Source organism: Nocardia anaemiae NBRC 100462 (genome assembly GCF_001612725.1).
Classification (GTDB): Bacteria; Actinomycetota; Actinomycetes; order Mycobacteriales; family Mycobacteriaceae; genus Nocardia; species Nocardia anaemiae.
Map to the genome: position 1 here is coordinate 1 of NZ_BDAZ01000015.1, position 57,671 is coordinate 57,671.

A 57,671-nucleotide genomic window follows, 5' to 3' on the forward strand; every position below is an offset into this window, starting at 1 on the left:
CCGCGAACACGCCGCGCCGAAGGCGCGGCCAATAGCAGAGCGCCAAATTCAACACAGGTACCGTACGGCCGTGACTTCTGTGGAACCTCCCGAGCACGTGCGCGCCACGTTCGGTCTGCGCGAAGTGACCCCGGTTTCGCTGGGAGACTGGGACGGCGGCTGGCGGCTCGGCGATGTGGTGCTGAGTCCGATCGCCGATCATGCGAGGGCGGCATGGTCGGCGAAGGTCCGCGAAACACTGAAGGTGGACGGCCTACGCCTGGCCCGTCCGGTCCGGGCCACCGACGGCCGCTACGTGGTTTCGGGTTGGCGGGCCGATACCTATCTGGAGGGTGTGCCCGAGCCGCGCTATGACGAGGTCGTCTCGGTATCACTGCGACTACATCAGGCCACAGCACAGCTGGAACGCCCACGGTTCCTGGTCCAGCCACCGGTCGCGCCCTGGGTCGATGTCGATGTCTTCGTCGCGGCCGACCGCGCCGCCTGGGAAGCGGTCCCGCTGCGAAGTCTGCGCGCTGGTGGCATCACCCCGGCAACCTCTCCCGACGGCGAGCGCAGCATGGAACTCATCGGCCAACTGGCCACGCTGCGCAAGCCTGTCCAAACCCCCGCGCAACTGGTGCACGGTGACCTGTTCGGCACGGTACTTTTCGCCGGGGTCTTCACACCCGGCCTCACCGACATCACCCCGTACTGGCGCCCGGCACCATGGGCCGCCGGTGTCATCGTCGTCGATGCACTCGCCTGGGGCGGCGCCGACGACGGCCTACTCGACCGCTGGTCGGATCTGCCCGAGTGGCCGCAGATGTTGTTGCGCGCGGTCATGTTTCGGCTTGCTGTGCATGCGCTGCACCCCCGCTCGACCCCCGAAGCGTTTCCCGGATTGGCGCGGACCGCGGATATGGTTCGCCTGATGCTCTGAGTTTCACCTCAACCGCGCGATCGCCCGGTTACCCGATCTGCGTCGTGTGCCGCGTTGGTTGTTTATGCTCGGACGACCGCCATCAGGCGGCTTGTTCTACCTGCTCGGCGGGCCACTGGGATGCTCTGTGGTTGCCCGTGTTCGGACGGCTCCGCGACCGGTTCAGATGATGCCGGAATGGAACCCGTGGAGCCAGCGTAAGCGTTGTGCCCGTGCTAATTTGACGTTCGTGGACGCGGTGTGGACCGGCGCGCCTGCGACATGGGGTGAGGACGGCGGCAGGTGAGAATCCAACCGAGGCAACAGATTCTGGATGTGTGGCGCGCCATGCTCGCCGCGTGCTGGGATGGCAGGGACTGGCGCTGGGGCGGTCGAATGGACGCCAACTCTATCAGCGACTCCGAGCAGTTGCTCTGCCTGCTGTATCCGGCCACCGAGATCGATATCTTCGCGCTGGACAATCCGGATCGCATGGAGGACGACGTCAGTTCGGTCCTCGAACCGCTCGGCGGTCCGAAGCAGATCGGCAGCTTCGTCGTGTGGCTGCTCGAGCGCTATATCGAGCAGAACACACGTGAGGACGGGCAGCCGAACTTCTCCGCGGGCAGCTATCTGCGTTCCGCTGATGAGCGCGAACCCACTGCGGCACAGCGCGGCATCGAGGTCGTCGACTCGTATTCGATGTCGCTGACCGTCTGTATGGCGGGCCTGCGCTTCCTGCGCGCCTTCCGCGGTTGGGCGCGACCGGGGGAGCTGACCAAGCGGATCGATATTCTCTCCGGGCAGCTCAGCGCGCGACTCACCGCGGCGATGACCGGACTGGTCCGCAGCTTTGTCGTCAATACCGTGAAGCCGAAATCCCGTGAGGGACAGGCGATCCTGGGAATGCTGAACCAGACCGGCGAGCCCGAGCAGGCCATGGTCGACGGTGTGCGGCGCAGTCTGGAACGAGTGCGGGCGCGGTTGCGTAGTGACGTCACCTTGGGGCAGGAGAAATCGGTCAGGGAGCTCGAGGACGAGAATCTGCTGTTCGAATGCGGGTGGAGTTGGGGGGTAGCGCGCGACGCCACCGAGGTCGACTTCGTCGAGGCGCAGATCGCGAGTGAGAAGGGCATCGCCGATCCACGCCCGTATCTGTATTTCACGGTCGTCGCGTTGGACGGCATCAACGATCTGGTCTCCCCGCGTACCGGTGAGCTCGGTCTGCTCGACGAGAAACAGCACCGGCTGGCCCAGGCTCTACGCACGCGCTGGGAGCTGACCCAGCGCTATTGGTCGACGGTCGCGCGCTATGGCTCCGGCAGTTGGCCGCTGGAGGATATTCCGTGGCGCACCTCCGACGACGAGCAGTCGGACTACTTCAGTCTGATCGTATCCGCGGTACTGATCCAGGATCTGGTCGCACGCACCGCCTCCGATGACGACTTGACAAGGGCCGTGGCCATCTTCGACGAATTGGCGGGGCGCGGCCGGATCATTCGCCGGACCATGCGCGACGACCCGGCGGTCGCGCTGCACAATCCCGGTGTGCGTCTTACCCTGCGGGGCAGTGAGGGCGTCGATGGCGGGCCGACGCTGCAGTGGGAGGTCTCCGACTTCTCGGCGGTGCTGCTCAAGCGAATGCTGCAGGCGGCCAGGCTGTCCAATAATGTCGCGGCCCGCGACAAACTGATGGATTTGGCCAAATCGGTGATGGAGCATCTGGATCGGCGCATGCTGCGGGTCGGAACGCCCGGACTGTGGGACGATCCGGCGGGTGCGTTCGGGGAGAACGGCGATGAAGAGGTCACCAGACCGTCCTGGTACATGACCGAACGCGTCATCGAATGTCTGGTGGCCGCCGACCGCACCTACCGCGAACCGCCGCCCAACTGGCCGGATCTGCAGGATGTCGCTCGGGTCATGCTGAATACCGCCGAGCATCGGTTCGATCAGGAGATGCTCGGTGTCAGCATCGATGACACCTCGGGCAACCGTGCCGCGCTCGATCGCGTGGAGGACCATATCGATCAGGCCAGGCGGTTGGTGCGCGAGGATTCCGCGACCACCTTCGTGCACGCCTTGGACGCGCTGCGTGAACTCGACCGACTGGCCGCTGCCCGCCGCGACGCGACAAGGAACCCCTAGCGCATGATCGTGTTCGCGACCTCCGACAAGGGCGGCACCGGCCGCTCGGTGACCAGCTGCAATCTCGCCTATCGGATGTGTGTGCGGGGTAAGCGGGTCGCCTATCTGGATTTCGACTTCGGTTCCCCCACCGCGGGTGCGCTTTTCGAGATCAGCGGTGTGGAGCGCGGCATCTCCGGTGGCGACGGACTGCATTCCTATTTGCTCGGTAAGGCGGGCGTCGCCGCGCGAATCGATGTGCGCGACAACACCGATCGGCGCGAGTTACGCAAGATGCGCACCCGAACCGGCAAGCTGTTCCTTTTGCCAGGCGATGCCGGTGGCGCGGAGTTCACCAAGATCGATGGTCCGACCCTGGACAACTGCGCCAAATTGCTGCTCGAACTCGATCAGGACTTCGACGTCTGCATTGTCGATCTCAGCGCGGGGCGCTCGGTGGCGATGGAAATCGCGCTCAGGGCAACGGCTTTGCCGCAGCTGGCCGCGCGAACAGTGCGCTGGTTGGTATTTCATCGCTGGACCCGTCAGCACATCATCGCCGCACATGGTCTGGTGCGCGGGAAGTACGGGATCCTCGATTGCGGTGCGGGCGCGGGACACGATCCCGAACTGCTGCTGGACAACATCAGGTACGTACGCACCGCGGTGCCGCAATTGAATGAGGCAACCGAATCGCCTGGGCCGCAGGCGGCTTGGTTGCATCAGCAGGACTCCATGTTGAAACGGCTGGCATCGACGAACAAGGTCGGTGCGAGCGCGATGCTCGGCGAGACCCCGGTCGAGCCGGTATTGCAATGGCGCGAACAGCTGATTCTGGACATCGACGTGCAGAAGGAAATTGCCAACAAGGCAACCGTCGAGGCCTTCGACACGCTCGCCGATCGCGTGCTCGATCCGGCCACCTGGCGCCGAATCTGAATCGACCGAACTCGACAACACCATCCTGGAAGGGATTTCGAGCACATGGAGTATGCCGCAGGCTACAGCGAGGCCACCGAGCACCCGCGCGTCGCCAAGGTGCCGCTGTCCCATGTGTCGATCGAGGTCGGACATTTCTATATGCACGATCTGGCCAATGGCGAGGAGAAGATCCGCGCGCAGTTCCGCCGGATCGTGCCGCTGGTCACGGCATTCATCGAGGCCGCGAAAATCGAATTCGGCCCGCGGGCCCGGGTCAGCACCTGCTTCCTGGTCGACGACTATTTCCGGTCCGATACCAATCCCGGCGAAATCCTCGACAAATTGCTGCGCAATGCCGACGAATGTGGTCTGACCATCGACTATTTGGCACGCGAGGCGGGCTGCTGGGAGGTTCCGGCCGCCGAATACGGTGCGGTGAACGCGCCGCGTATCGAGCTGGCCGAACTGGTCCGCGCCCGCATCGTGGCCGAACCGCCCGAGGGCGCGAACGGTCGAAGGCCACCCACCGCGGAATCCGGCTGGCTGTGCAATGGCCGACGCGCCTCCGACGATTCATCGGAGCAGGCCATGCACGATGAGCCGTACGAACCGGCCGAGGAATTCGGGCGGCGCGAGCATTCGATTTTCCTCGATGTGGAAATGTGGAGTAAGCAGACCCGAAAGGTGAACGGGCGCAAGGAAGTCTTCACCAAATGGTCCTGCCCGTATCTGGCCTCCATCTGGCAGTTGCTGCGACTGGGCATGCTGCGTTTCGACGGTATGCCGGTGGTCGAGCCACAGCCGTGGGAGCCGGGCATGCAGTGGCCCGGCAGTTGGTGGGAGATGCCCGCGGTGGTCCAGCTGAATCCGCGGGCCAAACCATTTGCCGCATATCGGTCACTTTCACTGCTGCCGCAGCGATATCTGGGTATCGAGCACGCGGTCCGGGTAATACTCGATCACATCCAACTCGACGACGAAGTGGTCGACCAGATCGTCGCCAGGGGCACCGAGGAGGGTATCGACGTATCGCGCAAGGTGACCGAACGCCTCACCCATTTCCTGCTGGACGGATCCTGACGTGAACGAACCGAACGATTCGGCCGCGCGCCGGATGCGCACGGCCCGCTCGACGCCGCACCTACGGCAGCTGCGGCGCGGCCGAGCCGTGCGTCTGCTGGTGCGCGCCGGTGCGGCACAGACCAGGACGCCCGTCGGCCCCCTGGTCGTCTTCGGTGAGGTGGACACCTGCCTGCTGCCCGCGGCGACACCACTGTCGCGCGGTGATCTCGAGGAGCTACTCGAGCTGGTGCCCGGTCGTCCGATGCTGTGGCGGGAGCGTCCGATGTCGCTCGCGGTTTCGCCGACCACGGCCGAGGGAGTGGATTGCCGGTTGGCCGCCCCGTCGCATCCCGACGTGCGCGCGATCGGCACGGTGGCAACGCACGCGGTCGTCGTCGGCGGCCGGGTGCTGCAGAGTTCGGCACGGACCAGGGTCGTGCGCGCCGCTGGCGATCAGCGCCGGACGTGGTCGCACTACCTGAGCCAGGTCGGGGTATCCGAGGTGATCACCAAGGTCACCACGGAAACCGGCGCGCGGTTGGCCGAGGGATTCCTGGCCGCGGGGCCGTCGCCGGTCGGTGCCCTCGATCTCGCTTCGATCGCCAATCGGCTGCTCGGCCGCATCCGGATGGATCACCGCCTCGACCAGAACACGCCGGTGCAATCGGGGACGACCAGGCTGCGCTGGGCGGCGCGGATCGGCGACCCGGCGCAGCCGGTGGTGTGGTTCCGGTTGCGCGACGATACGGTCCGCACCGCGTTGATCACCGTGCGCACCGAAGCGGAACTGGCCGATGTACAGCGGTTCTGTGAGGATCTCGCGGTGCACGATTGGCTGCTTTCGGTCACCGCCGCGGCGCTGGAACAGTCCGATCTGTTCGCGCCGGGCAGTGCCGAGTCGGTGGCGGTGTTGGCGCCGGTGCTGCACCACCTGGCACATCTATGGGTGCCCGGCGCGCATACGCCACCGGCGCTGCGCGGACTGTGGACACAGCTGAACACCGATCCGGATTTCACCGCGGGACGGCGGGCATTGATCGATCAGCTGCACAATCGGGTGTTGGTTGCGACCCTGGACGCGGTGCGGCACACCAGGATCGGCACCGAGGACTACAGCCCGGATTAGCCGATGCGGCGGCATCAGATCCGGAACCATCGCCGGACCAGCAGCGCGAAGAACAGCGAATTGAGTACGAGTCCGGCGTAGGCCTCGATGACCAGCAGTGTCCGTCCGGCGCCCCTGATCTCCTCCAGATCGCCGAGCCCGAGCGGATTCAGATAGTTGATCAGGCACATGTGCAGCGCGGTCGGGATGGGTTGGCCGTCGGTGGTCCACAGCACGAAGGTGCCGATGAGCAGGACGGCGGCGATCCAGCCGAGCAGCCGGAACGGCCGAAAACCATAGCCGCACAGCCATTCCAGGGTCCAGTGCGGGATCCTCTTCCAGACCGGATCGACGGCGCGGCAGCGAGCTTGCGCCAACGCGTGCCCGCAGCGGTCCTGTGCGTCGAAGTCCTCCTCGACCCGGTGCAGTCCCACCGCGCGTTTGAAGGCCAGTACGGCATGTTGGGGCAGGTCGGCGGCGACCAGCACGCGACCGAGACGCTCATAGATTTCGGCGATCCGGGTGTTCTGGGTGCGGCTGAGCCGTCGTGGTCCGCGGAATTCGACCTCGGCGGCGAGCAGCGCCGTCAGGACGGGCAGCGGTCCGTCGGCGTCCACGGCGGGTTCCCGTGCCACCTCGTAGATATGGGAGAAGACCAGGCTGTCGCCGGGCTGGGAGATCTTCCCCGGGTCGTAGTCGAGCTCCAATGTCTCGACGTGGGTGTTGAAGGAGTCGAGCAGCCGCTGTTCGGACTCGGCCCCGGCCTGTCCGAAGTATTCGGCGATCTCGTCCGCGTAGCGGTCGGCATGCCGATCGATCAGCGTGGTCATCGAATTGACCGCAGGTGAGAGTTGGGATAGGCCCGCGTATTCGGTCATGTGTATTCCCCCGGGTGCAGCCGTCACGTTGGACGTGACCTCCACCATACCAATGACATTCGACTATCAATCCGGTGCGCGACCGCCCTTGAGCCAGCGCTTGTCATTCGGTCCGGGGAACTGCGAGGTGCTGGGCCAGCGATCGATGCGGTGCACAAGTACATCTCGCGGTTCGTTCGCGCCGAAGTATCGCTGTTCGTATCCGGCCCAACGGAATCCGGCGTTCTTGTACAACTCGACGGTGCGCTGATCGGTCGGTCGGACCGTCAGGTACACCGAATCCGCCTGTGCAGTACGGCAACTCGTCACGGCCCGATCCAATAGCGCACGGCCGAGACCGCGGTTGCGGTAGTTCGGCGCGACCGCCAGACCCATTACCCAGCCGCGGCGGCGAGTGCCGACGCCGACGAGCGCGTAACCGCGCACCTTGCCGCCGATTTCGGCAACCACCCAATCAGGTCCGTGCAAATCGAACAGTTGGCGCAGCGTCACATACGGGTAGCAGAGGTCGCCGAAGTGTTCCCGCTCCAGCGCGGCGATATCGTCGAGATCGGACAATCGCGCGGTCCGGAACACCGGTTCCCCCGCCGCCTCGGATTTATCCAATGCTCACCGCCAATGGCCGCTCGCATTGCGCATCCAGCGAATCCAGCTGGTCGAGATCGGATGCGTTCGCGATTCGGATGTATGCCATCTCGCCGGAGCCCCCCTCGCTCTGTCTACTGACTCGGCGTGATATCCACCATACCAATGTGATTCGGTGTGGACGGCCGAATGCCGCGCTGGGGACCTCTTCCAGCGCGGCATTCGGGTCTAGCGATGGCGCGGTCGCTGGCCCGGAGGGGGTTCGGGAGCAACTACGCCGGGCCTGCCGATCGGGGGTTCGGGCCGAAAGGCAGGCGGCGCATGCGGTTACACGTTGGCGTAGGCCAGCGAGGGGACGCGGGCGACCGCGAACGAGGACCGCAGGTAGAAGAACCAGGTGACCGCGGCCATGACCAGGAAGGCGCCCGCGTAGGCCCAGAAGGCCGGGTTCATGCTGTGAAAGTTGATGTTGGACAGGCGAAGTGCCTGCTGGAGCAGGTAGCCGCCGGAGGCGCCGATCGCGCCGATGACACCGATCGCGGCACCGGCTTGACGCTTGGCCGAGGCCGTGGCGTCGGTGAGGTCGAGCCCGTGTTCGGAGGCGTACTTCTTGGCCTCGGCACTGAAGATGGACGGGATCATCCGGTAGGTCGAGCCGTTGCCGATACCGGTCAGCACGAACAGCAGCAGGAAGGCGATCAGGTAGAGCGGGAAGCTCTTGGCCTGCAATCCGGCCATGATCAGCACACAGGCGACCGCCATGCCGCCGAAGACGAAGATGGTCATCTTGGCGCCGCCGACCTTATCGGAGATCCAGCCGCCGAACGGACGGCTGAACGAGCCGACCAGTGCGCCGAGGAAGGCGAGGTTACCGAGGGTGGTGATCCAGCCGATCTTGGCCAGATCCGGGAAGTTGGCCTTGATCAGCGTCGGGAAGGCGAAGGAGAAACCGATGAAGGAACCGAAGGTGCCGATGTAGAGGAACGACATCACCCAGGTGTGCTTATTGGTGAGCGCCAGCTTGTAGGACTTGCCGTCGGCCTTGGCGGTGCTGATGGAGTCCATGTACCGCAGCGCGCCGAACATGGCGATCAGGATGAACGGCACCCAAACCAGCACCGACAGCGTGATGCCGAAGCGGTAGCCCGCCGCGTCCTTGGCCATGATGTGCGTGCCGAGAGTGATCAGCAGCGGGAGCACCAATTGGGTCTGCGCCACACCGAGATTGCCGCCCGCCGCGTTGATGCCGAGGGCCGCACCCTTCTTCCCTTCCGGGAAGAAGAAGGAGATATTGGCCATCGACGACGAGAAATTACCGCCACCGAAACCAGCCAGCGCGGCCAGGATCATGAAAACCCACATCGGGGTGCCGGGGTGGTTGACGAAGTAGGCCAGGCCCAGCGTCGGGATGAGCAGCATGGCCGCACTGAACGCGGTGAACGCGCGTCCGCCGAACTTCGGAATGGCGAAGGTGTACGGAATCCGCAGTGCGGCACCGACAAGCGTCGGGGTCGAGGTCAGCAGCAGGGCATTGCTCACCGCGGTCGGGTTGCCCTTGCCGAGTCCGGCCAGGAAGTCGAAGCCCGCCAAGCCCATGCTGGTCACCACGGTGCCCCAGATGACCCAGACGCTGAAGCCGAGATTCTCGGCGAAGACGGAGAAGATCAGGTTCTTGCGGGCGGTGAGTTTGCCGCCCGATTCCCAGAATTCGGTGTTGTCCGGCTCCCAGTGATCCAGCCAGCGCCCCGTTTTCTGGTGCGTGAATACTGGCGTGTCCGACTGCTGGCCGGTGGCAGCTACTGCGGCAGTCATCGGCTTCCTCTCGATCTGGCTCGGTGGGTTCGCCGAGCTGCGGTCGAGACAAAGGTAGAAGCCGGTTGTTGCGGGTGAATGGCCTGAAGTGACGTTCCAGGCAATTCCGACTCACATGGTGGCGAGCCGCTCGGTGACCTATTGGTTACCTGTCCGGTGCAAGATTTTTCGGTCGGGTGACCAATGAATTCAGCGGTCCGGATATTCGGCGATCAGCGAGGCGAGGAAGCACTGCGCGGCCTGCGCCGCTCGTTCCGGATCGCCATCGATGACGGCCTGCACCAATTCATTGTGCTCCGCGTCGTAGGTATCGTCGGATTTCGCCGACCGCGCCCGGATCACCTGTTCGATAATCGGCAGCAGCGAATCGTAGAACTCCAGATATACCGCGTTGTGGCTGGCGACGACGATCGCGCGATGCAGTTCCACATCGGCTTCGATGGCCGCGACGTTCTGTTCATCCCAGTGCTGCTGGCTGCGTTCCTCCAGTAGCCGCCGCAGATTCGCGATATCGGTCTCGTCGCGCCGTCGCGCGGCCAATGCCGCGGCATTGGTGTCCAGGGCCATGCGCAGCTCCAGCACATCGCGTTCCTCCGCATCGGCGAAGTACTTCGCGAGGGTGCCGCCGACCTCCGAGGCCGCGATGACATAGGTGCCCGAGCCTTGGCGACGCTCCAGCATCCCGGCGTGCACGAGCGCCTGCACCGCCTCGCGCACCGTATTGCGCCCGGTTCCGGTGAGCTCGGTGAGCTCCGGTTCGGTAGGGATTCGGGAGCCGATAGGCCAACGGCCGGAACGAATTTCGGCACGCAGCTGCTCGGTTACCTGGGCGATGAGGCTGGTCCGCCGGACGGGTTGCACGGCATCAGAGTACCGCCCATCACAAATCCTTGCCTCCCATCATCGGGTCATCCTATGATTTCGCGGTGACTGCAACTCTCCCGGAAACTACAACTCGCCCGGAATTTCTCCGGGTCGAGCGGCGCAAACGTGCATTGACGGAAGGCCGACTGCTCGTCCTCGCCGCCATCGTGATGTCCGCGCTCACCCTCCGGGTCGCCGTCACCGCATTCTCACCGCTGGCCGAGCGCATCGGCGCCGATATCGGTTACTCGACGGCCGTCGTCGGTGTCTTCGGCATGATACCGACCCTGATGTTCGCGGTTTCGGGTCTGCTCACCCCGCTCTTTGTGCGCCGGATCGGACTCGAGCGCACCGCGCTCGTCGCGATGCTGATGGCCGGATTCGGCATGCTGATCCGGGCCGTGGTCGGCGGCACGGCCGAACTGCTGGTCTTCTCCGCGCTGGCCCTCGGCGGTATGGGCATCGGCAATGTGGTGATCCCGCCGCTGGTCAAGCGGTATTTCCCGGACCGGCTCGCGGTGGTCAGCTCGCTGTACATCACCATGGTCCAACTCGGCACCGTGGTGCCCGCGCTGATCGCGGTGCCGGTTGCCGAGGCACACGGCTGGCGAATCTCCTTGGGGCTGTGGGCAATTCTCGGCTTCGCGGCCGCGCTGCCGTGGCTCGGGGTGCTGCGCGATCGCCGCGGCCACGATCGGGTCGACGGCACCGCGCTGCCGTCGCGGACCCAGGAGCCCAAGGGCAAGGTGTGGCGTTCGCCGGTGGCCTGGGGCATGGCGGGCATGTTCGGCATGACCTCGCTGACCACCTACGCGATGTTCACCTGGCTGCCCAAGATCTTGTCCGAGGCCGGTGCGAGTGCCGCATTCGGCGGGACCATGGTCGGTGTGTTCGCGCTGGTGGGTCTGGTGTCGGCATTCACCGCGCCGACGGTGGTCGCGCGGTTCCGCAATCCGTTCCCGTTCGTAGTGGGTTGTGCCGTCTTCTTTTTCACCGCGTTCGCCGGACTGCTGCTGGCGCCGATGAGTGTGCCGCTGCTGTGGGTGGTGCTGTTGGGCTTGGGCCCGAGCACCTTTCCGATGGCGCTGACGCTGATCAATATGCGCACCAGGACGCCGCAGGGTTCGGCCGCGCTGTCGGGCTTCACCCAGGGCGTCGGATATGCGGTGGCCTGCGTCGGCCCGGTGCTGTTCGGCATGCTGCACAGCGCCACCGATGGCTGGGCCGCTCCATTCGCGATGCTGGTCATCGCGGTACTGGTGCTACTCACCGCCGCATGGCATGCCTGCAAACCCCGCATGCTCGAAGACACCTGGAAATAGTGCGAGCGTAGTGGTGTGCCGGTCGAATTCGCTGTGGGCGACCACCATTCGACGACGTTCGATGCAACGGGCCTCACAGTTCGAGTTGCGAGGTTGTGCGGGTGCGGCCATGCTGTGCATGGGTAGCGCGCGTCACACCTCACGGGGCGGTAATTCGGAGATCGGCTGTTTGTGACGCGCGGAAACCGGTGTGTCACATGCGCGAAACATTTCGTTGAAACTCACCTGACTTTCCCGGGAATCGTGAGCAACCGTTGATTTGACGGTCATTTGGGGCAGCATTTCGGCAATACCCGTTTCCTACCGTGGGGCTAACCGATTTTGGGAGGCCCCTGTTGAGCACGCTGACGCGTAACCACAACATCGAGCATTGGGATGCCGAGGATGTCGCGGCCTGGGAGGCCGGTGGCAAAGACATCGCCAAGCGGAATCTGATCTGGTCGGTCTTCGCCGAGCATGTCGGGTTCTCGGTGTGGTCCATCTGGTCGGTCATGGTGCTGTTCATGCCCACCGACAAGTTCGGCATCGATGCGGCGGGCAAATTCTTCCTGGTCGCCATGCCGACGCTCGTCGGCGCGTTCCTGCGCATTCCATACACCGTGGCCACGGCGCGCTTCGGCGGTCGCAACTGGACCATCTTCAGTGCCACGCTGCTGCTCGTTCCGACACTGCTCACGCTGTACTTCATCAATCAGCCGGGCACCTCGTACACGACCTTCCTGGTGGTGGCCGCATTCGCCGGATTCGGCGGCGGCAACTTCGCCTCCTCGATGACCAACATCAATGCCTTCTACCCGCAGCGGCTGAAGGGTTGGGCGCTCGGGCTGAACGCGGGCGGCGGAAATATCGGCGTGCCCGTCATCCAGCTGGTCGGTCTGCTGGTCATCGCCACCCTCGGCAACGGCTACGCCTCGCTGATCTGCGCGATCTACCTCGTGCTCGTCGCGCTGGCCGGTGTCGGCGCCGCGCTGTTCATGGACAACCTGACGAACCAGAAGGCCGATCTGTCCTACATGATCACCGCGCTCAAGGTGCCGCAGTCCTGGGCGATCGCCTTCCTCTACATCGGCACCTTCGGTTCGTTCATCGGCTACAGCTTCGCCTTCGGGCAGGTGCTGCAGATCAGCTTCAAGGCTGGTGGCGACACCGCCGCGCAGGCCGCACTGCATGCCGCGCAGATCGCCTTCATCGGTCCGCTGCTCGGTTCGCTGGCCCGCCCGTACGGCGGCAAATTGGCCGACCGGATCGGCGGCAGCCGGGTCAGCTTGTACACCTTCGCCGTGATGACCGCGGCCGCTGTAGTAGTCGCCGTGGCGAGCACCGCGGGCGACCGCAGCGGCGGGGTGCCCAGCGGTGCGGCGATGGTGGCGCTGGTCGCCGGATTCATCGCGCTGTTCGTGGTCTCGGGTATCGGCAACGGAGCCGTCACCAAGATCATCCCCTCGGTCTTCGACGCGAAGTCCAAGAGCCTGGACGCGAGCCCGGCAGCCCAGGCCGCCTGGTCGCAGAACTCCTCCGGTGCGCTCATCGGCTTCGTAGGCGCGATCGGTGCGCTCGGCGGCGTCGCGATCAACCTGGTCCTGCGCTCCTCCTACGCCTCGACCGCATCGGCCACCACCGCCTTCTGGGTCTTCATGGCCTTCTACGTCGCCTGCGCCGCGGTGACCTGGCTGGTCTTCCTGCGCCGCCCGCGCGGCGGCGTCGACTCCCAGGTCGTCGTGGAGGCCGAGGCGCTCGTGCTCGAAGCCGAGGCAGCCAACCCGTCCCAGTCCACCAGCACGTCGGCCCGAGCCTGACGCCCTATCACCATCGGAGGACAGTCATGAACTCGACAGTCGACCCCACCCAGCGCAAGACCGTCGTGGTCGTCGGCCACGGCATGGTCGGGCACCGCTTCGTCGAGGCGCTGCGATCCAGGGACGAGGCAGGCCAGTGGCAGGTGGTCATCCTCAGCGAGGAGCAGTTGGCCGCCTACGACCGCGTCGGACTCTCGTCCTACGTCGGCAACTGGGATGCCGCCGCGCTGGCGCTGCCCGGTAACGAATACGCCGGTGACGAGCTGGTCGAGCTGCGACTGGGCCAGTCCGCGCAGTCCATCGACCGTGAGGCGCGCAAGGTCACCACCTCGGCGGGCGACACCATCGCCTACGACGCGCTGGTGCTGGCGACCGGTTCGTACCCGTTCGTCCCGCCGGTGCCGGGTCACGATCTGCCGGAGTGCTTCGTCTACCGGACCATCGATGACCTCGACGGCATCCGCGCTGCCGCCGCCGCGGCCGGACCCGGTGCGGCCGGTGTGGTCGTCGGTGGTGGTCTGCTCGGTCTGGAGGCGGCCAACGCGCTGCGCCTGCTCGGCATGACGCCGCATGTGGTGGAGTTCAACGCCCGGCTGATGCCCGCCCAGGTCGACGAGGGTGGTGGCGCCATCCTGGAGAAGCTCGTCACCGATCTCGGGCTGCAGGTGCACACCGGTGTCGGCACCTCATCGATCGAGACCGTCGCGGACACGGGACCGGCTGAGCGCCTGAGGATTACGCTCTCCGACGATTCGGTGATCGACGCCGGACTGGTGGTCTTCTCCGCCGGTGTCCGCCCGCGCGACCAGATCGCCCGCGACAGCGGCATCGAGGTCGGCCCGCGCGGTGGCATCATCACCGACCTCGGTCTGCAGACCTCCGATCCGAACATCTACGCGATCGGCGAATGCGCTGCGGTGGAAGGTGTTTGCTACGGCCTGGTCGCCCCCGGCTACACCACCGCCGAGATCGTCGCGGACCGATTGCTCGGTGGCGCAGGGGAATTCCCCGGCGCGGATATGTCGACCAAGCTCAAGCTGCTCGGTGTCGATGTGGCCAGCTTCGGTGATGCGCACGGCAGCACCGAGGGCGCGCTGTCGGTCGTGCTGCACGATGCCGCCAAGGGCACCTACGCGAAACTCGTGGTCTCCGATGACGCGCAGATCCTCTTGGGCGGCATCCTGGTCGGTGACGCGACCGCGTACTCGGCGCTGCGTCCGCTGGTCGGGCGTCCGCTGCCCGCCGAACCAGCCGCGCTGATCTCGCCCGCCGGTGCCGAACTCGGCGCCGACTCGCTACCCGACGACGCCCAGATCTGCTCCTGCAACAACGTTTCCAAGGGCGCGATCTGCGGGGCCATCGAAGAGGGCGCCTGCGATATCGCGGGTATCAAGAAGTGCACGTCCGCCGGAACCTCTTGCGGCGGTTGCGTTCCCATGCTCAAGAAGCTGCTGGAGCAGTCCGGCGTCGAGATGTCCAAGGCGCTCTGCGAGCACTTCTCGCAGTCGCGGGCCGAGCTGTTCCAGATCGTCCAGGTCACCGGCATTCGCACCTTCTCCGCACTGATCGCCAAGCACGGCACGGGCACCGGCTGCGATATCTGCAAGCCGACGGTCGCCTCCATCCTGGCCTCCACCTCGAGCGATCACATCCTCGACGGCGAACAGGCCGCGCTGCAGGACACCAATGACCACTTCCTGGCGAATCTGCAGAAGAACGGCACCTACTCGGTGGTGCCGCGGATGCCAGGCGGTGAGGTCACCCCGGATCAACTGATCACCATCGGTCAGATCGCCAAGGAATTCGATCTCTATGTCAAGGTCACCGGCGGTCAGCGCATCGACCTGTTCGGCGCCCGCGTCGAACAGCTGCCGCAGATCTGGCAGCGCCTCGTCGATGTCGGCATGGAATCCGGGCACGCGTACGGCAAGTCGCTGCGCACCGTGAAGAGCTGTGTCGGCTCCACCTGGTGCCGCTACGGCCAGCAGGATTCGGTCGGCATGGCCGTGCTGCTGGAGAAGCGCTACCGCGGCCTGCGTTCGCCGCACAAGCTGAAGCTGGCCGTCTCCGGTTGCGCAAGGGAATGCGCCGAGGCGCGCGGTAAGGACGTCGGTGTGATCGCCACCGAGCAGGGCTGGAACCTGTACGTCGGCGGCAATGGCGGTCTGACCCCGAAGCACGCGGTGCTGCTCGCCGGTGAACTCGACGACGAGACGCTGATCAAGTACATCGACCGGTACCTGATGTTCTACATCCGCACCGCCGACCGGCTGCAGCGCACCGCGCCGTGGCAGGAGGCGCTGGAGGGCGGCATCGATTACCTCAAGCAGGTCGTGTGCGAGGACAGCCTCGGAATCGCCGAGGATCTGGAGGCGGCCATGGCCCAGCATGTCGCTGGTTACCGCGACGAATGGGCCGCGGTGCTGGAGGACGAGGAGAAACTGTCGCGTTTCGTGTCCTTTGTCAATGCCCCGGAAGCGGCCGATCCGACCATTTCGTTCGATCAGACCGGGGAACGGAAGGTCCCTGTGTTGCTCGGCATACCGGAAATCCCGGTCGCCACACGCGGGCAATAGCCGCTTAACCCCGAAGAAACAGGACGCCGGTACCAATGGGTAAGGCGTTTGGAGGATGACACCGATGACCGTGATCGATACCCCCGGCATTGCCACAGCTACCAGCACGGGTTGGACGCAGGCGTGCCGACTCGACTACCTGATTCCCGGCCGCGGCGTCGCGGTGTTGCTGAAGGGCGGCCGTCAGGCTGCTCTGTTCCTGATGACCGACGGCACCCTGGCCGCCGTCGGCAATATCGATCCCATCGGCCGCGCGGCAGTGATGTCGCGCGGGATCGTCGGTGACCGCGGCGGTATTCCGGTCGTGGCCTCACCGCTGCTGAAGCAGGCGTTCTCGCTGCTGGACGGGCACTGCCTGGACGACGATTCGGCGACGCTGCCGGTTTACGCGGTGCGCGTCGAGGACGGCATCGTTTCGGTTTCCAATGAGCCGGTCGATGCCGGGCTCGTCGCCGCGGACGGTGGATAAGCATGACGACAATCGATACGGGCGCCTGTCTGGCCGGTTTCACGGTCGGCGTCACGGCCGCCAGGCGGGCCGATGAGTTCGCCACGCTGCTCACCCGACGGGGCGCCGGTATCGTCGCCGCTCCCGCCATCCGGATCATTCCGCTGGCCGACGACAACGAATTGGAGCGGGTGACCCGCGAACTCGTCGCCGCTCCGCCACAGATCGTGGTGGCCACCACCGGCATCGGATTCCGCGGCTGGATGGAAGCGGCCGAAGGCTGGGGCATCGCCGAGGATCTGCGGCTGACGCTGTCGTCCACCAGGATGCTGGCGCGTGGGCCGAAGGCCAAGGGCGCCATCCGTGCCGCCGAACTGCGCGAGGAATGGTCGCCCGCGTCGGAATCCTCCGCCGAGGTGCTCGACCACCTGCTCGCCGAGGGCGTGGAAGGTGTGCGGATCGCGGTCCAATTGCACGGCGCCACAACCGAATGGGAGCCGGTCCCCGACTTCTGCGAGGTATTGCGTTGTGCCGGTGCGGATGTCGTTCCGGTGCCGGTGTATCGCTGGGTGCCGCCGGATGATCAGGGTCCGATGGACAATCTGATCGAGGCCATCATCACCTCCAGCCTGGACTGTGTGACCTTCACCAGCGCGCCTGCGGTGGCGTCTATGTTGATGCGCGCCAAGGAAACCGGGCTGCTGGAGGGCGTGCTGCACGCGCTGCGCGGACGGGTGCTGCCCGCCTGCGTCGGACCGATCACCGCGGCTCCGCTCGAGGAACTGGGTGTGGCGACCTCGATGCCCGGACGGGCGCGCCTCGGTGCGCTGGCCCGGCACGTCGCCGAGGAATTGCCGCGGCGCGCCAATCGAATTCAGGCCGCCGGACACACCATCAGTGTGCGCGGGGCGTGCGTGGTGGTCGACGGTTCGGTGCGTCAGCTCGCGCCTGCGCCGATGGCCCTGATGCGCTCGCTGGCGCGGCAGCCGGGGCGGGTGGTGTCCCGGGAGGATCTGCTCGCGGCGCTGCCCGGCGGCGGTGACGACACCCATGCCGTGGAGACCGCGATCGCGCGGCTGCGCGCCGGTCTCGGCACCCCGAAAGCCATTCAGACCGTGGTCAAGCGGGGCTATCGACTGGCGCTGGACGCCGCGGACTGCGCCGATGACTTTCCGCGCACCGTCGCACCCGGTCGCGCGCCGGTAGCCGGAATAGGTACCCCGGCCCGCGCGCCGAGGTACGCACAGCCTGCGGGGAGCTGGTGACGGCTCCGGCCCTGGTCCTGGTCGCACACGGCACCAGGAGCACCAGGGGTGTGCAGATGATCGCCGCGCTCGCGGAGGCGGTGGCCGATGAGTTCGGCAGGACGGCAGCCGGTGGGATGGGAGAGCACGGGGGGATGGCAGCGAGCGGGGCGGGTGAGCTCGGCGTCGCGATTTCGGGGCGCGACGCCGATACCTCCGCTTCGGTGCGTGAACATCGCGCCGTCGTCCGTGGGATCTCCGAGCAGCCCTGGGTGCGTACGGCTTTCGTGGATGTGCTCGGCCCATCGCCGTCCGAGGTGTTGCGCGATCTGACCGATGCCGAGGGCGAATCGGTTCCCGCCGTGGTTGTTCCGGCGTTCCTCGCCTCCGGATACCACGTGTATCAGGATGTGCCGCGCGAGGTGGCCGAGAGCGGCCATCCGGAGGTCGCGGTGACATCCGCGATGGGACCGGATCCGGCATTGGCCCGCATCATGGCCATGCGGCTGCGGACCGCAGGCTGGCGGCCGGGTGACGCGGTGGTCTTCGCGGCGGCCGGATCATCGGATGCCCGTGCGCGCCAAGATGTTCGGCGCGCCGCGGGCATGCTGGCCGAACATCTCGGTGTGCCGGTTCGCATCGGCTACGTCGCCACCGGAGCCCCGCGCGTGCCGGAAGTCGTTGCCGAACTTCGTGAGTCGGGTGCGGAGCGCGTCTTCATCGCCTCGTATCTGCTTGCTCACGGTCTGTTCCAGCAGCGCCTGCACGAGGCGGGAGCTGATGGTGTTGCCGAACCGATCGGCGTGCACCCGGCTGTCGTCCGTCTGATCACCGACCGCTACCGTGCTGCGGCCCGAGAACTGACGCGGGCCAGGACATCCCCCGTCGAAGTCAGCGGTTCGTAGCAGACCCGCGAAGCCGTGCTGCGGGATCAACCCGTCGGGTCGCGTTCGTCACCGAACCCGCGCTCATAGGCCGCTGGCTCAGCAGGCGGTCGCCTCCCGCACAACCAGTCACTACCTCGCACAACCTATACCTTGTGCGAGGTAGTGATCCGCCATGCGACGTGCTCTAGCCCATGCGGGAGAGTGGTGACGGTTTCGCCCGAAAGCGCCACCTGGGCATTGCACGAGAAGGTCACCGCCGGGTCGTCGGCGACACCCCTCATGCGGATCGGCGTGGCGTGCGGGTGAAGGAGGCGCGGTAGGCGCTCGGGGGGAGGCCTACGTGGCGGATCATGTGCTGGCGCAGGGATTCCGCGGAGCCGATGCCGCTGTGGCGGGCCACCTGGTCCATGGGCAGGGTGGTGGATTCGAGGAGTTCGCGGGCGCGCTGAATGCGTTGGTGCAGTAGCCATTTCTGCGGGCTCAGGCCGGTTTCCTCGTGGAAGCGGCGGGTGAGGGTGCGCACGCTGGTGCGGGCGTGGGTGGCCAGATCGTCCAGGGATAGGGGAGTGTCGAGGCGTTCCAGGGCCCAGGTGCGGGTGGCCGAGAGTGTGCGTCCGTTTTCGGGCGGCAGTGGTGAGTCGACGAATTGGGCTTGGCCGCCGGGGCGCACCGGGGTTACGACCGCGGCGCGGGCCGCGGCATTGGCGACCGTCGCACCGTAGTCGGTGCGAATCAGGTGCAGGCACAGGTCGATTCCGGCGGCCGCGCCCGCGGCGGTGGTCACCGGTCCGTCCTCGATGAACAGTGCGTCGGAACGCACGGTCACGTCCGGGAACATCGCGGCGAGTTCGTCGGCCAGACCCCAGTGCGTGGTGGCGGTGCGGCCGGACAACAACCCGGCCTGGGCCAATACGAATGCGCCGCTGCAGATCGAGGTGACGCGCTTGCCTTGGTCGACGGCCCGGCGCAGTGCCGCGATGGTGGCCGCATCGGCGGTGCCACGACTACCGGTGCTCGGCACGATGACGGTATCCGCCTCGTCGAGTGCATCCAGTCCACGCGGCACCACCACATCGAAACCGCCCAGCGCACCCGGAACAATGCCGGGTTCGGCGGTGCACACCACCATCCGGTAACACGGCTCACCGTCCACCGTCACCGTGCCGAGCATGGTTGCGGGCATGGCGAGTTCGAAGGGCTTCACCGGTGCGACGGCGACAACGGCCACGGTCTTCATGGCTGGATCCTTGGGATAGATGGCTGACCGGCCACTAGTCTAGCGCGGTCACGCCGGGCAAGGTTGATGGCGCGCGATCGACGAACTGCTTCGTGAGCGTGAAATACCTTGTCTCAGAAGGGAATTAACATGCCTTCGCATGTCATCATCGGTCGGGGCGGCACCGCCTCGGCAACCGCGGTGCGGTTGGTCGAATCCGGCGACCAGGTGCGGATGATCAGCCGCAGCGGAACCGGCCCGCGACATCCCGATATCGAGTTGATCGCCACCGATGCCGTGGACGCGGCCGCGCTCACCGACCTCGTCAAGGGCGCGGACACCGTATTCAATACCGCGATGCCCGCCTATCACACCTGGCCGGAGGCGGTACCGCCGCTGTTCGGCGCCATCATGTCGGCCGCGGAGCAGGCCGGTGCGAATTATGTGATGCTCGGCAATCTGTACGGCTACGGTCCGGTGGACGGTGTGATCACCGACGACACCCCGCTGGCCGCCACCGGCTCCAAAGGGCGGGTACGCGCGCGGATGTGGCTCGACGCCAAGGCGGCGCACGATGCGGGCCGGGTGCGGGTCACCGAGGTCAGGGCGGGCCAATTCATCGGCACCGGTGCGGTATCGCTGTTCTCGCTGCTGGTACAGCCGAAAGTGCTTGCGGGCCAACTCGCTCTGGTGCCGCAGGACTTGGACCTGCCGCACTCCTACACCGCGATCGGTGACGCGGCCGCCGCACTCGTAGCGGTCGCGCGTAGCGAAAACGCTTGGGGACGCGCCTGGCTCGCACCCACCATCACCAGCACCCTGCGTGCGGCCGCCGAGCGCTTCGCCGCGGCAGCGGATGCCCCGAAGCCGCGCCTCGAGTTGATGACCGACCGCGAGCTGACCCTGCTCGGCCACACCGACCCGTTCTGGCCCGAATTGTTCGAGACCTACCACATGTCGCACCGCGAGTTCACCGTCGACGACACCACCACCCGGGAGACCTTCGGACTCACCGCGACCAACCTCGACAAGGTCTTCGCGGAGGCGGTCTCGACACCCTGATCTCACCCGTCCACGCTGTGACACCGCCCAGTGGTCAGCCAGTAGCCGGGCACCCGGGGTGCCCGGCTATCAGACGGGGCGCTCGGTCTCAGGCGTTGTCGTACGCGTCCTGCAGGACCTTGATATCGAGCTTGGACATGGACTGCAGCGCCGTGGCGGCGGCGGCGGTCTTGGTGGGGTTCGCGCCGTCCATGAGGGTGAGCAGGGTGGCGGGGACGACCTGCCAGGACAGGCCGTAGCGGTCGGTGAGCCAGCCGCACGGTCCGGGCTCGCCGCCGTCGATCAGGGCATCCCACAAGCGATCGACCTCGGTCTGGGAATCCACGATCACCTGGATCGACGCGGCATCGGTGAACGGATGCCCCGGACCGCCGTTAATGAGGCTGTACGGGTGACCATCGAGTTCGATCGAGACGATGAACGCCGAACCGTCGGGGTGCCGATTGACCTCGACGATGCGGGAATTGGGGATCAGCGCGGTGTAGCGGGCGGCGGCTTCCTCGGCGTCGTTGTCGAACCAGAGGAATGTGTTGACCGACATGGTTGGCTCCTTGGCTTGGTTATGACCTGCTGTCACCCTTCGGTCGGAGCCGCCCCGCAGCCTTCGACATATCTCCGCGAAATTTCTGAGGAAATATTTTCGCGCGGGTCAGACGCTCGCGACGGCGACGAATCGATCCGGGGTGATCGTGATCAGCACCCGCGCGCGCTCTACCTCACCCAGCACCGGCCCACTCCCGTACTTCTCCCAGATGCGCTGGGTCCACACACCATCCGCATCGATGGTCAGTTCGGCATCCCCGATCACTCGCACCTGCCTGTTCGGCCGCTGCCCGCCGTCGCGCGAACCCACAACCTCCCGATCGATCACCAACCCGACCCGCGGATTCGCCAGGATCCGCCGCAAATGCGGCCGCCCAGCCCAGCTGGTCAGCCGGAAGGCCTGTTGATCCCACAGGAACCACATCGGCGTGACGTGCGGATATCCGGCCGCGTCGATGGTGGCCAAGTGCGCGACGATATCGCTGGCCAGCAACCCCGCAATCTCGGCTCGACGTAACGCCCGCATCCGGAACCCCTCGATTCGAACTTATGTTCGAGTCTACCTCGCGGTTCGGGATGCGAGCCATCAGACAGCGGTCGCAGCGCTGCCTACGCGCAGTCGGGGGCGTCGGCGTCTTCGAAGAGCGGCTTGCCGGTGGGCGGGGCGTAGACCACGTCGAGGACGAGCGGGTCGGGACCGAGATTGCGGCCGATGTGCACGTTCCATGCGCCCTCGGGTTCGTAGATGAAATCGCCGGTGTGGAAGACCGGAGCCACACAGTCGGGGCCGGGATGGGTGAGGGTGCCGGAGCGGACGAAGCCGAAGACCGGTCCGTCGTGATAGTGCCAACCGGTGGAACCGCCTGGGGCGATGGTGATTTCGCGGACGACGAGATCGGTGCCCGCGACGAACGGCAGGAGTCCGGCCGGGATCTGGGTCTGGGCGAGGGTGACCGCGGTGATATCGGTACCGGGCGTCGCGTGTGCGCTCGCGGCACCGAATACGGAGCCGCCCAGGGCGACCGCGACGGCCGCGGCACGCGTAATTGGCGTCATCGCCGCAGCCTAGCCCCGAAGCCGTCGTCGGAGAAGGGCGAGATCGCCACTGCCGCTGGTGCATTCGTTCGTTTTGTGCGAATTGGGCGGCTATCGTCGCGCAGGCCAGTGCTCGACCGGCGCTGCGCCGACACATCCGGGCACTCCTCGTCGTAGCCAGGCACCGTGGGTTGGGTGCCCGGCTAACGCCCGGGGCGCTCGGGACGCGGTTGTCGTACTCCGGACCAGAGTTCACGAATTGTTCGTGACTGGGAAGCGGTGTCGAGTTGCGTGACGCGCCGCAGCCGTAGAGCATCGGTCTTTGTGCCGTCGAATCCGATGAACCCCGCTGGCGATCTGCCGGATACCGGAATTCCCGCCGCCGAGGCCGCCCATATGACCATGGCCGAGCAGCACGAGTGGCATCGGAATTATCTACGGCGACACGCGGTTTCCCGGCGCAATGTGTTGCGCGGTGCCGCGGCGGCCGCCGCTGTCGCCGCCGTGGGAACGTCACCGTTCGGCAGGCGCGCCTACGCCGAGGACGCACAGCTCGCGGTCGGCGGTCGACGTGTCGGATACGGGCCGGATGCCACCAGTCAGCTCCGGTTCGCCGGTCAGCTCTCCCGGCCACCGGCCGGTACCAGGGTCTTCCTGGACCACGGCCCGACGCCCGCGCTCGGCGGCACCGTCGAGGCCGAGGTGCGCAACCTGCTGACTCAGGTCCCGTCCGCGGACGGCGGCGTCCTCGCGGCCGAACAGTTCTACGTGCACGCCCCGGTCGACGGCCTACCCGGGCGCGTACCGCATTTCTATCGCTGGCGCACCTCCGACGGATTCACCGGCGATATCCGCGCCGCCGCACCCGCGATGGCGAGTGCGCGCAGTGCGATCCTGCCGTTCCGCTTCACCATGATGGGCGATCAGGGCACCGACGAGACTCCTGCGCTGCCGCAGGGCACCGTGCCCGGCGATTACGACGACAAGTACTACAAGCCCGATAACGATCCGAATGCTGCGCACGCGAGCAATGTGCTGCGCCAAATCGCCGCGGCCAAACCGGATTTCCACATTCTCGCCGGTGATATCGCCTACGCCGACCCATCCGGCGGGGGGAAACCGAACGAATTCGTCGCCAACGGCGCGAAGCTCCGCTCCGGTTTCGATAAGTACAACCCATACGTCTGGGATGTCTACTTCGGGGCCATCGAACGCAGTGCCGCCGAGACCCCGTGGATGTTCGCCACCGGCAACCACGATATGGAAGCGACCTACGGCCAGCACGGCTACGGCGGACATCTGGCGCGGCTGGACTTCCCCGGCAACGGTCCGGCGGGCTGCCCGTCGGCGTATTCGTTCACCTACGGCAATGTCGCGGTCCTCTCGCTCGACGCCAATGACGTCAGCTATGAGATCAAGGCCAATACCGGGTATTCCGATGGGGCGCAGACCAGTTGGGTGGAGCGCACCCTCGCGGCCTACCGCGCGGACCCCGATATCGATTTCCTGGTCTGCTTCTTCCACCACTGCGCGTACTCCACCACCGATTCACATGCCAGCGACGGCGGTGTGCGCGATGCGTGGGTCGACTTGTTCGACCGGTATCAGGTGGATCTGGTGCTGCAGGGCCACAATCACGTCTACGAACGCACGGATCCGATCCGCGGTGGCGCCGCGACCAGGATCGCCGCGGACAATTCGATCGTCTACCCCGACACCGACGGCACGGTCTACTACACCGTCGGCGGTGGCGGCCGCCCGCGCTACGACTTCCAACCCGGTTCGCGGGAAACCTTCCGCGGCAATGAATTGCCGGACACCACGGTCCCGAACAGCTACGTGTGGACCGCATCCGGCGGCAAACAGGACGAGGCGGCTCCGTGGTCGCGGGTGCGGTTCCGCAACTACTCGTTCCTGCGCGTGGATGTCCGCCCCGGCATCTTCGCCAGCGAAATGGATGTGGTCGCGGTGGACGAATACGGTCGGGAATTCGACAAACTCACCTTCCGCCGCCTGGTCCACTGAACCGCTATTTCTCCTTGGGCGGAAGCGAGCGAGCGTAGCTGACGCCGCGATCGACCCATTCATCGAGCGCTTCGTCATCGGTGACGGCCGCGCCGTCGACCCGCAGCCAGTTGTTCATTTCGCGACCGCCCATCACCATCGTGCCGACGTATTCGCGGGCGAGCAGAGTGGTGGTCTCGGCCGGGTCGACGCGGACCAGCAGACCACCCTTCGAGCTCGCCGCGACCGCCATATTGCCGTTGATCAGGAAGGCGAGACCGCCGAACATCTTTTTCTCGCTCACCTCCGGCGTCGGGTCGATCAGCTCCCGTATCCGATCGGCGAGGACCTTGTCATATGCCATACCGCATTGTCGACCATGGCACCGACAAGTCGGCTATGCGCCGATCGCGGCGGCGAACAGCGGCCAGGACTGGTGGACGTCGTCCTGCCAGTAGGCCCAAGCGTGGGTGCCACCCGGCCGCAGATTCACGGTGGCGGGCACGCCTGCCGCGGCCAGCCGATCCACAAAGGGGCGGGTGCAGCCATCGATGAAGGTCTCCATGACACCGCCGACCAGCATGCGGTCGGCCAGGCGGATCGGATTACCGGCGATGCCGCCATCGCCGAGGTTTTCGTGCGGTCCGGGTGAGCCGGTGCCCGAGGAGACGTAGAGCGCCAAGCCGCGCAGCCGATCGACGTGCAGTAAGGGATCGTTGTCGGCCCAGGCCGGATTGTTCGGGGCACCCCACATGTTGTCCGCATTCGCGCCGAAGACCGCGAGTTCGGCGTGCACATAGGCATTGGCCGCCGGGTCACTGGTGCGCGGGCAGCCGCTGTAGGCGCCCACCGCCTGATACATGCCGGGTGCGTTGATGGCTAGATTCAGTGCCGAGGTCGCCGACATCGACACGCCCGCAATGGCATTGCGTCCGGTCATTTCGAAACGCGACTCCAGCAGTGGCGGCAGTTCCTGGGTCAGGAACGTCGCCCATTTGTTGCGGCCGAGTACCGGGTCGTCGTTGAGCCAGTCGGTGTAGTAGCTCGCGCGTCCCCCCATCGGCACGATCACATTGACGTTCTTATCCGCGAAGAAGTTCGCGACATCCGTGCGGGTCGTCCACGGCCCACCGTCCTCGCCGCCGTCGACCGCATTGAGCAGATAGAGCGCGGGCGCTCCGGAACCGGGATGCGACATCCACAGTGTGATGGGGCGATTCATCGCCGCCGAATGGACTACGACCTCGAACTGCCGCCCGCCCAATGGCCGGACGTCGAGAATCTGGGAGCCGGGATCGGCTCCTGCGGTGACGGGGATGGTCGCGGCGCAAAGCGCCAACAGGAAAACCAGGCATCGCGTGAGGGAGCGCAGCGAGCGAACTATGGGCACAGGCCGGTACATGGGTCGAATTCCTATCACGTCAGTTGGCGCGCCATCGGTATTCGCCGGGTGTGTTTGCTGTCCAATAACACAGCCCGTCCGCCCGATGCGGGCGGACGGGCTGCGGGGCATCGGGTGAGAGGACCCGAACTCGGGGGGTCAGCGCCAGGTTTCCGGCGTGACGGGAGCATCCCAGGCGCGCGCGTAGCGACGCTTGTCCGGAGCGTTGGATTCTCTGGCGCGGTAGACGATGTACGGCCGGGTCAGGTAGCCGACGGGCGCGCTGAACATGTGTACCAGGCGGGTGTATGGCCAGATGGCGATGAGGGTGAGCACGACCAGACCGTGCAGTTGGAAGGTCCACGGTGTGCCGACCATCAGCTCGGGCTCTGGATGGAGGGTGAAAAGGCTACGGAACCAGGGGGATACGGTCTCGCGGTAGTTGTAGGTACCCCACAGCAGGTTGCTGCCCCAGGTATTGAGCAGACCGGTGATCAGGGCGGCGGCCAGCAGCACATACATCAGTTGGTCATTGCGGGTGGTTGCCTTGCGCACGGCGGGGACGGTGATGCGGCGGTAGAGCAGGATGCCGACACCGAGGATGACCGCGAGTCCGGCGACCGAACCCGCCGCGACCGCGACCACATGGTAGGTGTGCTCGGAGATCCCCACAGCGTTGGTCCAGGATTCCGGAATCAGCACACCGAGTACATGACCACCGATCACGCCGAGCATGCCGAAGTGGAACAGGGGGCTGCCCAGGCGCAGCAGGCGGCTCTCGTAGATCTGGGAAGACCGCGTGGTCCAACCGAATTGGTCGTTGCGGTAGCGCCACAGGTGGCCGAGCACGAACGAGGTGAAGGCCACGTAGGGCAGCGTCATCCAGAAGGTGGTGGTCATCGGCGGGCTTCCGATCCGTCGAACAGCGATGGGTCCATGGCGAAGGGGTCGAGTCCGACCTCTTCTTCGGGCGGGCCCTGGGCGGCGAGTTCGGCTATGCGACGGCGGTCCGCGGTGGTCAGCGGCGGCAGGGTGGCGACGACGGCGGCCAGCACTCCGGCGTACGGGGATCCGTTGTCCGCCAAGGAAAGTCGCAGTAGCTCGATCACCGGGACGTGTTCGCCCAGCAGACGTTCACCGCCGATCGGGTCGACGGTCGCGGCGAATTCCAGCAGTACCGGCAGGTGGTCGGGCAACTCTTCGTCGCCGAGTTCGACACCGGCGTGCCGGTAGGCGTGCTTGAACCGCAGCAGCGCCATACCGCGTTTGCGGGTGTCGCCGTAGGCGTAGAACGTCAGGTGCATGCTGGAACGGCGGCGCAGATCGAAGGTTTCGACGTACTGCTGGGCCAGCGTCATCGGCGGGGTGGCGCGCAGATGGTGGATGAATTCCAGCAGCGGCGCGCCTACCACGTCCGGCAATTGCGTTGCGGCCTCATCGATCTGGTCGACGGTTGCCAACATCTGCTCGCTCGGATAGTCGAGCAGCAGTGCGGTGATCCGCCACACCAGGCGGCAATCTCGCTCGGACAGCTGGGCGACAGGCTCGGGCCTGCGGCGCACTTTCAGCAATGCCATCATGCGCCCCCGGGTGTCAGGGTCGCTCCGGTCGGTGTCGGTGTGCTGGAGCCGTTCGTGCCCGGTCCCGAACCATTGGTGGCCGAACCATTCGTGGCCGCACCGTTTTTCGTCGAGCCATTGGTCCCGTGCCCATTGGCCCCATTGCCGTTGCGCGCGGTCGGCAGCAGTCCGTCGGTGCTGCGCCCATCCCAATTCAACAGATTGATCCGATTCGACTTCTCCTCCGGCGCGGCGCCATTGGCGTCGGTCAGGTGGAACTTCTCCACCATCGTGTCGAATGCCGTCATACCCGGCCCGCCGTCGGTATCAAGGCTGCATCCGGTGGCCAGCGAATCCAGTTCGTGCGCCTGCGAAGTCGCGCCATGCGGAATCACATACCGGTGTTCGTATTTCGCGATGGCCAGCAGCCGGTACATCGCCTCGATCTCCTCCGGCTCCAACCGCACCGACGGTGCGATGGACGGATCCGGTTCCATACCGAGATTCACCGAGCGCATGAACGACCGCATGGCCGCCAGCCGCTGCAACGACGCTCGCACCGGCCCGATCTCACCGGCGGTGAACAATTCGGCCAGGTACTCGACCGGAATGCGCAGTGCGTCGATGGCGCCGAACAGATTCGACGCATCCTCGGCATCATGACCGGTCTCGGAAAGCACATCCACCACCGGCGACAGCGGCGGCACATACCAAACCATCGGCATGGTGCGGTATTCCGGATGCAGCGGCAGCGCGATCTGGTAATCGACGATCAATTTGTAGACCGGCGAATTCTGCGCGGCCTCGATCCACTCCGGTGAGATCCCGGCCCGCTCGGCCTCCGCGATCACCCGCGGATCATGCGGATTGAGGAACACTCCGAGCTGCGAGGGATACAGATCCTTGGTTTCGGTGACCGAGGCCGCCGCCTGCACGGCATCCGCGTCGTAGAGCATGACGCCGATGTAGCGCAGCCGCCCGACACAGGTCTCCGAACAGACCGTCGGAATGCCGACCTCCACGCGCGGGTAGCAGAACGTGCACTTCTCCGCCTTGCCCGTCTTGTGGTTGAAGTAGATCTTCTTGTACGGGCAGCCGCTGACGCACTGTCGCCAGCCACGGCATTTGTCCTGGTCGACGAGCACAATGCCGTCCTCGGACCGCTTGTAGATCGCCCCCGACGGGCACGAGGCCACACACGACGGATTGAGGCAGTGCTCGCAGATCCGCGGCAGGTAGAACATGAAGGTCTGTTCGAACTCCAGCTTCACCTGATCCGACAGCTTGGTCAGCAGCGGGTCCTTGCCGACCTGCTCCGGTCCCGAGCCCAGATCGTCGTCCCAGTTGGCGCCCCAGGTGATCTTCGTATCCTGGCCGGTGATCAGCGATTTCGGCCGCGCCACCGGACTGGTGTCCATGGCGGGCGCGGACAGCAGATTGTCGTAGTCGTAGCTCCACGGCTCGTAGTAGTCCGACACCGTGGGCAGATCCGGATTGGCGAAGATATTGAGCAGCCGCTTCAGCCGCGAACCCGACTTCAGGGTCAGCTTGCCGCGCTTGTTGAGCGTCCAGCCGCCCTTCCACTTCTCCTGGTCCTGGTACTGGCGCGGATAACCCTGTCCGGGACGGGTTTCCACATTGTTGAACCACATGTACTCGGTGCCGCCGCGGTTGGTCCACGCCTGCTTGCAGGTGACGCTGCAGGTGTGACACCCGATGCACTTGTCCAGGTTCATCACCATGGCCATCTGTGCCATGACACGCATGTCAGTACTCCACTTCCTGCGAGCGACCATCGAGCGGAGCGTCGTGACCTCGTCGGATCATGTCAGTACTCCACTTCTTGGTTGCGGCCATCGAGCGGAGCGTCGTGACCTCGTCGGATCATGTCAGTACTCCACTTCTTGGTTGCGGCCATCGAGCGGAGCGTCGTGACCTCGTCGGATCATGTCAGTACTCCACTTCTTGGTTGCGTCGGCGAATGGTCGTGACCTCGTCGCGCTGATTTCCGGTGGGGCCGTGGTAGTTCAGCGCGAAGGACTGCTGCGCATAACCGCCGATGAGATGCGATGGCTTGATCATGATGCGGGTCAGCGCGTTGTGGATGCCGCCGCGCTTGCCCTTGCCCGGCTGCTTATCCGGTGCGCTCCAATCGAATCCGCCCGGCGCACCCTCGATGCGCGGCACATCCACCGCCCGGTCCTGGGCGTGGTACATGAACACCGTGCCCTCGGGCATCCGGTGGCTGACGATGGCCCGCGCGACGACCACGCCGTTGCGGTTGACCGCCTCGATCCAGTCATTGTCCGACACACCGATTTTCGCGGCGTCCCGATCCGACATCCAGATCGACTGCCCACCGCGCGAGAGCGTCAGCATGTGCAGGTTGTCCTGGTAGGCCGAGTGGATGGACCACTTCGAATGCGGGGTCAGGTACCGAACGGTGACGCCGTTGTCACCGACGGACCCCACCCCGGGCTCACTGAACAGCGCGCTCATATCGAGCGGCGGCCGGAATACCGGCAGCTGCTCACCGAGTTCGGCCATCCAGTCGTGATCGAGGTAGAAGTGCTGGCGCCCGGTCAGGGTGTGCCATGGCTTGAGTCGTTCGGTATTGATGGTGAACGGCGAATACCGTCGTCCGCCGGTCTCACTACCCGACCACTCCGGCGAGGTGATCACCGGCACTGGCCGAGATTGCGTGTCCGCGAAGGTGATTCGCTTGCCCTCGTGCTCGGCGGCGAGATCGGCCAGCTCGGTGCCGGTGCGCCGTTCCAGCGCCTGGAAGCCTTCGACCGCGAGTCTGCCGTTGGTGGTGCCGGACAGTGCGAGGATGGCCTCGGCCGCGTGGGTGTCCTTGGCCAGCGACGGACGTCCCTGGGCCACACCGGAAACCACGGTGCCGTTCACCCCTGCGAGGTAGGCCACCTCTTCGTCCGGATGTGTGGTGACGCCCTTGGTGGTGACACCGAGCGTATCGATCAGCGGTCCGAGCGCGGCCATCTTCTCCGCGAGCTTCGGGTAGTCCCGCTCGACCACGACCAGCTTGGGCATGGTCTTACCCGGAATCGGTTCGCACTCACCGGCTTTCCAGTCCAGGACCCGGCCACCGGCCTGGGCCAGCGCATCCGGCGAATCGTGCTGCAGCGGTACCGCGACGATATCCTTGCGCTTGCCCAGATGCTTCTCGGCCATCCAGGAGAACCCGCGCGCGATCCGGTGGAACGCCTCGAAGTCGGTCTTGGCCTCCCACGGCGGGGAGATGGCGGGGGAGAAGGCGTGCACGAACGGGTGCATATCGGTGGAGGACAGATCGTGCTTCTCGTACCAGGTGGCGGCGGGCAGCACGATATCGGAGAACAGCGTGGTGCTGGTCATCCGGAAGTCCAGCGAGAGCAGCAGATCCAGCTTCCCGCTCGGAGCATCCTCGCGCCAGACCAGCTCCTGCGGCCGCACACCCTCGGCATCGGTGGTCTGCAGATTGGAGTCCGCGCCGAGTAGGTGCTTGTGGAAGTACTCGTTGCCCTTACCGGAGGAGCCGAGCAGATTTGCCCGCCACACGGTCAGGCAGCGCGGGAAGTTCTCCGGCGCATCCGGATCCTCACAGGCGAAGCGCAGGTCACCGGATTTCAGTCCGTCCACCACATGTTCGGGTGCGGATTTGCCCGCGGCCTCGGCCTCGTCCACCAGATCCAGCGGATTGCGATCGAAGGTCGGATAACTCGGCATCCAGCCGAGGCGACTGGCCAGCGCGATATTGTCCGCGGCGGTACGGCCCGCGAACTTCCCGGTGCCCAGCGGGGAGGCGAAGGACTGCGCGGTGAACGGGTCGTAGCGCCACTGGTCATTGCTGAGGTACCAGAACACGGTGCCCTGCATCTGACGCGGCGGTCGCTGCCAGTCCAGCCCGAATGCCAGGGTGGACCAACCGGTTACCGGACGACACTTCTCCTGGCCTACGTAATGCGCCCAGCCACCGCCGTTCACGCCCTGACAGCCGGTGAGCAGGGTCAGCGTGAAGAAGGAGCGGTAGATCTGGTCGGAGTGGAACCAGTGATTGGTACCCGCACCCATCAGGATCATCGAGCGACCGCCGGATTTATCGGCGTTATCGGCGAACTCGCGGGCGATGCGCCGCGCCTGCGCGGCGGGTACGCCGGTAATGGCCTCCTGCCAGGCCGGGGTGTAGGGCTCCGCAGCGTCGTCGTAGCCGGTCGGCCAGGTGCCGGGCAGCCCGTCGCGTCCCACCCCGTACTGCGCGAGCAGCAGGTCGAATACCGTGGTGACCCGCTTGCCCGCGACGGTGATCGTCGGCACGCCGCGCACCAGCACGCCAGCGGTATCGGTATCGAAGCGGGCCAGCTGCACCGCGACCGGGCGCTGGTCGGCGCGGTCGTGCAGGGTCAGCAGCGGATCGACGCCCTCGAGATCCAGATTCCACTTGCCCGCGTCACCCGCGGTGAAGCGGTGTCCGAGCGAACCGTTGGGCACCACCGGATTGCCCGCGGCATCGAGCAGCACCATCTTGTGCTCGGCGGTCTCATCGGTGTGGCCGAGATCGGCGGCGGTGAGGAATTTGCCCGGCAGCGCACCGTCGTGGTGGTAGTCGCCATTGGCGTCCCAGCCCTCCGGATCGTCGAGGCACACCAGGAAGGGCAGGTCGGTGTAGCGCTTGACGTAGTCGAGGAACCGCGGCGTATCGCGCTCGACGAAGAATTCCTTCAGAATGACGTGCCCCATCGACATGGCAAGGGCCGCATCGGTTCCCGGTCGCGCGGGTACCCATTCGTCGGCGAATTTGGTGTTGTCGGCATAGTCGGGTGAGACCACGACGACCTTCTGGCCGCGGTAGCGGGCCTCGGTCATGTAGTGCGCGTCCGGGGTCCGGGTCACCGGGACATTCGAACCCCACATGATGAGGTATCCCGCGTCGAACCAGTCGGCCGATTCCGGCACATCGGTCTGATCGCCGAATACCTGCGGAGAGGCCACCGGCAGGTCGGCATACCAGTCGTAGAACGACAGCATCGAGCCGCCGAGCATCGAAATGAACCGTGCGCCGACGGCATGGCTGACCATCGACATCGCCGGAATGGGGGAGAATCCGGCCACCCGGTCGGGCCCGTACTTCTTGATCGTGTGCACATGCGCGGCGGCCGCGATTTCGGCGGCCTCCCACCATTCCGCGCGCACGAATCCGCCCTTACCGCGAGAAGACTTGTAACGCTTGGCCTTTTCCGGATCCTCGACAATGGATTCCCAGGCCAGTACCGGATCCTTGAGCCGCTCCTTCGCTTCGCGATACAACTCGAGCAGCACACCGCGCACATAGGGATAGCGCACCCGCGCGGGGGAGTAGGTGTACCAGGAGAAGGACGCGCCGCGCGGACAGCCGCGCGGTTCGTATTCGGGCTTGTCCGCGCCGACCGAGGGATAGTCGGTCTGCTGCGATTCCCAGGTGATCACGCCGTCTTTGACATAGATCTTCCAGGAGCAGGATCCGGTGCAGTTGACCCCGTGCGTGGAGCGCACCACCTTGTCGTGCGACCAGCGGTCCCGATAGAACTCGTCGGCGCTGCGTCCGCCCACCTGGTGCAGGCTACGCTGATCGGTCGAGACCTCGCCACGGTGGAAATATTTGCCGAGACGCAGCAGTGCGTCACTCGCGTCGGTGGATTGCCGATCGGCCGAATCGGAGGACGCGGAAGCCTGAGTGCGCGAATTAACCACGACGCCCCCTTCGAGTTGTGAAATCGGGCTGATGCACCGACTGTAAGGAGGGCACGACGCACGTCCAAACGAATCTCTCACAGCCCGCAGGCCGCGATCGTGAGGTGTGAGGTGGACGCAACGTGACGGTCACCGCGCGATTGCCGCGAAATGCCGAAGACATCGATGTGACCAGGGCGGATCCGCTCTGACCGGCCGAAACGCGGCTTGCGGATGGTGTTTCGGGGACTAGCCGGTGATGCTTTGGAAACCACCGGTTCTCAGGCGGTTTACATTTGTTAACACGTCCGGCGGAGGCTGGAGAGGCCGATTCCGCACCCGCGCGCGGTGGTCGGACAGCCCCGCGCACAGCCATTCTGCGGCCTGCCGATCCATTCGCTATCGGTTTGCCAATGGTTTCGGCGATCGGGATCTCGACCGACGATCCTTCGGCACATGGAACGATCCGCGGCCGCCATCGAGTCCTGCGGAGGCACCTAGGTATCCGCCTCCGACAGCGCGCCGAGCGTAGTGATGTGGCGGTCGGATTCGCCCTGGGCGACCACCATTCGACTACGTTCGACGAAACCCGGCCCGGGCACGGCAGAAGCTATCCGGACGGCGCTTGCTCCGCGGCTTCGGCGCGAATGTTGTTGGTGCTCTGGGGTATTCGCGCTCGATGTGGCGGCCGACACGCGGGTGTCGGTCGGAACACGTCGTTTAATATTGGATCGGCTCGCACTTCTGTGCAGAACTACCGACTACATCTACAGCTTCATAGGAGTGTATTGCTGTGCCAAGCAGGTCGACCGAGTCCGGCGACGGGGCTCGGGTGCGCCCGCCCACCTTCGGTGGTGAGTTACGCAGACTGCGTGACGATCGACGCATTTCTCGGGAAAAGCTGGCATTCGCCGCGGGCGTGAGCACCAGCTATATCACCCACCTGGAGAGCGGCGACCGGGAACATCCCACCAGGACAGTGGTGAATGCGCTGATCGGATATCTGGATCGGATCGCTCCGCTCACCGACGCCGAACGCAGACTGTTTTTCGATCTGGCCGGATTGGGCGTGGACCGATTTCCCTCGGTACTCGAACTGCGCAATGAGATCGGCACCGATATGCGCGACGGACTGCGCCTGCACGAGCCGAATGCGGCGGCCTATGTCGATACCCGATGGAATGTCCTGGCCTGTAATGACTCCTATGTGGCCGCATTTCCCGGTCTGGTCGACGATGTGAATGTGCTGCGCTGGTTCTTCGGCAACGAGCTGTCCAAACAGGTCATGGTCGAATGGGAGCGCGAGGCCGCGCTGACCGTCGACTGGCTGCGCGGACTGATCGGTCAGTCCGGCGATACCGCCTGGTCCACCGAATTCCTCGACGAACTCGGCGGGTACCCGGACTTCCGCAGAATGTGGGCCGCGGGCGGTACCACCTACGGCCGGGATCGGCCCATGCATCTGCGCGATCTCGCGTCCGGGGAGTGCTATCGACTCGATGTCCAACTGTTCCGGGTGGATTCGGGTAATCATCCGGGCAGGATCCAATTCTTCCTCGGCATCCCGAGCCGGTGCGCCGATCAGTGACCTGCACGGCCGCCCAGGGACGTTCCTGATCAGCGCCTGACTCGCACGGCAGGCGCATGGCTCAGGGCAGCGTCAGTTCCGCGAACGAGGAGATCCAATGATGCGGCGGGCGTGCGGGATTCGGTTCGCCGGGCCGGTGGACACCGGTGACCGCCCAGCCCGCGCTCACGGCGGCATCGAGTTCGTCGGGATGGTCGGACAGGAACAGGATGCGATCGGCGGGGGTGCCGATGGCGCTCGCGATCTTTTCGTAGGAGGCGGGTTCGCGTTTCGGGCCCGCGCTGGACAGGTCGAAGTAGCCGCTGATCAGTGCGGTCAGATCGCCGCCGCGGGCGAAGGCGAACCAATCCTGTTGGTTGCGTACCGATCCCGAGGAGTAGATATAGAGCCGCAGACCGGCGGCGTGCCAGGCGGCGAGGGCGGGCGCGACGTCCGGGAAGAACTCCCCGTGCAGCGCGCCGCTGCGGAAGCCCTCGGCGCAGATGATGCCCTGCGCGGCCTTGAGCGGTTCGGCCTTCACATCGGAGCCGAGCCAGTCGCGCAGGATCGCGGCGATCTCCTCGGTGTCGGCATCGGGGCGGTCGGCGAGTGCACGGGTGGCCGCGATAATGGGAGCGGCCGCGGCCGTGCGGTTTTCGGCAAGCCATTCGGGCAGGCGGGCGCGGGTGTAGCCGTAGAGGTCTTCGCGCACCGAACTGGTCGGGCTGGTGGTGCCCTCGATATCGAGGACGACGGCGGCGATCACGGGGCGGTCAGCAGCTGATCGAGGGTCGGGAAACCAGAGCTGATCGGGTCACCGGTGAAATCGCCGACCCAGCCGTCGGCCTCCTCGAAGAAGCGGATGGCGATGAAGTCGGGCCGGGTGCCCATATCGAACCAGTGCAGTGTGCCAGCCGGGACCGAAAGCAGGTCGCCGCCTTCGCATACCACCGCAACGACCTCCGAACCCAGATGCAGATAGAAGCAGCCGCGTCCGGCCGCGAAGAACCGCACCTCGTCCTCGGCGTGCCGATGCTCGTTCAGGAACTTCTCCCGTGCGCCCTTGGCGATCTGCGGCCACTCCGGATTCGCGTCGTCGGGATGGATGCGGGCGATATCGATATGCTGGTAGCGGCCGGAGGCATTGAGTTCGGCCACCCGGTCGTCGTATTCGGCGAGCAGTTCCTCCGAGGCGGTCTCGGTGGCATTGCCCAGCACCGGCCACCGATCGAAAGTGATACCGCGCGCGGCCAATTCGGCCCCGATCACCGCATCGTCGGTGGTGCGCAGCAGTATCTTGTCGGCACCGTCGGCGGCCATAACCTGCAACAGCGTCATGATGTCAGTCCAATCTCGAGGATCTCGTTCGGATTGCGCGCGGTGAATGCCTGCCGACGGCCGGTGCGGACCACCAGCTCACACAGGGCCTCGAGGCATTCGGCGCGGTCGCGAGCCTGGGAAAGATTGTCTGCCCATGTCGTGATCCCATGACCGGCGATAGCCAATACCGGTGCCGCGGTGGGATTTTCGAGCAGATAGGCCTCGATGTCCGCGCCGATCCGCGCGACCTCGGGCCAGTTCGGGAAGACGGGCAGGTCAAGGACGGTCGGATAGGTGCCGTCCGGCTGCTTGGCGAGCAGACCTTTGATGAGTTCGTAGTCGGTGATCCGCAGGATGGTCGGTGCGTCGAGAGAGCCGGAGCGCGTCACGGCGGCCGTCGCATAGGGCGGATGAATGTGGACAACGGCCGCGGCACCGGTGGTTCGGTATACCGCCGTGTGAATTGTGGTCTCGGCCGAGGGCTTTCGCCGCTGATTCGGTGTCGGCGCGGAATCGGCGACGCGGACGGTCACCATATCCGCACCGGTCAATTCGCCCTTGGACAAACCGCTGCCGGTGATCACCGCGGTATCGCCGGTGCGCACCGAGATATTGCCCGCCGTGCCCGGCATCCAGCCCCGCCCGTATAGCTCGCGGGCGATATCGGCGATGGCCGCACCTTCGGCATTCGCTCCGTATACGACACCCAGCTCGGTGACGACCGCCGTCACCAACTCCGCGGGTGTCACATCGAAGGCCGGGTTGAAAACCTCGGTACCGACGGGAGCCGTTGTGACACCGCCGAATCCGGTCACCTCGGCGGCGGCCCGCTGTTCGACGACGATATCCGCACCGGTGGCCATCTTCGGATCACGCGTCGACTCCGGCGCGACCACGATGAATGGAATGCCATGGTGGTTGGCCGCGATCGCCAAGCCATAGGTGCCGATCTTGTTCGCGACATCGCCATTGGCGCTCACGCGGTCCGCGCCGACCAGCACACAGTCGACCTGACCGGTCGCCATCGCCCAGGCGGCGGCCGAATCGATGGTGAGCCGATGCGGTATGCCCGCCTCGGCCAGCTCCCAGGCCGTCAGCCTGGCACCCTGTAGCAGCGGTCGAGTCTCGTCGACCAGGACGTTCTCGATGGCACCGCGCTCCGACAGCACCCGCATCGCCCCGATCGCGGTGCCATAGGCGGTGGTCGCCAGCCGCCCGGTATTGCAGTGCGTGAGCACCCGCAACGGCCGGTCCGGGCACAGCCGCTGCACGAGATCGGCGGCATGGGTCGCGGCGGCCCGGTTGACCCGCCCGTCCTCGGCCAGCATGGCCTGGGCTTCGGCGAGTACCGCATCCGCGCCGAGCGGTATCTCGGGCAGCACCCGCCGCACCGCCCAGGCCAGATTGACCGCGGTGGGCCGGGCCTCGGCGATCCGCGCGGCATCCGCCTCGGCCCGCGCCACATCGACGACACCGTCGGTGGTGTGCGCGCCGGTGGCGATGACCACGCCGAACGCACCGGCGATGCCGATCGCGGGCGCACCCCGGATGGCCAGCGTCTTGATGGCGTCGATCACCTGGTCGACCGTGCTGAGCCGCAGCTCACGCACCTCGTGCGGCAGTTCGCGCTGGTCGATGGTGACCAGCGCACCGTCGTCCCAGATCAGGGAACTGTCGTCCATCAGGTGCATCCTTCGCCTCGTGCGCGGTGGGCTGTCGCCCCTGGTCAACGGTATCGGACGGGCGGTGCCGCCGGAAATCTGCACCCGGCTCATTCCGCGACGAACTCCGCCTCGCGTTCCACCGCCTCGATGGTCTGCCGCGGCACCTGGATCGGGCCCGGGATGTAGGTGATCGCGCGCAGGTCGCCGGTGTAACGGAAGGTGCCGCGGCGTTCGCGCAGCTCCCAGGAGACCGGGCCGCGGGCATCGACGCCGACCGAAATGCCGGTCCACGGTGACATGCCGACGAGTTGCACTTGATCGCGCAGTCGCGGACCCGGTACGCCGTCGATCTCGATGACGAAATCCGAGCGCAGCCGGGGACGAACGGTGGCGCGCACGGTGATCCGTCGGACGCCCGCCGCGAGCGGTTCGCTCGTCACGGCGTTGTAGATGCCATAGCTGTTGAGCCCGAAAACAACTCGGCCGTGCTCGAGGTAGAGCACATAGCCGCCGAGCGGATCACCGTGCGCGACGAGCACACCCTCGTCGCCGGGCCGGTAGCCGCCGAGTTCGGCTTCGATCGTGAAGTCGCGGTAGGCGATCAATCGCTGCGAGCGGTAGCGCTCCAGAGCCGGTGTGCCGGGCAGCAGTCGCACCGGTGCGGAGAAGCGTCCCTCTTCCGGTCGCCGCCGTGCCAGATCCTGGCGGGCGACCAGTGGGAAAACCGTATTGGCCCAGGCGGATTCGTCCCAGGCGGCGGCGAGTTCGGCGACTTTCTCCGGGAACTGCTCGGAAAGATCGTGCAGTTCGGTCGGATCCGCGCGGACATCGAACAGCTGCCACCGCGGCGCATCGATATCGGTGCCGGGTTCATAGAGCGAGAGCAGTTTCCAGCCGTCGCGGTAGAAGCCGCGATTGCCGACCATTTCCGAGTACTGCTCGGTGTGCTTGGAACCCGCGCGTGGATCGCGCAGCGTCGCCACGGCGGAGATGCCGTCGAAATCCGTGGCGGGCAATCCATTACGCAAACTCGGCCGCTGCAGCCCCGCCAGTTCCAGCAGGGTGGGCGCGAGATCGGTGACGTAGGTGTACTCGTGCCGGATGCCGTCGTCATCCGCGGTGCGCGGCAGTCCCTTCGGCCAGGACAGCAGGAACGGCACCCGCACGCCGCCCGCGAAGGTCTGGCCCTTGTAGAAGCGGAACGGCGTATTGGAGGCCTGGCCCCAGCCGCGCGGATAGTGCACACCCAGTTTCGCGGTGCCGATCAGCTCCTCGTCATGCGGCACGTCACCGATCCAGTCCGGATCGGTGATATGCGCGAATTCCGCGAAGTAGGTGCGGGTGCCCTCCGGTCCGCCCTCGGCGGTGCCGCCGTTGTCCGAGGTGAACAGGACGATGGTGTTGTCGAGTTCGCCCAGCTGCTCGAGGGTGTCGATGATGCGGCCCAGGCTCTGGTCGATGCTGTCGACCATGCCCGCGTACACCTCCATATACCTCGCGAAGCGTCGCTGTTCCTCGGGCGTGAGCGAATCCCATTCCGCGGCTTCGTATCCCGGCTCGGTATTGCGCGGCTTCTGCTGTGTCCCCGCCGGGAACAGACCCGCGGCAAGCTGATCGGCGAAACGGGTCTGCCGCAGCTTGTCCCAGCCCTCGGCGTAGCGGCCGCGGTATTTGGCCAGATCCTCCGGCTTGGCCTGCAACGGTCCGTGCATGGCGACGTGGGCGAAGTACAGGAAGAACGGTTTGGTGGCGTCGTGCGCGCGCAGCTCCTTGATATAGCCGATCGCCTTATCCGTCAGATCGTCGGTGAGGTAGTAACCCTCGGGATATTCCTCGATGTCGACGACCGAGGAGTCGGAAACCAACTGGTTCGGGTAGTAGAAGGAGTTGAGGCCCTCCAGCGAACCGTAGTAGCGGTCGAAGCCGCGCTGTGTCGGCCACGAATCCCGGTGTGCCGCGGGGTTCATGGTGGCATCGCGGACCAGATGCCATTTGCCGACCGCATAGGTGGCATAGCCGTTGGCGCGCAGTATTTCCGGCAGGGTCAGCACATCGTCGGCGAGTTCCAGTCGCAGACCGGGGTATCCGGGATCGGCATTCGCGACGAAGCCGAAACCCGCGCGGTGGGCGTTGATTCCGGTCAGCAGCGAGGCGCGCGATGGCGAGCACAGCGGGGTGGTGTGGTAATTGGTGAGCCGAAGACCGTTGGCGGCCAGCCGGTCCAGCGTCGGGGTCTCGATTTCGGAGCCGAACGGGCCGATATCGCTGTATCCCATGTCATCGATGAGCACCACGATGATGTTCGGCGCACCATCGGGGGCGGTGGGCGGATAGGCCCATTCGGGGGTTGAGTCGGCGGTGGTGCGGCCGATAGCGCCGGTGAAACCGTCATAACCGCGAGCATGGGATGGAACAGGCATCATTCCAGTCAAAGCCGCCACCCACCCCGGTCACCAGCCTTTTGCGCACGGTGCGCCTAACCGCTGACTGCACCGTCGTCGACGGTGTCGGCTTCCAGGTCCGCCGCGGCGAGGTCGTCGCGTTCGTCGGCGAATCCGGTTCCGGCAAGAGCACACTCGGCCGTGCCTGCCTGTTCATCAGCCACGACCTCGCGGTGGTCCACCAGGTCGCCGACCGCGTCGTGGTCCTACGCGCGGGCGCCGTCGTCGAAACCGGCCCCGTCGCCGGGGTATTCGCATCCCCTCGGGTCGACTACACACGCCACCTCCTGGAAGCGGTCCCCATTCCTGATCCCACCCGTCGCGTCCTCGACATCCCAGTGCTACTGCGCCTCGGCGCTCGACGTCCGCCGTCGACCGGACGAGTCGAAATGAATGCTTGTGCGGGGAATCCCCATTCGACCCGCTTCGATGGGCACGCATAATTTTTGCATGCAAATGACAACTCGCCGGGGCGTGGCCATCGGCGATGTAATTCGAACCGTGCGCGACGCGTTCGAAAGGATTAAGCCATCGGCTGTCCGGTACGAATTGTCGGGAATAGTTTTGAAACGGCTGGCGAACCGGACCGGCGAAACGAATCGGCCCACGCACAGCCGGGCCACCGGCTCACATCGAGGAACCGGCGGCCCGTTTCAGATCAGTGCTGTCCGGTACGGCGCTGGTCAGGGCTTCGCCGCTCTGAACCCTGGCCACGCTGATCGCTTTCCATGCGGTCGCGATCGCTGCTCGAGCCTGCTCGGTTCATGCCCTGGTCCTGGCGCTGCTGTTGCTGCTGCCGTTCCATCTGCTTGGGCATTTTCTTAGGCGCTTTCTTCGACTTTTCAGCCATCTCCACTCGGTCCTTTCCGAAGTGATGTTGTATTCGCCTAACCATCACACAATAGCGAGCGGACATCATCAGTGGAAGAAAAAATCGATTCTTTACGCCCGGAGCGGGAGGAATTCGACGAGGTCGTCGTCACCGGCCTCGTCGGGGACGACGACCAGGCCGTCACGGTCGACCAGGCCGCCCAGATGGGTGGTTCGGATCTGCGGATCGCCCAGCCAACCGCCATAGGGGGCCAGCCGAGCCGGGACGATGCGGGGGACGGGTCCGGAGATCGCGCTCGCGTTGCGCAGCGGGCCGATGAGCGGTCGCAGCGGATGGCTGCCGGTTCGGCCGTCGACGAGTGCGGGTGAGAGCGCCATCAGCACGGCAACCGCCGCGAAGGGGTTGCCAGGTAGGCCGAGAACTGTTGTGCCGCTGGATAATTCGGCGACAACCGTGGAGCCGCCCGGACGCAATTTCAAGCGGTGCACCAGGATTCGGGCCTCGGCACGGGTGATCGCCGCACGCAGCTGGTCCGCTGCGCCGCCGCCGGTCGCGCCGACGATCACCAGCAGGTCGCAGTCGTCGGCCGCGCCGAGCACCTCGTCGAAGCCACGCGGAGTATCGCGCAGGTGCACCCGATCGATCGCGCGAATTCCATACCAGGACAGCACATCCGGCAGAATCGGCCCGATCGAGTCGCGGGTCTGACCGGTCTGCAGCGGGCCGGTGCTGCGGATTTCGTCGCCGGTCATGATGATGCGAGCCCGAACCGGGCCGCGCACCATCGCTTCGGTCACCTCCACACTGGCGGCGGCGGAAATCAGTCCGGCGGTGACCGGTGTGCCATCAGGTGCGACGAGATCGCCCGGGGCCCGGTCCTCGCCGCGGCGGCGAATGTCGGCGCGCAGCGGGGAATCCTCATGCTGGTATAGCATTTCGCCATTCTCGATCCGCGCGAATTCGTCGCGGAGCACCCGCGTGGTGCCGTCGGGCACATGGGCGCCGGTGGCGATTCGCACGGCCTCACCGGGCAGCAGCCCGACCGGCCGTCGACCGCCCGCGAAGCCGATATCGCGCCGCAGACGCCACGGTCCGTCACCGGCAACCGCGTATCCGTCCATCGCGGAGACATCGAAGCGCGGCAGTGATCCGACCGCCGTCAGCGGCGCGGCGAGCGCGGCACCGCGCACGGAACTCAATTCGGCCCGGTACTCGGTGAGTCGAGACAGACCGGTGCGCAGGATATCCCGTGCCTCATCCAGCGGCAGCGCCGTTGCGGCAATCGCGGGCGCCGGTGCGGGACGAGCCGCGCCGACGGCTCCGGCTTCCCAGGACATCCTGGCCCTTCGCACCTGCTCCTCGGTATCGCAATCGGCGATACCGGCCATGGTGACGGTGACCGTATCGGCCGGGATCAGCGCCTTCATCGGCTGATTGATCAGCGAATCCAGCCGCTGCAACGCGGCCGCCAGCGCCGTCCGTCGCCACACGCCGATCAGATATTGCGGTCGACCGGATTCATCGGCCGCGAATACCGCGTCCGCGCCGGATTCGGAACCGTGCCGAATCAGCTCGGTCACCGTCGCCTGCGACAGGAACGGCAGATCCGCCGCGAGCACCACCACCAGCGGGGCGGCGGTCGGACCGAGCGCGCGCAATCCCGCCCCCACCGCGGCGACCGGACCCGAACCCGGCGGCACCTCCCGCACCTGCACGATCCGCGCGTCCAATTCGGGCCGATGCGGTCCCACCACCACGGTCCGCACACACGGCGCCACCGCGGCCAGGGCCGCATCGAGCATGGATCGGCCGCCGATGACGATGGCCGGCTTATCGACGCCCCCCATCCGGCTGGCACGTCCGCCCGCGAGCACGATCGCGTCGGCGGTGGTCACCGGTCAGCGCCTGGCAGGAGAGAGGGCATGGCCGACATGCTAATTCGTCGGCTGTACAGATCCGGGGAGGGCGGTCCGGTTCCAGCGATCCAAGGTCTAGACCGTCGAATAGTCGGGGGCCGGTCGGCGCAGGCAGAACTCGTTCGTCTCCGGATCGGCGAGCACCACCCCGGGCGCGCCGTCCGTGTCCACCTGGGTCGCGCCCGCCGCGCACAGCCGGGCCACCTCGGCGGCCGGATCGTCGGCGGCGAAGGACGCCAGATCGAAGCGCAGTCGATTGCGGCCGGTCCGCGCATCCGGCGTATGGACGAACTCCAGCCAGGAACCGAGCCCCGTCGCCGAGCGCAGCCCGGCTACCCGCGCGCCGCCGTACACGATCGGCCAGCCGGAAGCGGTGCACCAGAACTCGGCCAGCCGCTTCGGATCGTGCGTATCGATCACGATGGCGGCGACGGCACCGGTGTCCACATACTCCTCGCGCGGCTCCAGCACGCAGAACTCGTTGCCCTCCGGATCGGCGAGCACGACCCACGGCACCGCGCCCTGGCCGATATCGACGTGACGCGCGCCAAGCGCCAGTGCGCGGTCCACCTGCACCCGCTGATGATCGAGCGAGCGACTGGCCAGATCCAGATGCATCCGGTTCTTGCCGTCCTTGGCGCGCGCGGTTGGCAGGAAGGTGAGGGCCAGCTCGTGGCCGTCCGGGTCGGGTGCCGCCACATCGACCTCGTCGGGGCGGTCGATCGTCACTGCCCAGCCGAGCAGTTCGGCCCAGAAATCCGCGACGAACCGGGGCCGGTCGGCATCGAAGACGACACACGCCAGGCGGGTGGACATGATTCAACGTTAACCGCCGATCGGGGGCGGCGGGGCGGTTTACGGGAGCGGAAAGCGCGCGGCGCGCAGGTCCACTCGGCCCTCGCGGATCGGCACGCCCTCGGCGGCCAGCAGGCGCAACTGCCGATCGGCCAGATGCGCGGCGGGCTTGCCGCCCGCACCGATCACCCGATGCCATGGCAGATCGGCGGAGTCGGTGCGCATGATCCAGCCGACGGTGCGCGGGGTGGACAATCCAGCCGCGGCGGCGATATCGCCGTAGGTGACGACCCGGCCCGGCGGCACGGTCGCGACCAGTGCGCGTACCCGTTCCACCTCGGCATCGGTGGTGGCCATTACAGGACCGATCGGATCAGCGCCGCGGTCTCGGCCGGGCGGGCCTGCGCGACCATATGGTCGCACTCCCATTCGAGCACGGTCAGATTCGCGCCCATATGCGCGGTGAGTGCGGCCCGGAACTCCGGGGTGACGAAGGGCGGCACCACCTTCATCGCCTGCACCAGGATGGTCGGCAGGTCGGCGGGCGGCAGCACATAGTGCCTGGCCAGCTGACCCCAGTAGGAGTTGACGGCGGGCAGGCTGATCCGCCAGCCGACCCGGCCGTCGGCGGTCGGCATCAGATGTTCGGTGAGTTCGGCGTCGAGCAGGCGCGGCTCCACCTCGCCCCAGCCGGTCGCGATCTTGTCCTGGCGGGCGTGCTCGACGGTGTCGTAGTCCGGTGAGGCCAGACTGGACAGCGCGATATCCATCAGGCGCTCCGCCTCCAGCGCGATCGCCGAATCGAGCAGGATCAGCTTGCGCACCAGGTGCGGATGGCGATGCGCCAAGTGCAGCGCACACGCCCCGCCGAAGGAGTGCGCGACGATGACCACCGGTTCATCGGTCTCCGCGGCGAGCAGTTCGACCAGGTCCTCGACGATGGTCTCGAAGTTCCACGGCGGCAATGCGGTCGAGCGACCGTGTCCGCGCAGGTCGGGGGCGATGAACCGGACATCGGGCAGATGTCGGGTGGCAAGATCCTCCCAGCGTTTGCCGTGGCCGGTGACACCGTGCAGGGCCAGGACTTTCGGCCCGTCGTCAGGTCCGAACCGGTACACATTGAGAGGCGACACGGGTCTCATATTGGCGCATCGGGAGATCCGTCGCAGATCCAGGCGTGTGTCGGACCTCACCGATCGGCGAATCGCCCGCGTGGCGTGTCGGAGGTGTCTGTTGCAATAGCCCGCGTGGTGCGATCGGATAGCGCGGTGCGACTTGTTCGCCGGAATGTGGCGGCACCCCCGGCTCGGACCTGGGGCGCCGATGTCCGCGCACTGTTCGATGCGGCGGCGACGGTCGGCCCGATCCGGCCGGACTGGCGGCCGTGGCAGGTGCTCGGCGGACCGGGAACCGGCAAGACCGCACTGTTGATCGATCTGGCCGCCGCCCGCATCGCGGCGGGAGCGGATCCGGAATCGGTACTGGTACTGACCCATTCGAAGCAGGCGGCGAGCACGGTGCGCGACGCCATAACCGCCCGGTTGACGGATCCGAACTCCGCCGAGGGCGGGGTACCCGGCGCAACCAGGGAACCGCTGGTGCGCACACTGCACTCCTATGCGTTCTCGGTACTGCGCAGACATGCCAGCGCACACGGCAATCCGCCGCCGCGGTTGCTGACCGGTGCCGAGCAGGATGCCGTACTGCGCGAAATGCTGCGCGGCGACCTGGCCGATATCGCGGCCGGGGCGAGCGGCCTGTGGCCGGAACGGTTGCAGCCCGCGCTCGGTCTCGGCGGTTTCGCCGAGCAGTTGCGCGATCTCATGCTGCGGGCCACCGAACGCGGACTCGGCCCCGAGGATCTGGTGCGGCTCGGCCGCGAGCACAGTCGGCCGGAATGGGTGGCGGCGGGCAAATTCGCGGTCCGCTACGAGCAGTCGATGCTGCTGCGCTGGTCGGTCGGGGTGGAGGCGCCCGAGGCGACCGCGCCCGCGCTGGATGCCGCCGAACTCGTCGGAGCGGCGCTGGACGCGCTGGCCGGTGATGCCGAACTGCTTGCCGCGGAACGCAATCGGATCCGATACCTGCTGGTCGACGACGCCCAGCACCTGGATCCGCAGGCCGCATTACTGGTGCGGGTGCTGGGTACGGCCGCGCACACAGCGGTCGTGGCGGGCGATCCGGATCAGGGCGTATTCGCCTTCCGCGGCGCGGATTCGCGCTTCGTCGCGGAGCTGGCCGCGCCGGATGGGCAGCGCATCATCCTGCGGGACAACCACCGATCCGGTGGCGCGGTGGCGCTGGCCGTCGCGCGGATCGCGGCCAAGTTGCCCGGCAGTGCGCCACAACGCTTTTCGGCACCCGATCACACGTCGGCAGCACAGGACGACGACACCGAAGTGCGCGTGCGGGTACTCGCCACCCCGGCGAAGGAGGCGGCCCTGATCGCCGACCATTTGCGCCGCGCCCACCTCACCGATGGCGTGCCGTGGTCCCGCATGGCGGTGATCGTCCGCTCGGTGCCGTTGTCATTGGCTCCGCTGCGGCGCGCCCTATTGGCGGCCGGAGTGCCCGTGCAGCAGCCCGCACTCGACACGCCATTGGCCCGACGCCGGGGCGCGGCCTGGATGCTGCTCGCACTGCGCGCGCTGCTCGCGCAGGATTTGCAGCAGCGTGGGCGTCGACGTTCGGCCGATGCGATGTTCTCGGCCGAAGACGCCTTGGATCTATTGGCCGGACCGCTCGGCGGCGCAGATCAGATCACCCTGCGCCGGTTGCGTCGTGGCATCCGCCGCAGTGTGCTGGAGTCCGCCCGCAGTGAACTCAAGGCCGCACGGGCGCGTGCGAGTTCGGAGTCAGGAGCTGAACCCGATGGGGCCGCTGAGGATTTCCCGCCGGACGAGGAGGCGTTCCCACCGGATGCGGAGGCGTTCGCACCGGATGAGGAAGGCTTCGGACCCGGGGACGACAGCTCCGAACGGAATGTCACGACGTCCGAACGGAATGCCACGACGTCCGAACGGAATGCCAGCCGAGTCGAGCGGATCACCGACGATGCCGACTGGTACGGCATCGATACGGAATTCAGTAGCCGAGATTTGGAATGGCAGAGTGCTCAGGCCGCACCGGACGTCGATTCCGATCAGGACGCCGATGGCCACGAACATTATGGTGCGGAATCCGAAGGCGCAGCGGCACTACAGCGAGGCGCGGCTGAGTCCGTGCTCCCCGTTGACGAGACCGCACTGGCCGCGGATGGTGCCGAGCGAGGTGCTGGCGCCGCTGAACGGGACGCAGACGAGGTCGCGTTGGGTGCGGGCGCCTCGGAGCCGGGCGCAGACGATGCCGAGGGGAGTGTGGGTGATGCCGAGCAGCCCGCGAAGCGAACCGAACCGAGTGGTGGGGTTGCTGGATCCGAACCGCGCAGCGGCGCTCCGGAACAGGGCTCGTCGGCACCCGAACCGGGGGACAGCGATGCTAAATGGCGCGCGTATGTCGACAAATCCTCCGCCGAGGTGCTGCGTGACCTGCTGGTCGGCCGCGCGGATCGCCGAATCATGGCGCGGCTCACCGATGTCGAGGCGGCGCCGCTGAAGCGGGTGTTCGACGCGCTGGACCGGGCCATCAAGACTCGGCGGCGCGGTGCCGGGCTCGAGGATGTGCTGTGGGCGCTGTGGACCGGGTCGCGGCTGGAGCGACGGTGGGTCGCGCAGTCCGAACGCGGTGGCGCGGCGGGCATGCAGGCCGATCGCGATCTCGATGCCGCCGTCGGACTATTCGATGCGGCAGCCGCTTACGTGGATCGACTGCCCCGCGCGAGCATTGAAGGCTTTGTCGAATTCCTTGTGCAGCAGGAGATTCCGCATGACACCAGATCGCTGACCGCGGCGGAGGACGCGGTCGCACTGCTCAGCGCGCATGCGTCCGCGGGCCGAGAATGGGATGTGGTCGCGGTTGCCGCTGTGCAGGAAGGTATTTGGCCGAATCCGCGCCCGCGCGGCACTCTGCTGCAGACCGAGGATCTGGTCGACCTCACCGGGGGCATCGTCGACGCGGGTGCGGTGGTGAGCCGCGCCGCCCCGATCATGGCCGAGGAGCGCAGACTGCTGCTGGTCGCGTGCAGTCGGGCACGGCGCTCGCTGCTGGCCACCGCCGTGGAATCGGTCTCGGGCGAACGCGATCTGGTGCCGTCCCGCTTCCTCGCCGAACTTCTCGGCCACGACGATGACAGCGAACCCGGTGCGCTCCCGGTCGCCGACCCGGGCCGCGCCCTGGTCATGCATGCGCTGGTGGCCGAATTGCGCGGGGTGGTCTGCGATTCCGAGGCCGAACCGGACCGCAGACGCCGCGCCGCCCACCAACTCGCCCGACTGGCTCACGCCGGAGTGCCTGGCACCCATCCCGACGAGTGGTATGGCACAGCCGATCTCAGCTCGACGCGCGCACTCTGGGATGACGACGACACCGCCGTTGCCCTGTCTCCGTCCACCGTCGAGCTACTGCGCACCTGCCCGCTGCGCTGGGCACTGGAACGTCACGGCGGCACCGACGGCGACAACCCGCATGCCGTCAAGGGCAATCTGGTGCACACGCTCGTCCAGGCGTTGGCCGGCAAGGTGCCCGAACCACAGGTTCGCGCCGCACTCGACAAGGCATGGCAGGCCATCGATCCCGGTACCGGCTGGCATTCCCGCCAGGAATTGCGCCGCACCGAGGCCATGCTGGAGACCTTCATGGCCTGGGTGCGCAACACCCGAGGTGAGCTGACCCAGGCCGGAGTGGAAGTCCCGGTCGACTGCGTACTGCCCCCGCGCACGGAAGACGAACCCGCCGTGCGGATCCGCGGCCGAGTCGACCGGTTGGAGCGCGACGCCTTCGGCCGGTTCGTCATCGTCGATGTGAAGACCGGGAAGTCACCGGTCACCAAACAGGCCGCCGCTGACCACGCCCAGCTCGCGACCTATCAGGTGGCGGCCGCGGCGGGTGCGCTCGACATCACCGTGGACGATGCCGCGGGGGAATCCGGACCCGCCGAACCTGGTGGTGCGCGACTGGTCTACGTCGCCAAGCCGAGCAGTAAGGAAGGCGCCACCCAGCGCATGCAGCCCGCGCTCGACGCCGAGGCGCTCGACAAATGGCGTGGCACGATTCATGATGCCGCGGCGGCCACCAAGGGCCCGAGCTACCTCGCCATGCGCAACGATGGCTGCAGGCACTGTGCGGTCGCGGGCAGTTGCCCCGTCCAGGACACCGGAAGGCAGGTGACCGACGAATGAGCGGCGCCGTATCGCCGAACCGGCTCGCGGAAGCGCTCGGCCTGCCGCCACCCACCGAGGAGCAGGCCGCGGTGATCGCTGCCCCACCCGGACCGACCCTGGTCGTCGCCGGGGCGGGCGCGGGCAAAACCGAGACCATGGCCGCCCGCGTGGTGTGGATGGTCGCGAATCGCCTGGTGCTGCCCGATGAGGTACTCGGCCTGACCTTCACCCGAAAAGCCGCTCAGCAGTTGACCTCCCGCATCCGCACCCGGCTGGCCCGGCTGGCCGGTTCACCGTTGCTGCGCGATCTCGACACCGGCGGTGAGCTGCGCGCCCAACTCTCCGGCGCCGAACCCGAAATCAGCACCTACCACTCGTACGCGGGCCGCCTGCTCACCCAGCACGGCCTGCTGCTGCCTGTGGAACCGGCCGCGACGCTGCTGACCGAAACCCAACTCTGGCAGCTCGCCCACCAGGTGGTCCGCAACTGGGACGGCGACCTCGACACCGACCGCACCCCGGTCTCGGTGACCGAGGCGGTGCTCGCGCTATCCGGACAACTCGCCGAACATCTGGTGGAACCCGAACAGCTGGCCGAGGCGCACACCGAGCTCGAAAAACTGGTGCACACTCTGCCCGCGGGCCCGCGTCAACGCGGCGGACCCAGCCAGGCCCTGCGGAATATCGTCCAGGTGCAGCGCGAACGTGTAGCCCTGCTGCCCCTGGTCAAGCAACTCGCCGAGGCCTTACGTCGCCGCGGCGCATTGGATTTCGGCGCGCAGATGTCCCTGGCCGCGCGCCTCGCCGCCGAACATCCCGAGGTCGCCGCCGCCGAACGCGCCCGCTTCCACCTGGTCCTGCTCGACGAATACCAGGACACCGGCCACGCCCAACGCATCTTGCTGGCATCGCTGTTCGGCGGCGTGTCCCCGCAACGGCCCGCGAAGCGCGCACGAAATCCCGCGGATAATCCGAAGTCGAGCGAGGATACTGCGGATTCACGTGCTCCCCATGGAGATGCGGCGCGGGGGCATCAGTCGGATGCAGAACACGGCGCAACCAGCCGTCGCGAAGAGCGGCTGGCGGTGACCGCGGTCGGCGATCCGATGCAATCGATCTATGGCTGGCGCGGCGCGTCCGCCGCCAACCTGCCCAGGTTCGCCACCGATTTCCCCAGCGCCCCAGGCGTTCCCGCGCCGATCCTCCCGCTGCTGACCAGTTGGCGGAATCCGCCGGAGGCACTGGCCCTGGCGAACCTGGTCGCCGAACCGTTGCGCCGCAATGCCATCGACAGTGGCGGCGTAACCGTCGACGCATTGCGCGCGAAACCCCATGCCGAACCGGGCGTGGTCGCATTGGCTCTCACAGAAACCATTGCCGACGAACGGAATTGGGTGGCGGTCCGAATCGCGGCGGAATGGGCGGCCAAACGCGAAGCGGGGGAGCCGCCGCCGACCTCGGCCGTACTGGTCCGCCGCAACGCCGACGCCGCCCCGCTCGCGGAAGCCCTACGTGAACAAGGACTTCCGGTGGAAATCGTCGGACTCGGCGGCCTGCTCGCCACCCCGGAGGTCGCCGATATCGTCGCGACGCTGCGGCTCATCGCCGAACCCGGTGCGGGCAGCGCCGCCATGCGGATATTGACCGGTGCGCGCTGGCGCATCGGCGTCGCGGACCTCGCCGCACTCGCCCGCCGCGCCAGGGATCTGTCGATCAGCCGTCCGCACGGCAATGAGGTCGACGAGATCACTGATTCCACCGCGTTGGCCGACGCGCTGCGCGAGGTCGCGCCCGAACCGGCCGAACAGGCTGGCCTGGCCGATGCGATCGCCGATCCCGGTCCGCCGGAACAGTATTCGGAATCCGGATTCAAACGCATCATCGCCCTGAGCCGGGAACTCGCCGCATTGCGCGAGCGCAGCGGTCAGCCGCTCGCCGAACTGGTCTCGGATGTGGAGCGCACCATCGGCGTCGGCGTGGAAACCCAGGCCCGCCGCGCCATGCTCGGCGCGGGGGCCGGACGCGAACATCTGGACGCCTTTGCCGAGGTGGTCGCCGGTTACGCCAGCGATTCCGGTGCCTCGCTCGGCGGCCTGCTCGCCTTCCTCGCCGCCGCCGAATCCGTGGAAAACGGCCTGGAACCGGGCGAAGTCGAGGTCGCACGCGATCGCGTCCAGGTGCTGACCGTGCACGCGGCCAAGGGCCTGGAATGGGAGATCGTCGCGGTACCGCATGTGACCCGCGGCGTCTTCCCCTCCGGCGCGGCCTCGGGCACCTGGCTCGGCGCACTCGCCGAACTCCCCACCTCCCTGCGCGGCGACCGCAGACAGGACGATGCCGCCGAGGGCGTTCCCGTACTCGACCTCGCCGACCTCTACGACCGCGCCGACCTGGAACGAGCGATCAAGTCCCACAAGGAATCCCTGGACCGCCGCCGCATCGACGAAGACCGCCGCCTGTTCTACGTCGCCCTCACCAGAACCGAACGCGTCCTGTTCGTCTGCGCCCACCACTGGGCCGAAACCGGCACAGCGCCAAAGGGCCCATCGGATTTCCTCCTGGAACTCAAACACGCCAGCGAGGCACCCGACAGCCCGGCCAACGGCGCGGTCACCATCGACCGCTGGGACGACGCCCCCGACGTCGATGCCGTCAACCCCTTCACCAATAACCCCGCAACCGCCGAATGGCCCCGCGACCCCCTCGGCAACCGCCGCGATCCCATCGAACAGGGTGCTTCCCTCGTCCGCGCCGCCCTTGCCGAACTCGCGGCGCAACCGCCAGGCGTCGCCAACCGTACGGCCCGAGATACTACCGGTGACAAAGCAACTGCCTCAGTCGATTTCGCGGACCGCGCGCCCCGTGACATCGACATGGCATCGACTGTAGACCCTGCCACCGACAACTTCGCCACCCCCATCACAACGGCCGCTCGCGCCGATGATCCTGTCGCTGCCGCACTCGCGGGCGATCCGTACGCCGACGTTCCCCCGTCCGACTTTCCCGATGCGCCCACACCCTTCGAGGACTTCTACGAACCGTCCGCGAACGCCCTCGGCACGCCGGATCCACACCGTGCGGACGAATCCCACCTGCCCCCACATGAACTCGAGCCAGAGTTCGAGCATTACCTCAGCGACTTCGAACCATATCCCGACGAGTTCGCGCCTCCCCTCGACGAATCAGTGCCCCCTTTCGACGACTTCGAGCCGCCCCCGGACGAATTCGCCCCATCGACCTCTGAACCCGCACCACCCCAGGACCATTCCCCCGACCCCGACGGCTGGGCCGCCGACGTCGACGCCCTCCTCGCCGAATTCGAAGCCGACCAAGCCATCGCCCAGGAAGTCGAACTCCCCGGCCAGATCGCCGCGACCGCCCTCGTCGAAATGCGCGCCGACCCAGCAAGACTCGCCGCACGCCTGCGCCGCCCACTGCCCTTCCCGCCGAATCCACTTGCCCGCCGCGGCACCGCCTTCCATGCCTGGGTGCAGCGCTGGTTCGCCACCGACCGCCTGCTCGGCTTCGACGAACTTCCCGGCGCGGCCGACAGCTCCGCCGCCGACGCGGGTCTGGATACCGAGCTGGTCACCATGCAGGAGTCCTTCCTCAACTCGCCATGGGCCCATCGCAGCCCGCTCGAAGTGGAGATCCCATTCGAAACGTCCATCGCTGGCACGGTTATCCGCGGCCGGATGGACGCGGTCTTCGCCGAACCCGGCGGTGGATGGATCGTCGTCGATTGGAAAACCGGCGCCGAACCCGCACCCGCCGACGAGCCCGCGGTCGCCATGCAGCTCGCCGTCTACCGGCTGGCCTGGGCCAGGTTGATGGCGGCGCGCGATCACGGCACCGAGGCGGAAGCGCTCGAACGCATCGGCGCCGCATTCCATTACGTGCGCACCGGCCGCACCATCGCACCCGTCGAACTGCCCGGCCCGGAGGAACTGGCCGAGCTGATCCGGAATGCGGCGCCGACGCCCCCGGAATGATCCAGAGATTCACCAACCGTTCGCGTCGGGGCCAGGCGTGGCCGCCGGGACCCGGTAGGCTGCCGTGCGTGCCGGAGGGACAAGCAACGCCGGAGACGGTCGAGGTCGTGGCGAGCGAAGGGGCGGGTGCGTCCGGTGTTCGGTGATCGCGCACGCAGTGTCGGACTGTCCAGTCGTCCGGATTTCGCGCTGGTCGGGGTGCTGCGCATTCCCGAAATCCAGTCCAGCCCATGGGCTTCGCTGGTGCGCAGGGTGCTGTTCGCGATCGGTCTGCTGTTCGCCGCCGCGCTGGTGGTGTACTTCGGTCGCGACGGGTACCACGACAATTCCGGAGACGAGCTGTCGTTCCTCGACGCCCTCTACTACGCGACGGTATCGCTGTCGACCACCGGCTACGGCGATATCGCGCCGGTGACCGCCGAGGCCAGGCTGGTCAATATCGTCATCATCACCCCGCTGCGCGTGCTCTTCCTGATCGTGCTCGTCGGTACCACCATCGGCGTGCTCACCGAGCGCTCCCGGCAGGCATTCAAGATTCAGCGTTGGAGGCGCAGCGTGCGTAATCACACCGTGGTCGTCGGATACGGGACGAAGGGCCGCACCGCGATCGATGCCATGCTCGGCGACGGCGTACAGCCCGCCGACATCGTCGTGGTCGATACCGATGCGGTCGCACTGGAGGCGGCGGCGAATGTCGGCCTGGTGACGGTGCACGGTTCGGCCACCCAGTCCGATGTCCTGCGGTTGGCCGGTGCGCAGCGGGCCGCCTCGGTCGTGGTCGCCGCCAACCGGGATGACACCGCTGTCCTGGTGAGTCTCACGGCGCGCGAACTCAATAAGAGCGCGAAGATCGTGGTCGCCATCCGGGAGGCCGAGAACACCCACCTGCTGCGCCAGTCCGGCGCGGATTCGGTGGTCGTCTCCTCCGAGACCGCGGGCCGGTTGCTCGGCATCGCAACCACCACCCCGACCGTGGTGGAGATGATCGAGGATCTGCTGACCCCCGAACAGGGCTTCGCGGTCGCCGAACGCGATGTCGAGCCGTCCGAGGTCGGCGGTTCCCCGCGTCATCTCGGCGATATCGTGCTCGGCGTGGTGCGCGGCGGCGAGCTGATCCGGGTGGGCGAGGCCGAAGTAGACGCACTGGAAGCGACCGACAAGCTGCTCTACATCCGGCACGCAGGCCGGTAATACCGGCGCGATAGTCTCGAACCGTGGCCTCTGGATTTCAACTCAATGGTGTTCCACTGCTTTCGCGTTCAGTGCTCGACCGGGCCGAGGAGATCCGGGCCGACGAACAGGCGCTGAAGGAGGGCTGGGCCGAGGCCGAGTTGCTCCGGATCAACAAGCGCGGGCAGTTCCGCTTCGACGGTGCGCTGGTGCTGGAACCGGCGATCGAGCTTTCGGCCGAACCGAGTCCGGCCGCGGTCTTCCTCGGCATCCACGGCGGTAAGCATGTGTGGGCCGTGCGCGATGCCGAACTGCAGGGCACGCTGACCGATCTGCGCGCCATGGCAGGCGGGCTCGACGATCTCACCGCCGACCTGCTCACCTCCGCCATGGCCCTGCTGAACTGGCATGACAAGGCCGGATTCAATGCCGCCGACGGCACCGCGTCCGTCGCGACCAAGGGCGGCTGGTCGCGGGTCACCGAAAACGGTCACGAGGAGTTCCCGCGGATCGATCCGGCGGTCATCTGCCTGATCCACGACGGCGGCGACCGGGTCCTGCTGGCTCGCCAGCACACCTGGCCGAAGACGTTGTTTTCCCTGCTCGCCGGATTCGTGGAGGCGGGGGAGTCGCTGGAGCGGTGCGTCGAGCGGGAGATGCGCGAGGAGGTCGGCCTCGACGTGCGCGACATCACCTATCTGGGCAGCCAGCCGTGGCCGTTCCCGCGCTCGCTCATGCTCGGCTTCGCCGCCATCGCCGATCCCGATCAGCCACTGACCTTTTCCGATGGCGAGATCGCGGAGGCGTACTGGTTCTCTCGTGCCGAGGTGCGTGAAGCACTGGCCGTGGGTGACTGGTCCGCCCAGAATCAGGGCGCGCGGCTACTGCTGCCCGGTTCGATCTCCATCGCGCGCACCATCGTGGAGTCCTGGGCCGCGCTCTGATCGAAAACACGCGAAAGATCCGTGCGGGCCGCTCGGTCCGCACGGATTGATTGCGGCCCGATCAGGCCAGCGCGGCCAAGGTCTGCTTGACCGCGGCCAGCGACGGGTTCGTCGCCGTGGACCCATCCGCGAACTTCACCGTCGGCACCACGTGGTTGCCGCCGTTCACACTGCCGACGAACTCGGCCGATGCGGGATCCTGTTCGATATCGATCTCGACATAGCTGATGCCGGACTCGTCCAGCTGCTTCTTCAGCCGTCGGCAGTAGCCGCACCAGGTCGTCGAGTACATCGTCAGAGCGGGAGTCACGTCAGTCACGGACCGTTCAACATTTGACGGCCCGATCCTGTTCCACCTCCGAATTCGGACTTGCCATGGATTTAGTAAGCGCGCATACTAAATCCATGGCTGCTACTGCAACGACCACCAAGTACTGGCTGGGTGTGGTTTCCCGGGAACATGTGCGCCGCGGTGTCGAACTCGGGATCGCCCAGGTCAACCACGGCAAGCGGACGCCGCTCTAGCGCATGTGTCCCGGTGACGGGTTCCTCTATTATTCGCCGCGCGAGGGCATGCGCAGTGGTGCGCCGATCCGAGCCTTCACCGCCATCGGCACCATCGACGACCGGCCGGTATGGCAGGCGGATCCGCAGGACGGCGGCTGCTTTCAGCCGTGGCGGCGCGCCGTGCACTATCGGACCGATGCGCGCGAGATCGCGATCGACGAACTGCGCGGCGCCCTGGATCTCACCAGTACGCCGAATTGGGGCATGGTGCTGCGTCGCGGGCTGGTCGAACTGACCGCGCACGATTTCGGTGTGATCGAACAGGCGATGATGGGTGATAAAGGAGGCATATGAGTGCGGATCGCGGTCTGCGCAGCCGATTCGCCGAGGCCGATGAAAGCCCCGGCCTCTTGCTCTGGCAGGTGACCAACCGCTGGCAGGCCGCTCAGCGTGCGGCCCTGGCTCCGTTCGACCTCACCCATGTGCAGTTCGTCCTGCTGGCCGCGCTGACCTACCTCGCGGCTGGTCGCGAACAACCGGTGATGCAACGCGATCTGGCCGCCCACGCGGCCACCGATCCGATGATGACCTCCCAGGTGTTGCGCGCACTCGAGCAGAAGGGATTACTCGAGCGCCGCGACCATCCGAACGACCGCAGGGCCAAGGCCCTCGTCCCCACCGAAGCCGGTGTGGCACTGGCGAATCGGGCGATCGTCGAAGTCGAGAACTGCGACCGCGACTTCTTCGCCCCGCTCGACGGCGATACGGGCGCATTCGCGGGTGCGCTGCGGCGCTTACGCGATCGCTAGTCGCGACTGAGCCTGCGAAATGACCGGACGGGATCCCTTGCGGCACGACTTGTCGGCGATCACTGCCATGATGTGTCTCGTGTCGGCAACCAGAACGAGCGAGCCAACCCGCCCGGAGTTGGACTCGTTGGACCCTGAGCAGGCCGCCGCCGTCCGCGCGCCGCGGGGTCCGGTCTGCGTGCTCGCGGGTGCCGGTACCGGCAAAACCAGAACCATCACCCATCGCATCGCCCACCTGGTTTCCGCCGGACACGTCAAGGCCGACCAAGTGCTCGCGGTGACCTTTACCGCGCGTGCGGCGGGGGAGATGCGCAACCGCTTGCGCGCGCTCGGCCTCGGCGGCGAGGCGAACCAGGTGCAGGCCCGCACCTTCCACGCGGCCGCGCTGCGTCAGCTCAAGTACTTCTGGCCGCAGATCGTCGGCGATGTGCCGTGGCAGTTGCTCGATCGCAAATTCCCGGTCGTGGCACAGGCCGCGCATCAGGCCGGATTGTCCTCGCACACCGAAGCCGTGCGCGATCTGCTCACCGAAATCGAATGGGCGAAGGCCACTCTCATCGCACCGGAGGACTATCCGGCGGCCGTGGCCAAACATCGCCGCGAGCCGCCGTACGACCCGATGCGGGTCGCGGCGGCCTACAGCGGCTACGAGAAGCTGAAGGCCACACCGGACGGTCTGCTGCTGGACTTCGACGATCTGCTGCTGCACACCGCCGCCGCGCTGGAGGACTATCCATCGGTGGCCGACGAATTCCGCGGCCGCTACCGCAGTTTCGTGGTCGACGAATATCAGGACGTCACGCCATTGCAGCAGCGGGTGCTCGATGCCTGGCTCGGCGACCGCGACGATCTGACCGTGGTAGGCGACGCGAACCAGACGATCTACTCGTTCACCGGCGCCACCCCGAGCTACCTGCTCGACTTCTCCCGGCGCTTTCCGGAGGCGACGGTGGTCCGGCTGGAACGCGACTATCGCTCCACACCGCAGGTGGTCTCGCTGGCCAACCGGGTGATCGGCGCCGCGCGCGGTCGCATCGCGGGCACCCGCCTGCAACTGGTCGGCCAGCGTGCCGACGGTCCGGAACCGACGTTCGCCGAATTCGACGACGGCCCGGCCGAGGCGCATGCGGTCGCGCGGTCGATCAAGAAACTGATCGCCGCGGGCACACCGGCGGCCGAGATCGCGGTGCTCTATCGGATCAATGCGCAGTCCGAGGCGTATGAACAGGCGCTGACCGAACTCGGCATTCCCTACCAGGTCCGGGGTGGCGAGGGCTTTTTCGCGCGAAACGAGGTAAGGCAAGCCATATCTGCGCTCCGTCAGGTGGCCGCCCGCGAGGATCTGCCCGACCAGTCCCGCAGTGGTAAGGCCTTGGTTACCTTGGTGCGCGCCGCACTCGCGCCGGTTGGTCTCACCGC

General features: G+C 66.6%; 46 protein-coding genes (1 of these 46 running past the window's edge). 22 read left to right on the forward strand and 24 right to left on the reverse strand.

The features are described 5' to 3' along the window. Positions 1-70: 70 nt before the first annotated feature. The 5 genes from NA5_RS10035 (at position 71) to NA5_RS10055 (ending at position 6,137) form a co-directional block, all read left to right on the forward strand. On the forward strand, positions 71-922 hold the full coding sequence (locus NA5_RS10035) for a TIGR02569 family protein (protein ID WP_062984346.1): 852 nt from the start codon (positions 71-73) through the stop codon (positions 920-922). A 282-nt stretch (positions 923-1,204) separates the two neighbouring features. Next, positions 1,205-3,049, forward strand: a complete 1,845-nt coding sequence (locus NA5_RS10040) for an SCO2524 family protein (protein ID WP_063813277.1) — start codon at positions 1,205-1,207, stop codon at positions 3,047-3,049. A gap of 3 nt (positions 3,050-3,052) precedes the next feature. Then, the gene (locus NA5_RS10045; protein WP_062984350.1) at positions 3,053-3,967 is read left to right on the forward strand and encodes an SCO2523 family variant P-loop protein; all 915 of its coding nucleotides are present in this window, start codon (positions 3,053-3,055) and stop codon (positions 3,965-3,967) included. A gap of 45 nt (positions 3,968-4,012) precedes the next feature. Further along, positions 4,013-5,029 (forward strand): SCO2522 family protein, encoded by a 1,017-nt coding sequence (locus NA5_RS10050; RefSeq protein ID WP_062984352.1) that lies wholly within the window; start codon positions 4,013-4,015, stop codon positions 5,027-5,029. Position 5,030: 1 nt separating this feature from the next. Continuing rightward, the gene (locus NA5_RS10055; protein ID WP_062984354.1) at positions 5,031-6,137 is read left to right on the forward strand and encodes an SCO2521 family protein; all 1,107 of its coding nucleotides are present in this window, start codon (positions 5,031-5,033) and stop codon (positions 6,135-6,137) included. 14 nt (positions 6,138-6,151) lie between these two features. Here the strand turns inward: NA5_RS10055 and NA5_RS10060 are convergent, their stop codons facing one another. The 4 genes from NA5_RS10060 to NA5_RS10075 all read right to left on the reverse strand — a co-directional run bounded on the left by NA5_RS10060 (position 6,152) and on the right by NA5_RS10075 (position 10,252). Further along, positions 6,152-6,994: a hypothetical protein gene (locus NA5_RS10060; protein WP_062984355.1), complete on the reverse strand. Its 843-nt coding sequence runs from the start codon at positions 6,992-6,994 to the stop codon at positions 6,152-6,154. 66 nt (positions 6,995-7,060) lie between these two features. Beyond that, positions 7,061-7,600 carry a GNAT family N-acetyltransferase gene (locus tag NA5_RS10065; protein ID WP_084484002.1) on the reverse strand — a complete coding sequence of 180 codons (540 nt, stop codon included), beginning with the start codon at positions 7,598-7,600 and terminating at the stop codon, positions 7,061-7,063. Between the two features lie 306 nt (positions 7,601-7,906). Further along, entirely contained in the window at positions 7,907-9,391 is a 1,485-nt protein-coding gene (locus NA5_RS10070) for an MFS transporter (RefSeq protein WP_062984359.1), read from the reverse strand. 189 nt (positions 9,392-9,580) lie between these two features. Then, positions 9,581-10,252, reverse strand: coding sequence for a FadR/GntR family transcriptional regulator (locus tag NA5_RS10075; RefSeq protein WP_062984361.1), 672 nt, complete (start codon positions 10,250-10,252; stop codon positions 9,581-9,583). A gap of 65 nt (positions 10,253-10,317) precedes the next feature. Here NA5_RS10075 and NA5_RS10080 point away from each other — a divergent pair, with 65 nt between their 5' ends. From NA5_RS10080 to NA5_RS10105, 6 genes are all read left to right on the forward strand, one after another. Continuing rightward, positions 10,318-11,577, forward strand: coding sequence for a CynX/NimT family MFS transporter (locus NA5_RS10080; protein WP_084484003.1), 1,260 nt, complete (start codon positions 10,318-10,320; stop codon positions 11,575-11,577). 332 nt (positions 11,578-11,909) lie between these two features. Next, positions 11,910-13,373, forward strand: a complete 1,464-nt coding sequence (locus tag NA5_RS10085) for a nitrate/nitrite transporter (protein ID WP_084484019.1) — start codon at positions 11,910-11,912, stop codon at positions 13,371-13,373. 26 nt (positions 13,374-13,399) lie between these two features. Beyond that, positions 13,400-15,949 carry a nitrite reductase large subunit NirB gene (gene nirB, locus NA5_RS10090; protein ID WP_062984365.1) on the forward strand — a complete coding sequence of 850 codons (2,550 nt, stop codon included), beginning with the start codon at positions 13,400-13,402 and terminating at the stop codon, positions 15,947-15,949. Between the two features lie 64 nt (positions 15,950-16,013). Then, entirely contained in the window at positions 16,014-16,418 is a 405-nt protein-coding gene (gene nirD / locus NA5_RS10095) for a nitrite reductase small subunit NirD (RefSeq protein WP_062984502.1), read from the forward strand. Positions 16,419-16,420: 2 nt separating this feature from the next. Further along, a complete protein-coding gene (locus NA5_RS10100) occupies positions 16,421-17,662 on the forward strand; it encodes a uroporphyrinogen-III synthase (RefSeq protein ID WP_062984367.1) in 1,242 nt (413 codons plus the stop codon). Next, the gene (locus NA5_RS10105) at positions 17,659-18,546 is read left to right on the forward strand and encodes a sirohydrochlorin chelatase (RefSeq protein WP_062984369.1); all 888 of its coding nucleotides are present in this window, start codon (positions 17,659-17,661) and stop codon (positions 18,544-18,546) included. Before NA5_RS10100 ends, NA5_RS10105 begins: the two co-directional genes overlap by 4 nt. Before the next feature lie 259 nt (positions 18,547-18,805). Here NA5_RS10105 and NA5_RS10110 read toward each other — a convergent pair whose 3' ends face one another. After that, entirely contained in the window at positions 18,806-19,765 is a 960-nt protein-coding gene (locus tag NA5_RS10110) for a GlxA family transcriptional regulator (RefSeq protein ID WP_062984371.1), read from the reverse strand. Positions 19,766-19,894: 129 nt separating this feature from the next. On the opposite strand from NA5_RS10110, the gene NA5_RS10115 reads away from it, so the two are divergent. Next, positions 19,895-20,806 carry a Rossmann-fold NAD(P)-binding domain-containing protein gene (locus NA5_RS10115; RefSeq protein ID WP_062984379.1) on the forward strand — a complete coding sequence of 304 codons (912 nt, stop codon included), beginning with the start codon at positions 19,895-19,897 and terminating at the stop codon, positions 20,804-20,806. A gap of 88 nt (positions 20,807-20,894) precedes the next feature. Here the strand turns inward: NA5_RS10115 and NA5_RS10120 are convergent, their stop codons facing one another. The 3 genes from NA5_RS10120 to NA5_RS10130 form a co-directional block, all read right to left on the reverse strand. Then, a complete protein-coding gene (locus tag NA5_RS10120; RefSeq protein ID WP_062984381.1) occupies positions 20,895-21,347 on the reverse strand; it encodes a VOC family protein in 453 nt (150 codons plus the stop codon). Between the two features lie 108 nt (positions 21,348-21,455). Next, a complete protein-coding gene (locus NA5_RS10125; RefSeq protein ID WP_062984383.1) occupies positions 21,456-21,875 on the reverse strand; it encodes a pyridoxamine 5'-phosphate oxidase family protein in 420 nt (139 codons plus the stop codon). 83 nt (positions 21,876-21,958) lie between these two features. Next, positions 21,959-22,405, reverse strand: coding sequence for a cupin domain-containing protein (locus NA5_RS10130; protein ID WP_062984385.1), 447 nt, complete (start codon positions 22,403-22,405; stop codon positions 21,959-21,961). 303 nt (positions 22,406-22,708) lie between these two features. Between NA5_RS10130 and NA5_RS10135 the strand changes: the two genes are divergently transcribed. Then, positions 22,709-24,409, forward strand: coding sequence for a metallophosphoesterase family protein (locus tag NA5_RS10135; protein WP_157110316.1), 1,701 nt, complete (start codon positions 22,709-22,711; stop codon positions 24,407-24,409). A 4-nt stretch (positions 24,410-24,413) separates the two neighbouring features. Here the strand turns inward: NA5_RS10135 and NA5_RS10140 are convergent, their stop codons facing one another. The 6 genes from NA5_RS10140 to NA5_RS10165 all read right to left on the reverse strand — a co-directional run bounded on the left by NA5_RS10140 (position 24,414) and on the right by NA5_RS10165 (position 33,058). Then, positions 24,414-24,752 (reverse strand): TfoX/Sxy family protein, encoded by a 339-nt coding sequence (locus NA5_RS10140; protein WP_062984389.1) that lies wholly within the window; start codon positions 24,750-24,752, stop codon positions 24,414-24,416. Positions 24,753-24,785: 33 nt separating this feature from the next. Further along, on the reverse strand, positions 24,786-25,790 hold the full coding sequence (locus tag NA5_RS10145) for an alpha/beta hydrolase (RefSeq protein ID WP_084484004.1): 1,005 nt from the start codon (positions 25,788-25,790) through the stop codon (positions 24,786-24,788). A 138-nt stretch (positions 25,791-25,928) separates the two neighbouring features. Then, complete coding sequence (gene narI / locus NA5_RS10150) at positions 25,929-26,669, reverse strand: respiratory nitrate reductase subunit gamma (RefSeq protein WP_062984391.1); 741 nt, start codon at positions 26,667-26,669, stop codon at positions 25,929-25,931. Beyond that, entirely contained in the window at positions 26,666-27,346 is a 681-nt protein-coding gene (narJ, locus tag NA5_RS10155; protein ID WP_062984393.1) for a nitrate reductase molybdenum cofactor assembly chaperone, read from the reverse strand. The genes narI and narJ overlap by 4 nt, the downstream gene beginning before the upstream one ends. After that, positions 27,346-29,094, reverse strand: a complete 1,749-nt coding sequence (narH, locus tag NA5_RS10160) for a nitrate reductase subunit beta (protein WP_062984395.1) — start codon at positions 29,092-29,094, stop codon at positions 27,346-27,348. Before narH ends, narJ begins: the two co-directional genes overlap by 1 nt. Positions 29,095-29,278: 184 nt before the next feature. Beyond that, positions 29,279-33,058, reverse strand: a complete 3,780-nt coding sequence (locus tag NA5_RS10165) for a nitrate reductase subunit alpha (protein WP_062984397.1) — start codon at positions 33,056-33,058, stop codon at positions 29,279-29,281. A gap of 772 nt (positions 33,059-33,830) precedes the next feature. Here NA5_RS10165 and NA5_RS10170 point away from each other — a divergent pair. After that, on the forward strand, positions 33,831-34,625 hold the full coding sequence (locus tag NA5_RS10170) for a helix-turn-helix domain-containing protein (RefSeq protein WP_084484005.1): 795 nt from the start codon (positions 33,831-33,833) through the stop codon (positions 34,623-34,625). A 61-nt stretch (positions 34,626-34,686) separates the two neighbouring features. Here the strand turns inward: NA5_RS10170 and mtnC are convergent, their stop codons facing one another. The 4 genes from mtnC to NA5_RS10190 all read right to left on the reverse strand — a co-directional run bounded on the left by mtnC (position 34,687) and on the right by NA5_RS10190 (position 40,008). Then, positions 34,687-35,370, reverse strand: coding sequence for an acireductone synthase (gene mtnC, locus NA5_RS10175; RefSeq protein WP_062984400.1), 684 nt, complete (start codon positions 35,368-35,370; stop codon positions 34,687-34,689). Next, positions 35,367-35,942, reverse strand: coding sequence for a 1,2-dihydroxy-3-keto-5-methylthiopentene dioxygenase (locus NA5_RS10180; protein WP_062984402.1), 576 nt, complete (start codon positions 35,940-35,942; stop codon positions 35,367-35,369). Before NA5_RS10180 ends, mtnC begins: the two co-directional genes overlap by 4 nt. Further along, the gene (locus NA5_RS10185; RefSeq protein WP_062984506.1) at positions 35,939-37,606 is read right to left on the reverse strand and encodes a bifunctional S-methyl-5-thioribose-1-phosphate isomerase/methylthioribulose 1-phosphate dehydratase; all 1,668 of its coding nucleotides are present in this window, start codon (positions 37,604-37,606) and stop codon (positions 35,939-35,941) included. Before NA5_RS10185 ends, NA5_RS10180 begins: the two co-directional genes overlap by 4 nt. 89 nt (positions 37,607-37,695) lie before the next feature. After that, positions 37,696-40,008 carry an arylsulfatase gene (locus NA5_RS10190; protein ID WP_062984507.1) on the reverse strand — a complete coding sequence of 771 codons (2,313 nt, stop codon included), beginning with the start codon at positions 40,006-40,008 and terminating at the stop codon, positions 37,696-37,698. Here NA5_RS10190 and NA5_RS43470 point away from each other — a divergent pair. After that, on the forward strand, positions 39,996-40,472 hold the full coding sequence (locus tag NA5_RS43470) for an ATP-binding cassette domain-containing protein (protein ID WP_084484006.1): 477 nt from the start codon (positions 39,996-39,998) through the stop codon (positions 40,470-40,472). The genes NA5_RS10190 and NA5_RS43470 overlap by 13 nt on opposite strands. A 215-nt stretch (positions 40,473-40,687) precedes the next feature. Here the strand turns inward: NA5_RS43470 and NA5_RS10200 are convergent, their stop codons facing one another. From NA5_RS10200 to NA5_RS10220, 5 genes are all read right to left on the reverse strand, one after another. Continuing rightward, entirely contained in the window at positions 40,688-40,879 is a 192-nt protein-coding gene (locus NA5_RS10200; RefSeq protein WP_157110317.1) for a hypothetical protein, read from the reverse strand. A gap of 92 nt (positions 40,880-40,971) precedes the next feature. Then, positions 40,972-42,756, reverse strand: coding sequence for an NTP transferase domain-containing protein (locus NA5_RS10205; protein WP_084484007.1), 1,785 nt, complete (start codon positions 42,754-42,756; stop codon positions 40,972-40,974). A gap of 96 nt (positions 42,757-42,852) precedes the next feature. After that, entirely contained in the window at positions 42,853-43,593 is a 741-nt protein-coding gene (locus NA5_RS10210; RefSeq protein WP_062984413.1) for a VOC family protein, read from the reverse strand. Between the two features lie 39 nt (positions 43,594-43,632). Further along, positions 43,633-43,929 carry an MGMT family protein gene (locus NA5_RS10215; protein WP_062984415.1) on the reverse strand — a complete coding sequence of 99 codons (297 nt, stop codon included), beginning with the start codon at positions 43,927-43,929 and terminating at the stop codon, positions 43,633-43,635. Next, the gene (locus tag NA5_RS10220) at positions 43,929-44,714 is read right to left on the reverse strand and encodes an alpha/beta fold hydrolase (protein WP_062984509.1); all 786 of its coding nucleotides are present in this window, start codon (positions 44,712-44,714) and stop codon (positions 43,929-43,931) included. The genes NA5_RS10215 and NA5_RS10220 overlap by 1 nt, the downstream gene beginning before the upstream one ends. A 108-nt stretch (positions 44,715-44,822) precedes the next feature. Here NA5_RS10220 and NA5_RS10225 point away from each other — a divergent pair, with 108 nt between their 5' ends. The 4 genes from NA5_RS10225 (at position 44,823) to nudC (ending at position 54,936) form a co-directional block, all read left to right on the forward strand. Continuing rightward, positions 44,823-48,848 (forward strand): PD-(D/E)XK nuclease family protein, encoded by a 4,026-nt coding sequence (locus tag NA5_RS10225; protein WP_062984510.1) that lies wholly within the window; start codon positions 44,823-44,825, stop codon positions 48,846-48,848. Then, complete coding sequence (locus NA5_RS10230; RefSeq protein ID WP_084484008.1) at positions 48,845-52,822, forward strand: ATP-dependent helicase; 3,978 nt, start codon at positions 48,845-48,847, stop codon at positions 52,820-52,822. Before NA5_RS10225 ends, NA5_RS10230 begins: the two co-directional genes overlap by 4 nt. Positions 52,823-52,957: 135 nt before the next feature. Further along, a complete protein-coding gene (locus NA5_RS10235; RefSeq protein WP_062984511.1) occupies positions 52,958-54,013 on the forward strand; it encodes a potassium channel family protein in 1,056 nt (351 codons plus the stop codon). 23 nt (positions 54,014-54,036) lie between these two features. Next, positions 54,037-54,936 carry an NAD(+) diphosphatase gene (nudC, locus tag NA5_RS10240; RefSeq protein ID WP_062984417.1) on the forward strand — a complete coding sequence of 300 codons (900 nt, stop codon included), beginning with the start codon at positions 54,037-54,039 and terminating at the stop codon, positions 54,934-54,936. A 61-nt stretch (positions 54,937-54,997) separates the two neighbouring features. On the opposite strand, the gene NA5_RS10245 is transcribed toward nudC, so the two are convergent. Further along, positions 54,998-55,228: a mycoredoxin gene (locus tag NA5_RS10245; RefSeq protein ID WP_062984512.1), complete on the reverse strand. Its 231-nt coding sequence runs from the start codon at positions 55,226-55,228 to the stop codon at positions 54,998-55,000. A gap of 236 nt (positions 55,229-55,464) precedes the next feature. Between NA5_RS10245 and NA5_RS10250 the strand changes: the two genes are divergently transcribed. From NA5_RS10250 to NA5_RS10260, 3 genes are all read left to right on the forward strand, one after another. Continuing rightward, complete coding sequence (locus tag NA5_RS10250; RefSeq protein ID WP_245672180.1) at positions 55,465-55,797, forward strand: EVE domain-containing protein; 333 nt, start codon at positions 55,465-55,467, stop codon at positions 55,795-55,797. Continuing rightward, entirely contained in the window at positions 55,794-56,252 is a 459-nt protein-coding gene (locus NA5_RS10255) for a MarR family winged helix-turn-helix transcriptional regulator (RefSeq protein WP_062984419.1), read from the forward strand. Before NA5_RS10250 ends, NA5_RS10255 begins: the two co-directional genes overlap by 4 nt. Positions 56,253-56,322: 70 nt before the next feature. Continuing rightward, a protein-coding gene (locus NA5_RS10260; protein ID WP_169811278.1) for an ATP-dependent DNA helicase UvrD2 crosses the window boundary here: on the forward strand, positions 56,323-57,671 show its 5' portion. The gene runs 826 nt beyond the window's last position; only the first 1,349 of its 2,175 coding nucleotides appear in the window; it begins with the start codon at positions 56,323-56,325; its stop codon lies beyond the right edge, outside the window.

Excerpts from the sequence above, each read along its gene's own strand:
- NA5_RS10045 (WP_062984350.1), top strand. The coding sequence starts at position 3,053 with ATGATCGTGTTCGCGACCTCCGACAAGGGCGGCACCGGCCGCTCGGTG.
- NA5_RS10050 (WP_062984352.1), top strand. The coding sequence starts at position 4,013 with ATGGAGTATGCCGCAGGCTACAGCGAGGCCACCGAGCACCCGCGCGTC.
- NA5_RS10060 (WP_062984355.1), bottom strand. The coding sequence starts at position 6,994 with ATGACCGAATACGCGGGCCTATCCCAACTCTCACCTGCGGTCAATTCG.
- NA5_RS10070 (WP_062984359.1), bottom strand. The coding sequence starts at position 9,391 with ATGACTGCCGCAGTAGCTGCCACCGGCCAGCAGTCGGACACGCCAGTA.
- nirB (WP_062984365.1), top strand. The coding sequence starts at position 13,400 with ATGAACTCGACAGTCGACCCCACCCAGCGCAAGACCGTCGTGGTCGTC.
- nirD (WP_062984502.1), top strand. The coding sequence starts at position 16,014 with ATGACCGTGATCGATACCCCCGGCATTGCCACAGCTACCAGCACGGGT.
- NA5_RS10100 (WP_062984367.1), top strand. The coding sequence starts at position 16,421 with ATGACGACAATCGATACGGGCGCCTGTCTGGCCGGTTTCACGGTCGGC.
- NA5_RS10110 (WP_062984371.1), bottom strand. The coding sequence starts at position 19,765 with ATGAAGACCGTGGCCGTTGTCGCCGTCGCACCGGTGAAGCCCTTCGAA.
- NA5_RS10115 (WP_062984379.1), top strand. The coding sequence starts at position 19,895 with ATGCCTTCGCATGTCATCATCGGTCGGGGCGGCACCGCCTCGGCAACC.
- NA5_RS10120 (WP_062984381.1), bottom strand. The coding sequence starts at position 21,347 with ATGTCGGTCAACACATTCCTCTGGTTCGACAACGACGCCGAGGAAGCC.
- NA5_RS10125 (WP_062984383.1), bottom strand. The coding sequence starts at position 21,875 with ATGCGGGCGTTACGTCGAGCCGAGATTGCGGGGTTGCTGGCCAGCGAT.
- NA5_RS10130 (WP_062984385.1), bottom strand. The coding sequence starts at position 22,405 with ATGACGCCAATTACGCGTGCCGCGGCCGTCGCGGTCGCCCTGGGCGGC.
- NA5_RS10140 (WP_062984389.1), bottom strand. The coding sequence starts at position 24,752 with ATGGCATATGACAAGGTCCTCGCCGATCGGATACGGGAGCTGATCGAC.
- NA5_RS10145 (WP_084484004.1), bottom strand. The coding sequence starts at position 25,790 with ATGTACCGGCCTGTGCCCATAGTTCGCTCGCTGCGCTCCCTCACGCGA.
- narI (WP_062984391.1), bottom strand. The coding sequence starts at position 26,669 with ATGACCACCACCTTCTGGATGACGCTGCCCTACGTGGCCTTCACCTCG.
- narJ (WP_062984393.1), bottom strand. The coding sequence starts at position 27,346 with ATGGCATTGCTGAAAGTGCGCCGCAGGCCCGAGCCTGTCGCCCAGCTG.
- narH (WP_062984395.1), bottom strand. The coding sequence starts at position 29,094 with ATGCGTGTCATGGCACAGATGGCCATGGTGATGAACCTGGACAAGTGC.
- NA5_RS10180 (WP_062984402.1), bottom strand. The coding sequence starts at position 35,942 with ATGACGCTGTTGCAGGTTATGGCCGCCGACGGTGCCGACAAGATACTG.
- NA5_RS10185 (WP_062984506.1), bottom strand. The coding sequence starts at position 37,606 with ATGGACGACAGTTCCCTGATCTGGGACGACGGTGCGCTGGTCACCATC.
- NA5_RS43470 (WP_084484006.1), top strand. The coding sequence starts at position 39,996 with ATGGAACAGGCATCATTCCAGTCAAAGCCGCCACCCACCCCGGTCACC.
- NA5_RS10190 (WP_062984507.1), bottom strand. The coding sequence starts at position 40,008 with ATGCCTGTTCCATCCCATGCTCGCGGTTATGACGGTTTCACCGGCGCT.
- NA5_RS10200 (WP_157110317.1), bottom strand. The coding sequence starts at position 40,879 with ATGGCTGAAAAGTCGAAGAAAGCGCCTAAGAAAATGCCCAAGCAGATG.
- NA5_RS10210 (WP_062984413.1), bottom strand. The coding sequence starts at position 43,593 with ATGTCCACCCGCCTGGCGTGTGTCGTCTTCGATGCCGACCGGCCCCGG.
- NA5_RS10215 (WP_062984415.1), bottom strand. The coding sequence starts at position 43,929 with ATGGCCACCACCGATGCCGAGGTGGAACGGGTACGCGCACTGGTCGCG.
- NA5_RS10220 (WP_062984509.1), bottom strand. The coding sequence starts at position 44,714 with ATGAGACCCGTGTCGCCTCTCAATGTGTACCGGTTCGGACCTGACGAC.
- NA5_RS10230 (WP_084484008.1), top strand. The coding sequence starts at position 48,845 with ATGAGCGGCGCCGTATCGCCGAACCGGCTCGCGGAAGCGCTCGGCCTG.
- NA5_RS10245 (WP_062984512.1), bottom strand. The coding sequence starts at position 55,228 with ATGTACTCGACGACCTGGTGCGGCTACTGCCGACGGCTGAAGAAGCAG.
- NA5_RS10250 (WP_245672180.1), top strand. The coding sequence starts at position 55,465 with ATGTGTCCCGGTGACGGGTTCCTCTATTATTCGCCGCGCGAGGGCATG.
- NA5_RS10255 (WP_062984419.1), top strand. The coding sequence starts at position 55,794 with ATGAGTGCGGATCGCGGTCTGCGCAGCCGATTCGCCGAGGCCGATGAA.